The 40,489-nt window shown below is 62.6% G+C and carries 31 protein-coding genes (1 of these 31 cut by a window edge); 14 read left to right on the top strand and 17 right to left on the bottom strand.

Annotated elements, in window-relative coordinates:
- On the bottom strand, positions 1-2,266 hold a 2,266-nt coding region (locus BTW08_RS13655), incomplete at its 3' end, for a retention module-containing protein (protein ID WP_139313659.1).
- A 282-nt stretch (positions 2,267-2,548) separates the two neighbouring features.
- On the opposite strand from BTW08_RS13655, the gene BTW08_RS13650 reads away from it, so the two are divergent.
- Positions 2,549-3,802, top strand: a complete 1,254-nt coding sequence (locus tag BTW08_RS13650) for a pyridoxal phosphate-dependent aminotransferase (protein WP_075563073.1) — start codon at positions 2,549-2,551, stop codon at positions 3,800-3,802.
- A 71-nt stretch (positions 3,803-3,873) separates the two neighbouring features.
- Here the strand turns inward: BTW08_RS13650 and BTW08_RS13645 are convergent, their stop codons facing one another.
- Both BTW08_RS13645 and BTW08_RS13640 read right to left on the bottom strand, forming a co-directional pair.
- Complete coding sequence (locus tag BTW08_RS13645) at positions 3,874-4,866, bottom strand: adenosine deaminase (protein WP_075563072.1); 993 nt, start codon at positions 4,864-4,866, stop codon at positions 3,874-3,876.
- A 72-nt stretch (positions 4,867-4,938) separates the two neighbouring features.
- Positions 4,939-5,571 carry a LysE family transporter gene (locus BTW08_RS13640; RefSeq protein ID WP_075563071.1) on the bottom strand — a complete coding sequence of 211 codons (633 nt, stop codon included), beginning with the start codon at positions 5,569-5,571 and terminating at the stop codon, positions 4,939-4,941.
- A 49-nt stretch (positions 5,572-5,620) separates the two neighbouring features.
- On the opposite strand from BTW08_RS13640, the gene BTW08_RS13635 reads away from it, so the two are divergent.
- Positions 5,621-6,178 (top strand): DinB family protein, encoded by a 558-nt coding sequence (locus tag BTW08_RS13635; RefSeq protein ID WP_075563070.1) that lies wholly within the window; start codon positions 5,621-5,623, stop codon positions 6,176-6,178.
- Positions 6,179-6,184: 6 nt separating this feature from the next.
- Here the strand turns inward: BTW08_RS13635 and BTW08_RS13630 are convergent, their stop codons facing one another.
- The 5 genes from BTW08_RS13630 to BTW08_RS13610 all read right to left on the bottom strand — a co-directional run bounded on the left by BTW08_RS13630 (position 6,185) and on the right by BTW08_RS13610 (position 12,172).
- Positions 6,185-6,901 carry a haloacid dehalogenase type II gene (locus BTW08_RS13630; protein WP_075563069.1) on the bottom strand — a complete coding sequence of 239 codons (717 nt, stop codon included), beginning with the start codon at positions 6,899-6,901 and terminating at the stop codon, positions 6,185-6,187.
- Positions 6,902-6,993: 92 nt separating this feature from the next.
- Positions 6,994-8,583, bottom strand: a complete 1,590-nt coding sequence (locus BTW08_RS13625; RefSeq protein ID WP_075563068.1) for a PucR family transcriptional regulator — start codon at positions 8,581-8,583, stop codon at positions 6,994-6,996.
- Complete coding sequence (locus BTW08_RS13620; protein WP_083627877.1) at positions 8,583-10,079, bottom strand: NAD-dependent succinate-semialdehyde dehydrogenase; 1,497 nt, start codon at positions 10,077-10,079, stop codon at positions 8,583-8,585. Before BTW08_RS13620 ends, BTW08_RS13625 begins: the two co-directional genes overlap by 1 nt.
- A gap of 120 nt (positions 10,080-10,199) precedes the next feature.
- Complete coding sequence (locus BTW08_RS13615) at positions 10,200-10,976, bottom strand: DeoR/GlpR family DNA-binding transcription regulator (protein WP_075563067.1); 777 nt, start codon at positions 10,974-10,976, stop codon at positions 10,200-10,202.
- 176 nt (positions 10,977-11,152) lie between these two features.
- The gene (locus tag BTW08_RS13610) at positions 11,153-12,172 is read right to left on the bottom strand and encodes a nucleoside-specific channel-forming protein Tsx (RefSeq protein WP_075563066.1); all 1,020 of its coding nucleotides are present in this window, start codon (positions 12,170-12,172) and stop codon (positions 11,153-11,155) included.
- Between the two features lie 294 nt (positions 12,173-12,466).
- Here BTW08_RS13610 and BTW08_RS13605 point away from each other — a divergent pair, with 294 nt between their 5' ends.
- The 6 genes from BTW08_RS13605 (at position 12,467) to cdd (ending at position 18,510) form a co-directional block, all read left to right on the top strand.
- Entirely contained in the window at positions 12,467-13,738 is a 1,272-nt protein-coding gene (locus BTW08_RS13605) for a NupC/NupG family nucleoside CNT transporter (RefSeq protein WP_075563065.1), read from the top strand.
- Positions 13,739-13,899: 161 nt separating this feature from the next.
- Complete coding sequence (gene deoC / locus BTW08_RS13600) at positions 13,900-14,688, top strand: deoxyribose-phosphate aldolase (protein ID WP_075563064.1); 789 nt, start codon at positions 13,900-13,902, stop codon at positions 14,686-14,688.
- Positions 14,689-14,719: 31 nt separating this feature from the next.
- On the top strand, positions 14,720-16,051 hold the full coding sequence (gene deoA, locus BTW08_RS13595) for a thymidine phosphorylase (protein ID WP_083627876.1): 1,332 nt from the start codon (positions 14,720-14,722) through the stop codon (positions 16,049-16,051).
- Positions 16,051-17,349: a phosphopentomutase gene (locus BTW08_RS13590; RefSeq protein ID WP_075563062.1), complete on the top strand. Its 1,299-nt coding sequence runs from the start codon at positions 16,051-16,053 to the stop codon at positions 17,347-17,349. The genes deoA and BTW08_RS13590 overlap by 1 nt, the downstream gene beginning before the upstream one ends.
- 1 nt (position 17,350) lies before the next feature.
- Positions 17,351-18,079: a purine-nucleoside phosphorylase gene (gene deoD, locus BTW08_RS13585; RefSeq protein WP_075563061.1), complete on the top strand. Its 729-nt coding sequence runs from the start codon at positions 17,351-17,353 to the stop codon at positions 18,077-18,079.
- 2 nt (positions 18,080-18,081) lie between these two features.
- Entirely contained in the window at positions 18,082-18,510 is a 429-nt protein-coding gene (gene cdd / locus BTW08_RS13580; protein WP_075563085.1) for a cytidine deaminase, read from the top strand.
- Positions 18,511-18,601: 91 nt separating this feature from the next.
- Here the strand turns inward: cdd and BTW08_RS13575 are convergent, their stop codons facing one another.
- Complete coding sequence (locus BTW08_RS13575) at positions 18,602-18,817, bottom strand: DUF3820 family protein (RefSeq protein ID WP_075563060.1); 216 nt, start codon at positions 18,815-18,817, stop codon at positions 18,602-18,604.
- A 190-nt stretch (positions 18,818-19,007) separates the two neighbouring features.
- On the opposite strand from BTW08_RS13575, the gene BTW08_RS19390 reads away from it, so the two are divergent.
- The 4 genes from BTW08_RS19390 (at position 19,008) to BTW08_RS13560 (ending at position 23,582) form a co-directional block, all read left to right on the top strand.
- Positions 19,008-19,466 carry a BCCT family transporter gene (locus tag BTW08_RS19390; protein ID WP_246837745.1) on the top strand — a complete coding sequence of 153 codons (459 nt, stop codon included), beginning with the start codon at positions 19,008-19,010 and terminating at the stop codon, positions 19,464-19,466.
- Entirely contained in the window at positions 19,367-20,572 is a 1,206-nt protein-coding gene (locus BTW08_RS13570) for a BCCT family transporter (RefSeq protein ID WP_246837748.1), read from the top strand. The genes BTW08_RS19390 and BTW08_RS13570 overlap by 100 nt, the downstream gene beginning before the upstream one ends.
- Positions 20,569-22,593 carry a CocE/NonD family hydrolase gene (locus BTW08_RS13565; protein ID WP_075563059.1) on the top strand — a complete coding sequence of 675 codons (2,025 nt, stop codon included), beginning with the start codon at positions 20,569-20,571 and terminating at the stop codon, positions 22,591-22,593. Before BTW08_RS13570 ends, BTW08_RS13565 begins: the two co-directional genes overlap by 4 nt.
- Before the next feature lie 83 nt (positions 22,594-22,676).
- Positions 22,677-23,582, top strand: coding sequence for a LysR substrate-binding domain-containing protein (locus BTW08_RS13560; protein ID WP_075563058.1), 906 nt, complete (start codon positions 22,677-22,679; stop codon positions 23,580-23,582).
- A gap of 9 nt (positions 23,583-23,591) precedes the next feature.
- Here BTW08_RS13560 and BTW08_RS13555 read toward each other — a convergent pair whose 3' ends face one another.
- On the bottom strand, positions 23,592-23,921 hold the full coding sequence (locus tag BTW08_RS13555) for a DHCW motif cupin fold protein (RefSeq protein ID WP_075563057.1): 330 nt from the start codon (positions 23,919-23,921) through the stop codon (positions 23,592-23,594).
- A 156-nt stretch (positions 23,922-24,077) separates the two neighbouring features.
- Here BTW08_RS13555 and BTW08_RS13550 point away from each other — a divergent pair, with 156 nt between their 5' ends.
- A complete protein-coding gene (locus BTW08_RS13550; RefSeq protein ID WP_139313658.1) occupies positions 24,078-24,446 on the top strand; it encodes a hypothetical protein in 369 nt (122 codons plus the stop codon).
- Positions 24,447-25,037: 591 nt separating this feature from the next.
- On the opposite strand, the gene BTW08_RS13545 is transcribed toward BTW08_RS13550, so the two are convergent.
- Positions 25,038-27,278, bottom strand: a complete 2,241-nt coding sequence (locus BTW08_RS13545; protein WP_246837744.1) for a mechanosensitive ion channel domain-containing protein — start codon at positions 27,276-27,278, stop codon at positions 25,038-25,040.
- A 369-nt stretch (positions 27,279-27,647) separates the two neighbouring features.
- Here BTW08_RS13545 and treF point away from each other — a divergent pair, with 369 nt between their 5' ends.
- Positions 27,648-29,204: an alpha,alpha-trehalase TreF gene (gene treF / locus BTW08_RS13540; RefSeq protein WP_075563054.1), complete on the top strand. Its 1,557-nt coding sequence runs from the start codon at positions 27,648-27,650 to the stop codon at positions 29,202-29,204.
- Here treF and glgB read toward each other — a convergent pair.
- The 6 genes from glgB to treY all read right to left on the bottom strand — a co-directional run.
- Entirely contained in the window at positions 29,175-31,412 is a 2,238-nt protein-coding gene (glgB, locus tag BTW08_RS13535) for a 1,4-alpha-glucan branching protein GlgB (RefSeq protein WP_075563053.1), read from the bottom strand. The genes treF and glgB overlap by 30 nt on opposite strands.
- Entirely contained in the window at positions 31,409-34,774 is a 3,366-nt protein-coding gene (gene treS / locus BTW08_RS13530) for a maltose alpha-D-glucosyltransferase (RefSeq protein ID WP_075563052.1), read from the bottom strand. Before treS ends, glgB begins: the two co-directional genes overlap by 4 nt.
- 21 nt (positions 34,775-34,795) lie before the next feature.
- The gene (locus BTW08_RS13525) at positions 34,796-36,829 is read right to left on the bottom strand and encodes an alpha-1,4-glucan--maltose-1-phosphate maltosyltransferase (protein WP_075563051.1); all 2,034 of its coding nucleotides are present in this window, start codon (positions 36,827-36,829) and stop codon (positions 34,796-34,798) included.
- A gap of 195 nt (positions 36,830-37,024) precedes the next feature.
- On the bottom strand, positions 37,025-39,214 hold the full coding sequence (glgX, locus tag BTW08_RS13520) for a glycogen debranching protein GlgX (protein ID WP_083627875.1): 2,190 nt from the start codon (positions 39,212-39,214) through the stop codon (positions 37,025-37,027).
- Between the two features lie 80 nt (positions 39,215-39,294).
- Positions 39,295-39,807, bottom strand: a complete 513-nt coding sequence (locus BTW08_RS13515) for a DUF2934 domain-containing protein (RefSeq protein WP_075563050.1) — start codon at positions 39,805-39,807, stop codon at positions 39,295-39,297.
- Between the two features lie 178 nt (positions 39,808-39,985).
- Positions 39,986-40,489, bottom strand: partial view of a malto-oligosyltrehalose synthase gene (gene treY, locus BTW08_RS13510; protein ID WP_075563049.1) — the 3' end only. 2,226 nt of this gene lie beyond the right edge of the window; 504 of the gene's 2,730 nt are visible here — the last part of the coding sequence; its start codon lies beyond the right edge, outside the window — the gene reads right to left on this strand; it ends in the stop codon at positions 39,986-39,988.

The following is a 40,489-nucleotide window of genomic DNA, read 5'->3' as shown; positions in this document are numbered from 1 at the left end:
GCACGTTGATCGAGAACGTGCCGTCGGCCTTGAGCGTGCCGGTGTAGGTTTGATTGCCGACCGTCAGCGTCACGCGATCGCCGCTGGCGTATTCGCCGCTGACCTGGCCGCTCACCGGGATCGATTGGTTGGCTTCGGCCGCGTTGACGATATTGTCACCGGCGATGGTGTCCAGCGTGATCCCGAGCGTCGGCGCGGCGGTATCGACGCCGTAGGCGTGCGTCGTCGTTGCCGTGCCGGTATTACCGGCGGCGTCGGTGTGAGACACGGATGCACGGATGCTGTCGGTGCCAGCATTCGCCAGCACCGTTCCCGGTACCGCCACGCTGAAGATGCCATTGGCCCCAACCGTCGTGGTGTAGTTCTGGCCGCCCACGGTGACCGTCACCGTATCGCCCTGGGCCGCGTCGCCGCCGGCGGTGCCACTCAGGGTAACGTTCTGCCGCGATTCGGCGGCATTGATCACGTCATCGCCAGCCACGGTGTCGAGGCTGATCGAGACGCTCGGCGCGGTGGTATCGACGCCGTAGGCATGTGTCGTCGTCGCCGTGCCGGTATTGCCGGCGGCGTCGGTGTGAGACACGGATGCACGGATGCTGTCGGTGCCGGCATTCGCCAGCACCGTTCCCGGTACCGCCACGCTGAAGATGCCATTGGCCCCGACCGTCGTGGTGTAGTTCTGGCCGCCCACGGAGACCGTCACCGTATCGCCTTGGGCCGCGTCGCCGCCGGCGGTGCCGGAGACGCTGACGTTGCTCTTGGCTTCCGCCGCGTTGATGACGTCGTCGCCGGCCACTGTATCGAGGCTGATCGAGACGCTCGGCGCGACGGTGTCGACGTCATAGCTGCCGGCGGTATTGGCGCTGCCGGTATTGCCCGCCGCATCGGTGTGGCTGACCACCGCGCTGACGCTGGAATTGCTCGCCAGCTGTGAGCCCGGCACGTTGATCGAGAACGTGCCGTCGGCCTTGACGCTGCCGGTATAGGTTTGATTGCCAACCGTCAGCGTCACGCGATCGCCGCTGGCGTATTCGCCGCTGACCTGGCCGCTCACCGGGATCGATTGGTTGGCTTCGGCCGCGTTGATGACATTGTCACCGGCGATGGTATCCAACGCGATGCCGAGCGTCGGCGCGGTGATATCGACGCCGTAGGCATGTGTCGTCGTCGCCGTGCCGGTATTGCCGGCGGCGTCGGTGTGACTGATGACCGCCGTGACCGTCGAGCCCGCCACGCTGGCGAGGAGGCTGCCTGGCACCACGACGCTGAAGGTCAGATCGTCAGCGACCGCCGCCTGATACTGTTGGCCACCGATAGCGACGGTAACAATATCTCCAGCGACGGCATCGCCGCCCGCGAGCCCCGTCAGTGTCACGGGCTGCCCGGACTCTGCGGCATTGACGACGTCGTCACCCGCAATCGTGTTCAACTGTACGGTTGGCGCCGGCGCGTCGACATCGACACTGTAGGGCCGCGTCGATGTCGCCGTGACCACACTGCCTTCACCGACATGCGTCAAGGTCGCCGTTGCCGATGGAAATTGCGCTAGCAGGCCTCCCGGAACGACCACCGAGAAGCCAAGATCCTCGCCCAGAACCGTAGAATAGGCGACGCCACCAATCGTGACCGTGACCTGATCACCAGCGACGGCATCACCGCCGCCTTTACCGCTGAGCGTAATGCTCTGTCCCGACTCCGCCAGGTTGACGATATCGTCGATCGCAATGGCATCGAGATTGACGCTGACCACCGGTGATGGCCCCATACCCTCACCCGCTGTCGAACTGGCTTCAGGGCTGAAGCTCGCGGGCGTTACCGTCACTCGACCGAGATCCGAGGCAGACGCCGCATAGCGGTAGGTGCTGGACTCTTCACGTCCGATTCGAGCGATATCGAAAGGTGCGGAGAATCCGCCACCCTCCGATAGATTCCCGCCACCGTCTGCCCCGGCGCCGGCTGCAGGCGCTTCCTGAATCGCGGTCGGATCCTGACCGGACGCAATGGCCGCTTGGAGCGATGCCACATCGGGATCCGCGGAAGCGGGGTCCGCTGCGATGACCGTGGCAACGCCTTCGATGATCTGCAGAGTCACCGGTTGCCCGGCGTTCAACGGCAGGATCGTTCCGTCGGCAAGCACAAGACGACCACCATCCGGGGCGAACAACGAGGCACCTTCTGGAATCGCCATCCCCTGAACCACGGGCTTGCGGGGATCCATCAGGAAAACATTGCCATCCACTCGGACGATAGTGACGAGAGCAGCCATCGGTATCTACCTCAGCAATCTGGAAAAGCGGAGACGAAGTAAACTTCATCAATGCGCAAAATGTAACCGTTTAGTATCCAGGATCAACATAATTTTATTTATGCCCTGGTACGTTCTCATTAATTGTCGCGCGACTTTTTACAAAGCTTAGCAAATAGAGACTCTTGCGAGAGGTTAACTGGTATCCGTCCGATCAAAGCGCCAATTAGCATGCCAACGGTGAGCGTTATATGATCGATCAAGGCCAGATTTTCACTTTCGATGCCAACAGCGAGCCCTTCCATGTCCGATGTCATCCCCGCCGGCCTGCGCCGATACTGCTCTTCCCGCGTTCAGGAAATGCCCGACAACCAGATCGTCGCCGTCGCGGATCTAGCCCGTCATGACGCCTCGGTCGTGAGGCTATGGATCGGTGAGGGAGATCTGCCTACTCCGGATTACATCAAGCAGGCGGCGGTGGATGCACTGGGACAGGACGATACCCGCTACAGCTACTCTCAGGGCTTGCCCGAACTTCGCCAGGCGCTCTCCGACTACCATCGCCGGCACTGGCAGGTCGATGTCCCCAGCGAGCGCTTCTGTGTTTCCATTGGTGGCATGAACGCCGTCACCATGGCGATGCAGGCGATTCTCGACGAGGGGAGCGAAGTCATCATGCCGACGCCCGCCTGGCCCAATGCCCGGCAGATGATCGAGATCGTCGGCGGCGTGAACGTATCGGTCCCCTTCGATTTTTACCCCGACGGCAGAATCGAGCTCGATCTGGACAAGCTGTTCGCGAAAGTGACGGACCGCACCCGCGCGGTTTTCATCAACTCACCTTCCAATCCTACGGGCTGGCGCATGCCGCTCCGGGACATGGAGCGGTTGCGAGACTTCTGTCGGGAGAAAGACCTCTGGATCGTGGCCGACGAGGTCTATAACCACTTCGTCTATGAGGATCGAGGTCAGGACGGCGGGCAGCAGCCGAGTGGATACGGCCCGGCGGCCTCTTTCCTGCAGATCTGCGAGCCGGACGAAAAACTGCTGGTCACCAACACGTTCTCCAAGAACTGGTGCATGACCGGCTGGCGCGCGGGCTGGATCGTGTTCCCGCACGGTATGGATCAGCTTTTCGCTCGACTATGCCAGTACAACACCACGGGCGTGGCATCGTTCATCCAGCGGGCCTGTATCGCGGCGCTGGAAGATGGCGACGCCTTCATCGCTGAACAGGTCGAACGCTGTCAGGCCTCGCGGGATATCTTGGTCGAGGGTCTGGCGGCGCTGGACAACGTGACGGTGTTTTCTCCGCAGGGCACCTTCTATCTCTTTTTCAAGGTGCACGGTCTGGGCGGCTCGAGCCTGGACACGGCCAAGCGGATCCTGCGGGAGGCCAAAGTCGGCGTGGCGCCAGGCAGCGCTTTCGGCCCGGAAGGCGAAGACTATCTGCGGATCTGCTTCGCCATCGACCCCGCGCTTGCCAGGGAAGCACTCGATCGACTGGTCCCGTTTCTGGCCGCACTGGCTGACGCATCGCAGAACGCCACTGCCTGATGGCTTGCCGCCCTGAACGAATCTGCCCGGCATCGTGGGCCGGGCAGTCGTGACACCAGATTCGAAACCGATCAGCAGCTCGACAATCGCTTCAACAGCTCGCTGCGGCGCTCTTCAGACATGAACGCGACCTCGATGGCATTGCCCGCCAACTCCCTGAACAGATCGCGATCCCAATCGAACGCCTCGAAACAGGCGATGTAGTTCTCCAGCACCCCGCCCCCGAAATAGGCCGGATCATCGGAATTGAGCGTCACTTTCACCCCCTGCTCGAGCATCGCCGGTAGCGGGTGGTCGGTCATCGCCTGGACGACCTTCAATCGCACGTTGGAAAGCGGGCAGACCGTCAGCGGAATCTGCGACTCACGCAGCCGTTCGACGAGTTCGGCATCCTGCAGGCATGCGACACCATGATCGACCCGGCAGATATCGAGCACATCCAGCGCTTCGCTGATATAAGCCGCCGGGCCTTCTTCTCCGGCATGCGCCACGCGGGGAATGCCCAACGCCTTGGCCCGTTCGAATACGGCTGCGAACTTGGCGGGCGGATTGCCCATTTCCGCACTGTCGAGACCGACGGCATCGATCAACTCGTAATAGGGCGCCGCTTTCTCCAGCACGTCCATCGCATCAGTGGCATCGCGATCACGCAGGAAACTCATGATCAGCGCCGTTGTCATGTCCCATTGACGCCCGGCATCCCGCATGGCGCGTCGTAGGCCTTCGAACGGCACCGCCAGCTCGACACCTCGACTCAAGTGCGCCTGCGGGTCGAACGACAGCTCGACATGCACCACGCCCTCTTCCTGTGCTCGTCCCAGATACGCCATCGCCAGGTCGTAGAAATCCTGCTCGGTGCGCAACACCCGCATCCCCTGGTAATAGAGATTCAGGAACGACTGCAGGTCGCTGAAATCGTAGGCCGCCCGCACTTCGTCCACTGTCGCGTAGGGGAGAGAAACGTTGTTGCGCGCCGCCAGCGAGAACATCAGCTCCGGCTCCAGCGAACCCTCGATATGTAAATGCAGTTCGACCTTGGGTAACTCACGCAGCCAAGTCTTCACGAGCGCTCCTCGCCATTGGAATGGATGCGACTCAGGATGCCGAAAATGACACGAGGAAGAAAGCCGACCGTCCTACACCCGCGTTGCGAGCACCTTGATGCCCAGTGCGATCATCGCCACACCCAGCACCCGATCGATCCAGTGGCTGAAACGCTTGAACGCGCGATGGATCGGCGGCGTGGAGAGCAACAAAGCCACCGCCGAGAACCAGCCGAGCTGGATCAGCATGATCCAGGCGCCGTAGATGGCGATCTGGTAGAGCGGCATATCGGGTGACAGCACGATGGTGAACAGCGAGACGAAGTAGATCGGCGCCTTGGGATTGAGCGCGTTGCAGAGAAATCCCATACCGACGGTGCGCAGCGCCGAACGGGGCGGCGCGACGGCCACCGCGCTCGGGCTCGCTTCAGTGGAGGCCGGACGCGAGCGTAATCCCTTGACGCCGAGATAGAACAGGTAGGTTCCGCCCAATAGCTTGATCGCCCAGAGCGCCTCGGCGGAGTTGGCGATCACCGCGGCAAGCCCGAAGGCGGAGTAGACGATGTGAATGGACAACCCCAGCGCGATGCCGAGACTGCACAGCAGCCCGACGCGCTTGCCGTGATTCAGTGTCTGCTGGGTCACCAGCACGAAGTCCGGCCCCGGCGAGGCAGCCGCCAGTAAATGCACGAAAGTGATGACGATCAGGCCGTGTAGCATTTCCATGACGATTCCTGAGATGCTGGAAAGAAGACGATTGAGTCGGTGCCAAACCATGATCGAATATTTTCGCCAGCAAGCCTACTGCAACCTGTGGTCGAACCATCGGCTGTTGAAGGCCTGTGCCCGCCTGTCCGAGGACGCGTTTCAGGCGCGACGAAGCAGCTTCTTCCCGTCGATTCACGCCACGCTCAACCACATCCTGATCGTCGACGCCTACTATATCGATGCCCTCGAAGGCGGCACGCTGGGCCAGCGCGCCTTCGATGACGAGCGGCCCTACTCTCGTGTCGACACGCTGTGGCCCGCCCAGGAAACACTGGATAGACGCTTGATCGCGATCTGCAATGCACTCGACGATGCCCAGCTGACCGCCGACATTGCACTCGAACGGGCAGATCGCCGGCAACTCGAACCGGCACATCGCGTGCTGGCCCACCTGTTCGTGCATCAGACCCATCACCGCGGCCAGGTTCATGCCATGCTCTCGGAGACCGACGTCGCCCCGCCGCAGCTGGACGAATTCTTCATGCGGGAAGAAGCCCCGCTGCGGCGGGAAGAGTTTGCGACGCTGGGCATCAGCGAAGCGCAGGCGTGGTCTTCGCGTCGCTAGGGCCGATCAAATCGACTGCCGATGCGCCTCGGCCAGTTCCGCCATGCTGTTGAAGCGGAAGTCGACCGTCGGCATGTCGCCGGGGTTCATCGTCGCGCCGAAACCTTCCTTGTCGTGGCGGCGGTAGATCCAGCAGTTGGCGAGGCCATTGCGGTTGGCGGGCTGATGATCGTGGAACATGCTCTCGGCGGTATGCAGAATCTTCGACTTGTCGATGCCGCGCTCGCCGAGCTTTTCCAGCATGTAGTCGAAGTTGCGCTGTGCCGGCTTGTAGGAGCCGATGTCTTCGGCGGTGTAGACCGCATCGAACTCGACGCCGAGCTTGCGCTGGCTGTAGGCAAAGCTCTCGTTATCCACGTTGGAGAGCACCACCAGCTGGTAGTGCTGCTTGAGGTAGGCGAGTGACTCGGCAGTATCGGCGAAAGCCGGCCACTGTTTGACGAAGTCGCCATAGGCCAGGCACTCGTCGTGGCTCACCGCCACGCCCCACTCCTCCGCCAGACGCTTGTAGACGACCGCCAGCAGTAGCCGATACTGCAGATGCGGCGTGTAACGCTGCTGGGTCGACTCGTGCCGGGCGTGCGCCTCGAGAATCTGATCGCGGCTCAGGTTCCGGCCGGTTCGTGCGAGTAGCGGCTGCAGCCCGGCGACCATGCCGCTCTCCCAGTCGATCAGAGTGCCATAGACGTCGAACGTCAGGGTGGTGAAATCGGTCAGTTGCATGAGGGTCTCTCTCTTCTGTGTCTGATCATGTCTGGCACGGTTCTGTGGACATCGGGCCGGAGGTTCGAATGCGTCCTTCGATTATCTGTCGATCACCAATCGGCATCGGCACTGAGCAGGCGCATCGCGACCTGTAGCTGCAGCCGGGTGTCGACATCGTTCAGGTCCATGGCAAGCGCCGTCTCCAGCCGCTCGATGCGATAGCGCAGGGTGCTGATATGGATATCGAGGGCACGTGCCGTCTGCGCCAGCTGAAAACCGCTGTGCGACAGTGCCGTGAGCGTCTCGACAGCGCTCTGCCGTCGCGCGCCATGCCCCAGGGCGCGTGAAATACGCTCGAGAAACAGTCGTCGTGCCTCACCGTCGCCTTCCAGTACTCGGCTGAACAACAAGGTTTCGAAATCCCGGCGCTCGCCGGCCTTGAGCGAGGGCAGCAGTCGGGCCACGTCACCGGCACCCTCGGCGATGGCTGTCGCGCCCTGCACCTCACGACTGATCGCCATGGCGGCCTCGCCGTCGCTCAACGCCCGCCACAGCACCTCGGTCGAGACCTCGGCACGCATCAGGAACAGCAGCTGATTGAGCGACACGGAGATCAACCGTGGCAGGCCGAGCGCCTCGAGACGATCGCCCAGCCGGCGCTCCCACCGTTCGCGTCGTAGTAAACCTTCCCGGCTCAGCGGTACCGGCTCGTTGAGCAGAATCGCGCAGACGTGATAGCCGGCGTGAGGATCCCACCCATGCAAAGACGCCCGCTCCAGCGCCGCCGGCGTGGCCTCGAACCGACCCTCGAGCAGCGAGTCGACGAAGGCGTAACCCAGCCGGGTTTCCTGCGCCTGCAGCGCCTGCTGGTGGGACAGGTGGAGCGCCGAGATCAACGCGGCCTGCTCGGCCGCCCGCTGTTCGAGCTCGCTGATCGGAGATACCGTCTCATCGATCCACAGCATGGCAGCCGGCGCCCCCTGAATTCGGACCGGACAGGCCAGCAACCGGCCCCCGTCCCTCTCGCCGAGAGAGCGAGCCGTGGCCTCGTCCAGAAACTGCGCCTCGCTCAGCATGGCCGGCGTAGGCTGGCGCATGGCATCGAACTCGGCACTGCCGCCCAGCCATTCACCCTCCAGCCCGGTGAAGAGCACGTCCCGCTCGAGCAAAAGGCTCAACGCCGTAGCGATGTCGCCCAGGCTCCGCGCCGTCAGGGCCGAACGGGTGAGATCACGATGAATGCGTTCCGCCCGGGCGATCAGCTGGCCCTGCCGTGCAATCAGCCAGGCATGCACTTCTTCGGTGATCTGGCTGAACGGCACGTCCCAGGGAATTTCCAACAGCGGAAAGTCGAGCGATTCGGCCACGCGCCGACTGGTCTCCGGGAAGGCGGTCAGAAACCGCGGCACCGCCAGCGCCACACCGGCCAGACCCTTTTCGACCAGCGCCTCGATCAGCGCTCGCTCGGCCTTCGGATCGTCGGGCCAGTGATAGCCGGTGGTCAGCAGTAGCTGGCCTTCACGAACCCAGGCGATGATGTCGGGATGATCGACCATATGGACCCATCGCAGCGGCCGCCCCAGCGAGCGCTCGCCGGCCACCACCCGAGCATGGCGCAAATTGGTTTCCCGCAGCGCCGTGGCAAGGTCGAGTTCGATCGGTAACCGCGCGCCGACGGGCGCTTCATCCCGGTTCGTCATCAGCCGTCCAGTCGCGTCGAGACGAACTTGAGATCGAGATATTCGTCGATGCCGAAGCGGCCGCCCTCACGGCCGAGACCGCTATCCTTGACCCCACCGAACGGCGCCTGCGGTACGGAAGGCGCACCGTCGTTGACGCCGACGATGCCGTAATCCAGCGACTCGGAGACGCGCGACGCGCGGCCCAGATTTCGCGTCCACAGGTAAGCGGCGAGCCCGAACGGCGTGGCGTTGGCCGCCGCGACCCCCTCTTCCTCGCTGTCGAAGACGATCAGCGGTGCCACGGGGCCGAAAGTCTCTTCCTGCATGATCTGCATGTCGCTGGTGACGTCCGCCAGCACCGTCGGCGCGACGAAGAAGCCGTCGACATCCCGCGCCGCCGTCAAACGCTTCGCGCCCTTGGCCAGCGCATCGTCGATGTGAGACTGCGCCTTGTCGCGCCCGGCCTGGCTGACCAACGGGCCGATCTGGGTCGACTCATCTTCCGGCTGGCCGACGCAGAGCGCGTCCACCGCAGCGGTCAGACGCGCGGAGAACGCCTCGAGAATGCCACGCTGTACATAGATGCGGTTGGCACAAACGCAGGTCTGGCCGCCGTTGCGGAACTTGCTCGCCATCACTTCGGTGACGGCGGCATCGATATCGGCATCGTCGAAGACCAGAAACGGCGCATGGCCGCCCAACTCCAGCGACATTCGCTTCATGGTCGCGGCGGATTTGGCGTAGAGATGCTTGCCGACCGGGGTGCTGCCGGTAAAGGTCACCTTGCGGATGCGTCGGTCGCTCATCAGTTCATCGCTGATTGCGGCCGGGCGCTCGGCGGTGATGACCTGGAAAACCTCTGGCGGCCCGCCGGCCTGCTGCCACAGCTGGGCCAGCAGCAGCGCCGTGATCGGCGTCTGCTCCGCCGGCTTGACGATCACTGAGCAGCCTGCCGCCAGCCCCGGTGCCACCTTGCGGGTGATCATTGCCGCCGGGAAGTTCCAGGGCGTGATCGCCAATACCGGGCCGACCGGCTGACGCAGCACGGCGAGCCGCTTGTCCGGATGTTGGCTGGGCAGGATATCGCCGTCGATGCGCTTGGCCTGCTCGGCGTACCACTCCAGGAAGCTGGCGGCGTAGTCGACTTCGCCCCGCGCTTCGCGGATCGGCTTGCCCATCTCCCGCGCCATGGTCACGGCGAGGATCTCCTTGGCCTCGAGCATCGCCTGGTGCCAGGCCTTGAGCAGCGCCGCGCGCTCGAAGACGGTGGTCTTGCGCCAGGACTCGAAGCCACGCTGGGCGTTGTCGGCGGCAAGCCTGGCCTGTTCGACACCGCAGTCGGCGACTTCGGCAATCACCTCTCCGCTTGCGGGAGAGCGCAAGGCGTAGCGCCCCGTGTCGGTGGCATCGAAGCCGACGATGGCGGCGGGATAGTAGGCGGCATCAGCGGGCGCTTTGAGCGATGCGAATTGATTCTGAAGAGACGATGATGAAGGCGTTGATGAAAAGGACATCGATCCGGTTACCTGTTCGAAAAGTAGGAAGTCCAGCCATCCTACCTCCGCGACAAGACGAATACTTCCTGCATAAAACAGGATTTAGCTGTCACCAATACCCACTCAAGACAGGAGAATTCAAACCACTTCGACCTTCGAGGCATCGCTCTCATTCATTCGAGCGCGCCATGCCCGACCCGGGTCGCCGCTGGTGACCAGCGTGTCGAAATCGGACAGGTCGGCGAAGAACGCTGCTCTCATGACATCTAGCTTGCTCTCGTCGGCGACCAGGATACGTCGTTCTGCATGTTCGATGGCGGCCTGCTTGGGTGCCACCTCATGAAAATGGAAGCAGCTGGCGCCCTTGTCGACATGGACGCCGGCTGCGGAAATCAGCGCCTTGTTGATACCCAGACGGCGGATCGCCGTGGTGACGTCCTGCCCGCCGAAGGATTCCGAAGCGGCGTAGTAGAGGCCCCCGAGCACGACGAGGCGCATATTGGGCATATCGCGCTGGCTGAAGGCGTTGGCGACGTTGAGCGCGTAGGTGACGATGGTCACGTTCATGTCGCGCGGCAGCAGTGCACATAGCGGCATCAACGTCGTGCCGCAGTCGACGAACACGGTATCGCCCTCTTCGATCATCGATGTCACGGTCTCGCAGAGACGCTGCTTGGCCTTGGCGTAGCGGTCCTTCTGGGCATCGAGGCTGTAGGCGGCGGTGAACTGGGGGTTGTCGGCCATGACCAGATGCCCGCCAAAGGAGACGATGGCACCATTGCTGGCAGCGATATCCCGCCTCACCGTCATCTCGGAAACGTCGCACAGCGTTGCCGCCTCGGCCAATGGGAGGGTTCCACTGCGTCTGATCGCCTCGCGAAGTCTTTCCAGCCGTACCGCACTGCGACCATTCATGACCTTCTCCCGATGTTGTCGGCCCATCGACCTTATCCCCGATCTCTCTCTGGAACGCAACGAGGAGCCCGGAGGCTCCTCGTCGATAACGCCCATCGCTGTCAGATAGGAGCGTTTAGACCAGAAATGTCAGATCAGAACTGTCGGACCAGTGCTGCTAAGCCAGAACTGCCAAATCAGAACTGCCAGCCGACGCCGAAGTAGTAACCCCAGCCGGTGGAGCGCAGCTCGAAACCATCGCCGTGGCTGTTGGGGAACGGCGCCATTTCTCCATCGTTCCATTGGCCACCGTTATGGAAGTAACGCGCCACTGCCATGAACCGCAGATGCGTGAACTGGTACAGCAGCACGTTGGTGGCCACGGTCGACTCGTTGGTACGGGTCGGGTCGTTATCGCCCAGATCCGAGGCGAAGTCATGGTTGGTGAAGCCGACGTAGACCAGTGAGGCACCGTTATCGAAGCTGCCCAACGGGTAGGAGTAGTTCAGCTGCGCGCGATAGCCGTCCCACGAGTTCTCGTTGGCGGCGCCGTAGTTTTCCCACTGGCGACGTTTGTAGAAGTTGAACGAGAGCCCCAGCGGGGAACCGGTCTCGATATCGGTGCCCAGACCGGCATAGAGCGTGTTCTGACGGCTTTCCGTGGTGTGACCCCAGTCGAAGATGTAGTCGAAGGCGACGAACCACTCCTTGAACGGGCCGACGCTCAGATCCTGACCGGTCATGTCGTCGATCGACAGCCGCGGTTCCAGCTCCATGAACACCGGCGAGCCCTTGTCGAAGATCCCGCTATCCGCGGCGTTGCCGGTACCGAAGAACTTGGGAAAATCGATATAGCCGTAAAGATCCAGCGGCCCTTTACGCCCGAAAAACTCGTACTCCAGATAGATATCGTCGACCTGCTGCGGCCCGAAGCGAATGTTCTTGCTGCCGATGACCGTGACGTTCTGGTGGTACCAGTCGGAAAGATAGGGACCCTCGGCCGTCTGCCCTTCCGACGTTGGTCCTTCGTCAGGCGCCTCCTGCTCGATGACCGGCGCCTCGCCCTGATCGTCTGCCCACGTCGGCGCGGCTGCCAGCGTCATCGACCCTATGCCTAGCGACAGCGCCAGCAAGCTGGCACTTCTCCCCGTCGACCACACTCTCGTCAACGACACTCTCGCCGACCACGCGACCGGCTGCGCGATTTTCTCTACCATGCCATCCCCCTACTTTGTTGTTATGGCGTGTTGGTTCCCATTTTGTGACTATTCTTACATTCCCGGCTTTGCACCTCGACCGGCATTCTGCCTCGCAACTATCGATGACGAGTTGCTGAAAAGCCCCAAAAAACACTATATATGGGCAATAAGTCGCCTTTCGCTACTCTATGAGCTTGTGACGATAAAAACAACAAGTGACGAACAAAACCAAAAAATGTTAAAAAGATCTCAAGAAATCGCTCTCTCCCATCGAGTTTTCTACCTACCGGGACCAACACCAAGGACAACAACATGACACTCATCATGGGTCTGGTCGGCGTCGTCGTGCTGCTGCTGATCGCGCTGATCTTTTCGAGCAACCGCAAGGCGATCAGCCTTCGCACCGTCATCGGCGCCTTTGCCATTCAAGCCGGCATCGGTGCCTTCGTGCTCTACGTGCCGTTCGGCCAGGCCGTGCTGGGATCCGTCTCCAGTGCCGTCAGCCAGGTCATCAGCTATGCCAACGACGGCATCGGCTTTTTGTTCGGCAACCTCGCCGATCCGACCAATGTCGGCTTCGTCTTCGCGATCAAGGTGCTGCCGATCATCATCTTCTTCTCGTCGCTGACGGCCGTTCTCTACTATCTGGGCATCATGCAGTGGGTTGTGCGGATTCTGGGTGGCGCGCTGCAGAAGGTCCTGGGCACCTCGCGCACCGAATCGCTCTCCGCCACCGCCAATATCTTCGTCGGCCAGACCGAGGCTCCGCTGGTGGTACGCCCGTTCCTGGCCAGCATGACCAAGTCCGAACTGTTCGCGGTGATGTGTGGCGGGCTCGCATCCGTTGCCGGTTCCGTTCTCGCCGGTTACGCCGAGCTCGGTATTCCCATGGAATACCTGATCGCCGCCTCGTTCATGGCCGCGCCCGGCGGTCTGCTGTTCGCCAAGATTCTGATGCCGGAGACGGAGAATCCCGACGATGACACGCGTCAGGCCAAGGACGTGCTGGAAGCCGAGGACAAGCCGGCCAACGTGCTCGACGCTGCCGCATCCGGCGCTTCGTCGGGACTGATGCTGGCCGCCAACGTCGGCGCCATGCTGCTGGCTTTCATCGGCCTGATCGCGATGATCGACGGCATCCTGGGTGGTGTCGGCGGCTGGTTCGGGATGGACTCGTTGAGCCTGTCGATGATCCTCGGCTGGCTGTTCTCGCCGCTGGCGTTCGTGCTCGGCATTCCCTGGCATGAAGCGACGCTGGCCGGCTCGTTCATCGGTCAGAAGCTGGTGGTCAACGAATTCGTGGCCTATATCAATCTGGCGCCCTACATCAGCGGCGACACCATGGTGGAAGCGACCGGGCAAGCGATGTCCGCCCACACCGCCGCGATCCTGTCGTTCGCGCTGTGCGGATTCGCCAACCTATCCTCGATCGCGATCTTGCTCGGCGGTCTCGGCACGCTGGCCCCCAGCCGTCGCCCGGAGATCGCTCGGTACGGGCTCAAGGCGGTACTCGCCGGCACGCTCTCCAACCTGATGTCGGCCACCCTGGCCGGGATCTTTCTGTCGCTGGCCGGTACTGCCTGATCCAGGACAGCCTGATCCGAGATGCATGAACCACGAACGCCATGAGGATCCGGCAGACTCGAGAGGCGTCAATTCGAGAGCGCATGCCGGATCCTGGCCGACTCGGGACACGACAACGGCAGGAGGCCGTCGCTGCCACGCCTAACCAAGGAAACAGGACGATGAACAGTCTCAAGCACGCCGCCAGACAGGCGCTGGCGATGATGGATCTCACCTCGCTCAACGACGACGATAATGACGCCACGATCCAGGCGCTGTGCCGCCGCACCGACACCCCGCATGGCGCTCCCGCCGCGGTGTGCATCTACCCCGCCTTCATCGAGACGGCAAATCGTGAGCTGATCGACATGGGGTTGCGAAATACGGGAGTTCGCGAGCGCGTCAGAATCGCGACCGTCACCAACTTCCCCCACGGCTGCGTCAACGTCGAACGGGCCAGTCGCGAAACCCGCGCCGCGGTAGCGGCCGGCGCCGACGAGGTCGACGTGGTGTTTCCCTACAAGGCCATGATCAACGGTGATACCGAATCGGGCCGCGCGCTGGTCACTGCCTGCCGTGACGCCTGTGGCGATCGGCTGCTCAAGGTGATTCTGGAGACTGGCGAGCTCAAGGATCCCGTACTGATTCGCCAGGCCGCGGATATTGCGCTGGAGTGCGGTGCGGATTTCCTCAAGACGTCCACCGGCAAGGTGCCGGTCAACGCGACGCTCGAGGCTGCCGAGATTCTGCTGACCGCGATTCGCGACAGCGGTCGCGATGTGGGGTTCAAGGCGGCCGGCGGTATCCGCACCGCCGAGGACGCCAAGGCTTACCTGGATCTGGCTGCGGGCATCATGGGCGAGGCGTGGCTGACGCCCGCGCATTTCCGCTTCGGCGCTTCCGGTCTGCTCGACGCGCTGCTCGCCACGCTGTCGGATGAAGACATCCAGCCGGCCACCGACGGCTACTGACAGCTTCGTTCGTTCACAGGCGGAGAACGCCATGCTGACGCAGGAAATCATTCGTCGTAAGCGCGACGGCCAGACACTCGATCGCAGGATGCTCGATCTGGTCATGCAGGGCATCGCCGATGAGCGTATCGGCGACGCACAGATCGGCGCTTTCGCCATGGCCGTCTATCTCAACGGCATGAACCGGGACGAGGCCGTGGCGCTGACCGAGTCGATCCGGGATTCCGGCCAAGTGATGCGCTGGGCCGATCTTGATCTCGACGGCCCGGTGCTTGACAAGCACTCCACCGGCGGCGTCGGCGATCTGGTTTCGCTGGTGCTGGGGCCCTGGATCGCCGCCTGTGGCGGCCATGTACCCATGGTCTCCGGGCGTGGCCTTGGCCATACCGGCGGTACGCTGGACAAACTCGAGTCGATTCCCGGCTACGACGTCACCCCGTCCGACGCCACCTTCCGCAAGCTGGTGAAAGAGGTCGGCGTGGCGATCATCGGCCAGACCGGCTCGCTGGCACCGGCCGACAAGCGCCTCTATGGCGTGCGCGACGTCACCGCCACGGTTGAGTCGATCCCGCTGATCGTCGCCTCGATCCTGGGCAAAAAGCTGGCCTGCGGTCTCGAGACCCTGGTGATGGACGTCAAGGTCGGCAGCGGCGCCTTCATGCCGACCGCAGAAGCCTCCCGCGAGCTGGCCGAGGCGATCGTCGCCATCGGCTGCGGTGCGGGGACGACAACCAGCGTGCTGCTGACCGACATGAACCAGCCGCTGGCCGACTGTGCCGGCAATTCATTGGAAGTCTTCGAAGCCCTGCGGTTGCTGCGCGGCGATGGAAAGCGGAGTCGGCTTTATCAGGTCACTCGGTCGCTGGCCCAGGAAATGCTGCTCCAGTCGGGCCTGGCCAGTGATGCCGAAGATGCGAGTAAGCGTCTGGACCTCGCTCTCGATTCCGGCGAGGCACTGGAGCGCTTCTCGCAAATGGTGCACGGTCTCGGCGGCCCAAGTGATCTGGCGGAACGCGCCGAACACCACCTTCCCACCGCACCGGTCACAGTCGATCTCGACGCTGACCAGGCAGGATTCATCAGTGCCATCGATACCCGCGGGCTCGGCCTCGCCGTGGTCGAACTGGGCGGCGGCCGGCGCAACGCGGGTGATGCCATCGATCACCGCGTCGGTCTGTCACACATCGCCGCGCTCGGCCAGCGTGTCGAACCTGGCCAACCGCTGCTTCGCATTCATGCCGCCGACCGGGCCGATGCCGAATCCATCACCCAGCGCCTGCGTCACGCCTTCACCTTGAGCGAGACGGACGATGCCACCATTCCCCCGCTGATCCACGCCACCCTGCGCCAGGAGGATCTGTAATGGGCCAGACATCGAACACGCTCGCATCGAAGCGCGCCATCCTGCTGGTGCTCGACTCCTTCGGCATTGGCAACGCGCCGGATGCCGCCGACTATGGTGATTTCAGCTCGGGAGATTCCAGTTCGAGCGATGCCGGCTCGGACACGCTCGGCCACATCGCCCGCTATCGCGCCGATGCCGGCCGCCCGCTCCATCTACCCAACCTGGCTCGTCTCGGCCTCTATCACGCCCACCGGCTGAGCACCGGCGACTGGGCGGCGGGCGCCGATGTTCCCGAAACCGTCGAAGGGGCCTACGCCTGCGCCAGCGAAATCTCCTCCGGCAAGGACACCCCCTCTGGCCATTGGGAGATCGCCGGCGTTCCGGCGCTGTTCGAGTGGGGCTATTTTCTCGATCGCGAGAACAGCTTCCCGCCCGAACTGCTTGAAGCCTTGATCGAGCAAGCCGATCTGCCCGGTGTGCTCGGCAACTGCCAGGCCTCGGGTATGCCGATCCTCGAAGCGCTGGGGGAAGCGCATATCGAGAGTGGCAAGCCGATCGTCTACACCTCGGCGGATTCGGTGTTCCAGATCGCCGCACACGAAACACACTACGGTCTCGAGCGGCTCTATGCGCTCTGCGAGATCGCCCGCGAACTGCTGATGCCCTACAACATTGGCCGGGTCATCGCTCGCCCCTTCGTAGGCGAGACGTCTGAAACGTTCGAGCGCACGGGCAACCGACGCGACTACGCCATCGAACCGCCCAGCCCGACCGTGCTGCAGAAACTGCATGACAGCGGTGGAACGGTGCTCGGGGTGGGCAAGATCGGCGATATCTACGCCCACTGCGGCGTCAGCGAGGTGCGCAAGGCGCACGGTTTTGAGGCACTGTTCGACGCCACGCTAGACGCCATCGATGACGCCGGCGACCAGACGCTGGTGATGACCAACTTCGTCGATTTCGACACGCTCTATGGTCATCGCCGCGACCCGGAAGGTTACGCCGGCGCGCTGGAGGCATTCGACCAGCGACTACCGGAAGTGCTCGCCAAGCTCGAGCCGGGCGATCTATTGATCCTGACCGCCGATCACGGCAACGACCCCACCTGGCGCGGCACCGATCACACCCGCGAACAGGTACCGGTTCTGATGGCCGGTAACGTTATCGCTCCCGGCGATTACGGCCGCCGCGACACCTATGCCGACATCGGCCAGACGCTGGCCGACCATTTCACCTTGAGCGAGATGGAATACGGCCGATCGATGTTGAAGGAACGCACAATGGCGAAAGACAGCCCCCAGAACGGAGACGAATGAGATGGCCACGCCGCATATCGAAGCCCAGTCAGGCGACTTCGCCGATACCGTGTTGATGCCCGGCGACCCGCTGCGCGCCCAGTTCATCGCCGAGACGTTCCTGGAAGACGTCGAATGCGTCAATCGCGTGCGCAACATGCTCGGTTTCACCGGCACCTATCGGGGCCGCAAGGTCTCCGTCATGGGTAGCGGCATGGGGATTCCCTCGATCTCGATCTACGCCAAGGAGCTGATCACCGAGTACGGCGTCAAACGCCTGGTCCGCGTCGGCTCCTGCGGTGCGGTGCGTGATGACGTCGCGGTCAACGACATCGTCATCGGCATGGGCGCCTGCACCGATTCCGGCGTCAATCGCACCCGCTTCGGCGGTCACGATTTCGCCGCCATTGCCGATTTCGATCTCACCCGCCATGCGGCGGATGCCGCTCGCGAACGCGGCACGCCCGTGAAAGTCGGCAACCTGTTCTCGGCGGATCTGTTCTACACCCCGGATGGCGACTTCTTCCAGACCATGAAACGCCACGGCATTCTCGGCGTCGAAATGGAAGCCGCCGGTCTCTACGGCGTCGCCGCCGAATTCGGCGCCCGCGCCCTGACGGTCTGTACGGTTTCCGACCATATTCTCAAGGGTGAAGCGCTAGACTCCCAGGCTCGCCAGACCGGCTTTCACGAGATGATGTCGATCACGCTCGATGGGCTGCTTAGAGACGACCAGGAGACTACGCAATGACCATGACGAGTCAGGTCGAAGTACCCGCCGAAATTCGAAAGGCCGCGCTAGCCGTTCGCGGAAACGCCTACGTGCCCTACTCCGATCACCCGGTCGGCGCCGTGTTGATCAGCGAAAGCGGCAAAACTTATACCGGCTGCAACGTCGAAAGTGCCAACTACAAAGGCCTCTGCGCCGAGGCCAGCGCCATCGCCGGGCTGGTCTCCAGCGGCGAGCGCCAGATCCGTACGATCTACGTCATTGGCCCCGGCGAACATCTCTGCACGCCCTGCGGCGACTGCCGCCAGCGCATCCGCGAATTCGCAACGCCCGCGACCGAGATCATCGTCCTCGATGGCGACGGCGCCCCACTCAAGCACTACACCATGGACGAGCTGCTGCCCGACTCCTTCGGCCCGGAAAATCTGAACAAGAGCTCGGGGATGCGCTGAGCCTTGAGTGCGAACGTGGTTTTCCGCCCGGACGACATGTCGAAGCAAGGCGTGATGTGTAAGTCGCTGGAAGTTTAAAAATCAGTCTGACTCACCTCGAAGACCGCAACGGCTCCAGCAATGGCGAGAGCCCGTTGTGGTCGATCTCCTGCATCAGCGCCAGCAGGTGCCCGATTTCCCCATTGGGAAAGCCTTCCCGGGCGAACCAGTTGAGATAAGGGCCAGGTAGATCGGCGATCAACCACCCTTCGTACTTGCCGAACGGCATCTTGCGGCTGACCAGTTTCTTGAGGTCCTCCGGCTCCATATCGCCTCCTTTTTTCAATATTTCCGCCATTCTACCCCAGGCATCGAAAGCGACGAATCACCACATCATGCGTCTAGCGCATGCCCTCATTCCCAGATGCCATTTGCTCAACCGGGCTCTCAAGGGGTTAGGTTATGTTGCCATGAGCAATACGCATTGGCGTCTACGACAACGATAACGGGAGACGGGTATGCAAACTTCGCTTCGGCCGCTGGTATTTTGGCCGACCTTTTTGATACTGCTGGCCGCAGTGATTGCCAGCTATGTCGATCTGGATGCGTTTCTGGCGACCGCCAGCGCACTCAACGATGCCGTTCTGACCAATTTTTCGTGGCTATTCAGTTTGGGTAGCGTCTATCTGCTGATCATGGCGGTGGTCGTCTATTTTTCCCCACTGGGCCGCATCCGCATCGGTGGCCGCGACGCCACGCCCTTGCTGTCCCGGCTGCGCTGGTTCTCGATCACGCTCTGCACCACCCTGGCCGTGGGCGTGCTGTTCTGGACCACCAGCCGCTCTATCATTACATGGGCCCACCCGCTTCCAGCGGTCTGGAAGCGGGTTCGAGCGACGCCATGCTGTTTGCAATGTCGACCATGTTTCTGCACTGGTCGTTCACGCCTTACGCCATTTACGCGGTACCGGCGCTGATCTTCGCCCTTGCCTTCTACAACCTGCGCCTGCGCTTCTCGATCTCGAGCATGCTGGAGCCGTTTTTCGGCCCCGGGGTCAAACGCTTCGGCGGCCTGATCGATGCAATCTCGCTCTACGCGCTGGTCGCTGGCATGGCATCCTCGCTAGGAACCGGAGCGCTGACCCTTGCCGGCGGCGCGGGCCAGTATCTCGGAGGAGAAACCAGCCCACTGCGGCTCGGCGTGGTCATCGCCATCATCGTGGTGACCTTCGTAATTTCAGCCGCCAGCGGCCTGCAAAAAGGGATCGCCAGGCTATCTTCGCTGAACGCCATTCTGCTCGCGATTCTTGGGGTATTCATGTTCATCGTCGGGCCGACGGTGTTCTGTCTAGCCCTGGGTGTCGAATCGTTCGGCGTCTATCTCGACAATTTTTTTACCAAGAGCCTGTTCACCGGCGCCGCGAGCAATGACCAGTGGCCGCAATGGTGGTCGATCTTCTACTGGGCGGTCTGGTTCGCTTGGGCGCCGGTGGCGGCGCTGTTTCTGGGCAAGATATCCCGGGGCTACACCGTTCGCGAGTTCCTGCGCGTCAACCTGCTCTACCCGGCGCTGTTCGCCAGCGCATGGATTCTGATCTTTTCAGGTACCGCTCTCTACTTTCAGGCTCACATCGACACGGGCGGCGCCGATCTCTATGCCGTACTCAACGATCGCGGCGTCGAGAACGTGCTCTATGAGCTGTTCCGTCAGTTGCCATTCTCAGAGGTATGGATTCCGCTGCTACTGTTCATCGCCTATATCTCCTACGTCACCGCGGCAGATTCGCAGACCGACGCCATCGGCAATCTCTGTACTCGCGGCCTGACCGCCGACTCCGATCTCAATGCCGGCGTCCCGATGAAAGTGATCTGGGGTGTGATCGTCGGCGTGGTCTCGTGGGTCATGGTCAGCTTCGTGGGGATCGACGGCATCAAGATGCTCTCCAATCTGGGCGGATTGCCAGCCATGCTGATCGTACTGCTTGCCACCGGCTCGCTGTGGATGTGGCTCAAGCATCCCGAGCGGCTCGATACCGCACCGACCCGCTCGCCCCTTACACGCACTGCCAAGGACGAGGCATGAAGATCAGACAGGACTTTCCGCACCGTATACGCGAAATCGAGAACCAGTGGATCATGCTGGCCGACGGCACGCGACTGGCTGCCAGAATCTGGCTGCCGGAGGATGCCGAAACAACCCCGGTGCCGGCGATCCTCGAATATCTGCCCTACCGCAAGCGAGACGGTACAGCAGTACGTGACGAGCTGACTCACCCCTACTTCGCCGGCCACGGTTATGCCAGCGTGCGCGTCGACATGCGCGGCAACGGCGAGTCCGACGGTCTGATGGAGGACGAGTACGCGCCCCAGGAACATGCCGACGCGCTGGAAGTGATCGACTGGATCGCCACGCAGCCCTGGTGCGATGGCAAGCTCGGCATGATGGGTATCTCCTGGGGCGGCTTCAACGGCCTGCAGGTCGCCGCGCTGCGACCCGCGCCGCTCAAGGCGATCATCACGCTTTGCTCCACCGACGACCGCTACGCCGACGACATCCACTACAAGGGCGGCAACATGCTGCTGGAGAATCTCGGCTGGGCAGCGACCATGCTGAGCTTTTCCGCGGCGGTGCCGGACCCACTGCTGGTTGGTGAACGCTGGCGGGAGATGTGGAAGCATCGTCTCGACAACATGCCTTTGCTGGCAGAGACCTGGCTGAACCACCAGCATCGGGACGACTACTGGAAGCATGGTTCGATCAACGAAAACTATGGCGACATCGAAGCCGCCGTCTACATGATCAGCGGCTGGGGCGATTCCTACATCAATACGATTCCGCGCATGATGGAGAATCTTTCCTGCCCGAAGAAAGCGCTGCTGGGGCCGTGGATGCACAAGTACCCGCACTTCGCGATTCCCGATCCGGCGATCGGCTTTCTGCAGGAAGCGTTGCGCTGGTGGGATTACTGGCTCAAGGACGTCGACACCGGGATCATGGACGAGCCGCCCTGCACCTTCTATCTGCAGGATGGTGTGCCACCGGCGCCAAAGTATCTCGAACGACCTGGCCAATGGGTGCGCATCCACGGCTGGCCTGCGCCGGCCGACGAGGTCGAGACGATCACGCTCAACCTTGGCGACCATGGACTGGAATCCGGTGGCTGGCTGAGTGCCGATCGGTTGATCGCCTCGCCCCTGACCGCGGGCTCGCTGCAGGGCGAATACATTCCGCTATGGTTCGGCGCCGATTTCCCGCCGGATCAGCGTCGCGACGATGGCCTATCGCTGACTTTCGATTCCGCGCCATATACCGATGGCCTGGATATTCTAGGCCAGCCGACCTTGTCGGCCACGTTAACGAGCAGCCAGGATTGCGGTCAGCTGCATGTGCGGCTGTGCGACGTCGCGCCGAGCGGGGAAAGTGCCTTGATCACCTACGGCACGCTCAATCTCAACTTGCGCGACGATCCCGGCACGATCACGCCGCCAGTCCCCGGCGAGCCAATGAACGTGCGGCTGCCGCTGGATCTGATCGGCTACCGCCTGCCGAAAGGACACCGCCTGCGGGTGGCGCTCTCCAGCGCCAGCTTCCCGCTGGTATGGTCGCCGCAAAAACGTGCTGACCTGACTCTCAAGGCCGGGTCGCCAACGCTCGAACTGCCGCTATCGAAGGTAGACTACATTCCGGTGCCGTTCGAGCCAGCGGAGAGCGCCACCCCGTGCCGAGTCGAAACGCTACGCGCCGGTCAGCCCAGGCGCACGATCAGCGAAGATGTCGGCAGTGGCGAAGTCACGGTGACAATCGAGGACGATATGGGCGACGTCCGCTTCGCTGATCATGGCTTGCGAGTCGAACAGAAGGCGAAAGAGATTTACACCAGCCACCCGACCGACGCCACGCGAACCCGTGCCGATATCGAGTGGCACTACCGCGCCAGCCGCGACGACGGTGAAGGCCGATTCGCGGTAGACGTGACCAGCCGCTACCACCTGCACTGCGACGAAACCATTTTCTACCTGACTGCCGAGCAGATCGCTCACGAGGGCAAGACGCTGGTTAGCCAGAAGTCATGGACGCGCGAGATTCCGCGTACCGCGATCTGATCCTACCTCGCCACACGCAGGCCGCTCTCGGCGCCTCGCGTGTTATGCTCCGGAGCCGTGATCCCATGGCTCCGGATGTCTGCATGACCCCGCGCGATCCTCTTCCGCCGCTATCCTGCCTGCGCGCTTTCGAAGCGGCTGCCCGTCATGGCAGTTTCACGCAGGCCGGCAGCGAACTGCACCTGACCCAGAGCGCCGTGAGCCGCCAGATCAAGCGTCTCGAGATCGATCTCGGCCGACCACTCTTCGAGCGTCATCCTGACGGGCTACGCCTTACACCGGCCGGTGAGCACTACTTTCTGATTGTTCAGCGTCTGCTACGAGAGTTGCGCGACGAAACCGCAAACTTGCGCCGTCGAGGCAACGACCGCCAGTTGACCCTGGCCTCCAGCCCGACCATTGCCTCGATCTGGCTGGCACGACAACTGCCCGACTTTCAGCATGCCCATCCCGATATCGAGATTCGTATCCTGACCGTCGAGGACCCGCACCGCCTGGATCTGACGGAGTTCGATCTCGGTATTTACTATCATGTGAAAAACGAAGTAGACCCGCCCGGCGTGTCCGCCGATGCCATCTTTCCACAGGAGAGCGTCGCCGCCGTCTGTAGTCCGGTTTATCTGGAGCGCCATGGACAGGTCCTCGATCCGGCAGAACTGCTGACCCGGCACACCTTGATGGTGGTCGAGGACCATTATCACGACTGGTTGACCTGGGAGCTCTGGTTCCGGGAGCTAGATCTGACATGGCACCCGCCTACGCACACACTGCGAGCCAATAGCTTCCAGTTACTGATGAACGCGACCCTGGCAGGTCAAGGCGTTACCTTGGGCTGGATGCGGCTGCTGGCTGCCGAACTCGACCAAGGAACATTGGTTCAAGCACTGCCGCAGACGCTACCCAGTCGCGGCCATCTTTCGCTCTTCACGCCCGAACATCGACACCTCACCGAGCCGATGCGCGCGTTCCGGCAGTGGGTGCTAGGCTGAGTGCTGCAGTCAGTCAACGATGAAAAGCTTGGCACCGATTTCCGTCGAGGAACGATGCGCTTCTGCTTGATCGGCAACCTGATAGCTCTGGCCCGGGGCAAGACGAAAAATTCGACCATCTTCCAGCTCGGTGACCAGCTCACCCTCGAGACACAGCAGAATATGGCCCTTCGAGCACCAGTGGTCAGCAAGGTAGCCTGGCGTGTATTCGACGATGCGAACACGCAACGCGCCGAAATGCCGAGTTCGCCACAACGCTTTCCCGGCTTCACCGGGATGTTCGGTCGGAACGATCGTCGACCAGTCGGTCGTCCCGAAGGGGATGTCAGTGAGCTGCATGAATTCTGTCTCGTGAAAGCGGGGAAACTCCACGATGCCATAGGGAGGCCAAGGCGTCTCGCGAATAGCCTCGTCACGCGAAATGACTGACAAATCTCGAGCTATTTATGTCTTCACGACCTGCAGGAGCATGGACAATCATTGAGGGGAACCTACATGACCATCACCATTAGGAAGTGGATGCGACATCACACCGTCAAACAGCTGGCTCGGCTGTTGCTGGAGCCTTGCGATCCGGCCAAGGGGCAGGTGCCCTCTGCGACCGTCACCAGTGATCTGCAGTCGCTTCCTTTACAGGAACGCCACCGCATCGATCTGCTAGTCGCCCGCACCAAGCGCATCCGGGGTCTGCGCGCGCATCGCCGGCTACCTTTTTTCCTGCGCCCTGTCATCGCCGTGCGCTGGGGCTGTTTCAACACGCTCGGTCCAGAGCTCGCGCCGCTGGCCTGGCTGACGCGCGCCTACGTGCGAAACGTACCCGCTGCCATTTCATCCAGAACGTCGCGCGCGATATTTTCTCGATAAAAGCAACACGAAGCACTTCGGGATCAGCCGAAACGTCAAAACCGGCAGTTCAAAGCTGCCGGTTTCTTGTTACCACTACACAACTGGGGTGGATCAGAATCTATCTTCGATACCCGTCTCGTGTGATCGGGTCTGTTGGCCCGGACGCTCATACGGTTGCCACGGTGCCTTGTCGCTACTGCAAAGTTGGAGTGCAATGAACAGACCAAAAGCGGAAAAGGCGATGATGATATAACCCAAACTGAGCAGACTCATTGCGTACCCCACATATCGACATCGTTATCCTCACTGAGTCGCGACGTCATCAAATTCAACGTGTGGAGATCCTTTCCACTTACTTAACGGTACAACTCTACTACAACCTTACAGAACCAATGCTTACCCTTTAGTGGTTAAGACTAACGGCCAAGCTGGCTTGGAATTTTAAAACCTGTGATTCAAGCCGATATTTCTCTGAACCAGCGACAACGAGCTGGTAAACATTGGCTGCAGCCGAGGCTTAGAAGTCGTCATGGCTGGCTCTGTACATTACAGCCTCAAGCGTCCGATCATTCCGAACGATCAGTGAAGTGGCCCTGATCGCCGACGCCCCTACTGCGGATCCGGTGCTCCCGGTGCCGTCACCGGCTCCCTCGGCCCTGTACCGCCGGCAGTCATTGGCGTCTGCTCCATCACCACGCTCATTCTCGGCACGGCGAGGTCGATGCCCTGCTCGTCGAAACGCTGCTTCAGGCGCAGGTTGAACGCGCGGGCCACGTCCCACTGCATGATCGGCGCGGTACGCATGCGAACTCGCAGAATGGCGGCACCGGCGTCGAAACTCTCGATACCCTGCACCTCCAGCGCCGACCAGATGTGATGACGCATCATCGGATCGTTGCGCAGATCCTCGGCAATCCCGCGCACGATCTCGATCGCCTCGTCGATCTTCATGTGATGGGCAATACGGATCCGCATCAATGCGATACCGAACTCTCTCGAGTAGTTCTGAATGCCCTGGATCTGACTGAAGGGGATGATATGCACGATGCCATCCAGGTCGCGCAACTTGACGGTGCGAATGCTCAACGCCTCGACCGTGCCCATGTGCGTTCCCAGATTGACGAAATCATCGATCGCCAGTGAATCCTCGATCAGGATGAACAGCCCGGTAATGAGGTCCTGAACCAGGGTCTGGGCGCCGAAACCGACCGCCAGACCGATGACGCCGGCACCTGCCAGTAGCGGTGTGACGTTAACGCCCAGATTGGCCAGCGCGATGATCACCGCGATCACCGCGATGGTCACGAACACGGTATTACGCAGCAGCGGCGTGATGGTCTGGGCACGCGCGCTGGCATTGACCCGACGGCCATGGCGGCGGCTGCTTCGCAGCAAGGCATGCTTGATCGCGGTGTCGGCCAGAATCCAGATCAGCCAGGCGAGCAGGAAGGTCACCCCCAGCCCGAGCACCCCCTTGGCGATCTGCTGACTGATTCCCGCCGAGCTGCCCACGGCCCACAGCGACGAGCCCCAGACTCGCATCGCAAGCTCGGCGAAGACCAGCCAGCTCAGCAGATGCGCCAGCGTAAAGCCGAAACGCGCCAGGCGCGCCATGTACTCGGACGGGGGCTTATCGCGCACATTCTCGCTACGCCGGTGAATCAGCCCGGTGACCACCAGGGTCGCGATCATGGCACCCGCAGTAATCACCGCCCGGAAGAAGGCACTCCGCGAATCCTCCGCCGACATGATCATGGCGATCAGCGAAACCGCGACCATGATCAGAATCGGAATATGCCAGATTCGACTGAAGACCCGAATCAGCTCCGTGGTCGCGCGACGCTCCTGACGCTGTGAATAGGGCCGGTTGCGAATCAGATGGCGCATGGGCCGGCGGAACACCAGAACGAAGACGCCCAGCAATACGGCAGCGCAGGCATTGGCGAGTAGCGATAGAAATGCCGTCAGCCCCTCACCCAGCGGCCCTACCAGGGCCTCGGCATTGGCTGCGTCGCCCAGTGCGACCAGCGCGCCGAGGGCGAATAGCCAGCGAGCGCCGCGACGACGCAGAATGCGCAGTGCGGTATGGCGGTGGCCACTACCGAACAGCGAGAAGACGATTTCACAGATGGATGAGAAGACCGCGCCGCAGAGCGTGGCATAGGCCGCTACCATGGCCAGCGTGCTACCGACCGAACCGGTGGCAAGCTGATGAACGGTCGTCAACGCCACGCCAAAACCGATGGCTAGCGGCACCACGCGCCGGATGATATGGCGAACCAGCATCCAGGTCGTGGGTTCCGGAGGCAGATGCCACATCAGCCCCAATAGCCCCACGCCCCAACGCCACAGCATGGCGAGAACCACGGTGACGCCGACCCACAGCGCAGTGACCCACAGCAGATCGAGGAAGATCGTCGTCAACCGTTCGCGATCGCTCAACCCCGAGATATCGCTGCCGGCCTGTTCCGCTTTCGCCGACCAGTAACGGATCGGGTTGTCGAGACCGTCCGTCTCCAACGATGAAAACGACTGCGCCAGCGCACCGAGCAGTCCATCCGAGCTCTCCTTCCCTGCATCGACTGCCGTGGCGTCACGCAGCTGCCTGAGATGGTCGAGCAGCGCCTGGCGCTGATCGCTGTCGTCGAGCGTGGCGATGATTTGATCGAGCGAAGCGCGCAGCTCTTGCGGCGACGGGGTCGGGGCCGAACTCGTCCCGCTGGCCTGACCGCCACCGCTCACCAGTGATGACAAGGACTGCGCCGATGCCGGAAGACTGACCATGAACGTCGAAGTCACCAATATCAGGGTCAGTACCCACATCCATCCCCACTGTCTCAATCCGCTCACGTTGACTCCTGTCTGCGCTCCTATCGAGTCTTCGATAGCTTGTCGCCGACATCATGCTATCCAAGACCGCCGGCGACAACGCCAAGCTGGTTTTGAGACTGAAGTCGAGGGGTTCACACTGGGGAAGCGCTGAATAAGTCGGCGAGCGGCGTAAAGCACGAGGCGTACGGAGCACAGGAACCGGAGCCTATGGGGTATAGGTGAGGATTTCGCGCACCGCACAACGAAGTGATTTGCCCGCGCAGACATTTATGCAGTGTTTTCCTAGCGGAACCTAGTACCGGTAGACGGCGGTCTACTGTGGCAGTATGAAACGTCATTCCGTACGGTTTCGTCACCGACAACCACTCCTTATCCAGGAAAACCGGCATGCTCGACAGTCCTCAGACGAGGTCCGAAAACGCTGACTTTCGGGACGAAGCAGCAATCACCCCTTACGACCACTACGGCGAGTTGTTCGAGGCCGTCGCTCTCGCGCATATCTTTCCTGACTCCAAGACCTTCGCCGACGCCATACCTCGGCAGCCACCCGAGCAGATCATGGAAGCGTATGAGCAGCAGCGCAGCCAGCCAGGATTCGACCTCGGCGCCTTCGTGGCCGATCACTTCTACAGCGACGTGCTCCCCGGCAAGGGTTACGAATCCCGGCCCGAGCACGATCTGATCACCCACATCGACAACCTGTGGCCGGTGCTCACGCGCAATTCGCGTCAGCATCCGCGCTGGTCCTCGCTGTTGGCGCTTTGTGAGGACTATGTCGTTCCCGGCGGGCGCTTTCGCGAGTACTACTACTGGGACTCCTATTTCATCATGCTGGGCCTGGCGGCCAGCGGTGAAAATCACCTGGTGCGCGCCGTCACCGACAATTGCGCCGCTCTCATCCACCGCCACGGTCATATGCCCAACGGCAATCGCAGCTACTACCTGAGTCGTTCGCAACCGCCGCTGTTCTCGATGATGGTCGAGTTGACCGAACGCCAGGGGCTGCGCGACGCCATCGACTACCTGCCGCAGCTGGAACAGGAGTATGCGTTCTGGATGGACGGCGAAGAAACATTGGCGCCCGGCGAGAGCCACCGGCGCTGTGTGCGCCTCAGCGAGGAACACTGGCTGAATCGTCATTGGGACGATCGCACCACGCCTCGAGAAGAGTCGTTTCGCGAGGATCTGGAGCTGGCGGGCATCTCCCGCCGCCACGCGGAAGCGCTGTTTCGCGATCTCCGCGCCGGTGCGGAAAGCGGCTGGGATTTCAGCGGTCGCTGGCTGGACGATGTGCAGGACCTGAGCTCGATTCGGACTACCCACTTCGTCACCCCGGAACTCAACGCGCTGCTCTTCCACCTCGAGCAGACCCTGAGCCGGCTCCACGCCGCCGTCGGCGACGACAGCAAGGCAGGAGACTTTCGCCATCGGGCACTACGGCGACGCGACGCGATGGATCACTACCTGTGGAGCGATTCGAGAGGCGCCTATTATGACTACGACTTCACGCGTGGGAGAAGCAGCGTCCACCTGACCGCGGCCTGCGTCGTACCGTTGTTCGTGGGCGCGGCCTCCGATGCCCAAGCGGAGCGGGTTGCCAATATCGTTGCCAACCGACTCCTTGCACCGGGCGGCCTCGTCACCACCGAAATCACCGACAGCAACGAGCAATGGGACCATCCCAACGGTTGGGCGCCGCTGCAATGGATGGCGATCGAGGGCCTGCGAACCTACGGTTTCACCGAGCTTGCGGACGATATCGCCGATCGCTGGCTGGCGCTGGTCGAGGATCTCTATCGCCGCGAGCGCAAGCTGGTGGAAAAATATGTCCTCTACCCTGGAGCGGACTTCGCAATCGGCGGCGAATATCCGCTGCAGGATGGCTTTGGCTGGACCAATGGCGTGACCCGGGCGCTACTCGCTCAGCGCGCTGGGCACCAGTAACACCACGCCCAACGGCGGCAACGTCAGCGACACGCTGGCCGTCTGGCCGTGCAGCGGCGTGTCGAGGGTCTCGACTCGGCCCACGTTGCCCAGATTGGATCCACCGTAGCGCTCGGCATCGCTGTTGAAAATCTCCTCCCAAGCGCCCATCACCGGGACGCCGAGCCGATAGTCGTAGCGCGGCAGCGGGGTCATGTTGGCGACCACCAGCAGCGGCTCGCCGACCCGATTCCAGCGCAGCCAGGCAAATACGCTATTGGTGCTGTCGTCGCCGACCACCCAGGAGAAGCCCTCGGGCTCAGTGTCGCGCTGATGCAGCGGCGTCTTTTCCTGATAAAGCCGGTTGAGGTCGCCGACCAGGCTCTGGATGCCGGCATGATGCGCCTCGCCGAGCAGCGACCAGTCCAGCTCGCGATCGTGGCTCCACTCGCGCCACTGGCCGAACTCGCAGCCCATGAACAGGAGCTTCTTGCCGGGTTGGGTCCACATGATCGAGAGATAGGCGCGCAGGTTGGCGTACTGCTGCCACTCGTCGCCCGGCATCTTGCCGATCAGCGAACCCTTGCCGTGCACCACCTCATCGTGGGAGATAGGCAACACGTACTTCTCGGAGAACGCATAAACCATCGGAAAGGTCAGCTCGTGATGGGCGTACGAGCGATAGACCGGATCCTTGGCGGCGTACTCCAGGGTGTCGTGCATCCAGCCCATGTTCCACTTGTAGGCAAAGCCCAAGCCGCCTTCCGAGGTCGGCTGAGTGACGCCCGGCCAGGCAGTGGACTCTTCGGCAATCACCGAAGCGCCCGGCACCTCTTCGGCGACCACGTCGTTGAGGTGGCGCAAGAACTCGATCGCCTCGAGATTCTCCTGTCCGCCGTAGCGGTTGGGAATCCACTCCCCTTCCTTGCGCGAGTAGTTGCGGTAGAGCATCGACGCCACCGCATCGACGCGCAGCGCGTCGACATGATAGTGACGCAGCCAGTGCAGTGCCGAAGCCAGCATGAACCCATGCACCTCGCGCCGGCCCAGGTTATAGATGTAGGTATCCCAGTCCTGGTGGAAGCCCTCGAACGGGTGCTCGTACTCATAGAGCGCGGTGCCGTCGAAGCGCGCCAGACCGTGCGCATCGGTAGGGAAATGTGCCGGTACCCAGTCGAGAATCACCCCCAGCCCCGCCTGATGACAGGCGTCCACGAAATAGGCGAAGTCCTCGGGCTTGCCGAAACGCCCGCTGGGCGCGAACTGACTCAGTGGCTGATAGCCCCAGGAGCCGCCGAACGGGTGTTCCATGATCGGCAGCAGCTCGACGTGGGTGAAGCCCATCTCGAGCACGTAGGGAATCAGATGCTCGGCCAGATCGCGCCAGCTGTAGGTGAGGCCGTCGTGCCCGCCGTGCTTGCGCCAGGAGGCCGCGTGGACTTCGTAAGCGGAGATCGGCCGGTCGGGCGCCTGGCGTTTGCCGCGCTGGGCGATCCACTCGGCGTCATGCCAGGTGAACGGCGTGGTGTCGGCGACCACCGATGACGTGTGCGGTGGCGTCTCGGTGGCCAGCGCCACCGGGTCGGCCTTGAGCGCGATGGCGCCATGCGCGTCGAGAATCTCGTACTTGTACGCTTCGCCCGGCCCCAGCCGAGGCAGGAACAGCTCCCAGACCCCGGCGGGGTGGCGCAGGCGCATCACATGTCGACGACCGTCCCAGGCGTTGAAATGACCCACCACCGAGACGCGCCGGGCATTCGGCGCCCATACGGCGAAGCGCACGCCGGACACGCCGTCGACCTCCATCGGCTGGGCGCCCAGACAGTGACCCAGATTGCGGTGATTGCCCTCGCCGAGCAGATACAGATCCATCTCGCCGAGCAGCAGATCGAAGGAGTAGGGATCCTCGGTCTGCTGCTCGCCGCCCGACCAGCGGATGCGCAAGGTGTAAGGAGCGACATGCGGCAGGCGACCCGCGAAAAGCCCCGGAACCTGGATGCCGGTCAGGCTGCAACGTGGCTCGCCGGTATCCCGGTCGAGCACGTCCACGCCCAGCGCACCGGGCAGATAGACGCGCAGCAGACGGGCTTCCGCGCTCTCGCCGCCGCAGGCATGCACGCCGAGTAGGGAAAACGGGTTGCCGTGTCTACCCCGAACCAGCGCTTCGGCATCGTCGGGGGACAACCAGAGGGCATCGTCATTGACGGTAGTGACGTTCAGATCGGTCATATGCCCCTCTCATGTGCAGTTGATGTCATGGATAGCTGGTCGACGACGGCTGCCAGGCCGCGCAGCGGCACGCCCAGCCAGGCGGGGCGATTGGCGGCTTCGTAGGCAATCTCGTAGACCGTCTTCTCCAGCACGAACAGGTCCAGCGCGGCACCGGCATCTTCCGCCGCAGTCCAGCGATGGGCGATATCGGCGCTGCTTTGCCAATAGGCGTCGAGGAAGGCGCGTCGGCTGGCCAGCAGATAACGTTCGCCGACCCCCTGGGCCACCTCGATCGCGCTTTCTTCACCGGGCTTGCCGACAGCGGCTTCGTCGAGCTTGGCGCCGGCATAGTCGAAGGAGCGCAGCATGCCGGCGACATCGCGCAGCGGGCTGTCCTTGGCACGCCGCTCGGCCAGCGAGCGGGCGGGCTCGCCCTCGAAATCGATGAGGTAGGCATCGCCGTGGGCAACCAGCACCTGGCCGAGATGCAGATCGCCATGGACGCGAGTCAGCAGACTGCCCCGGGCCCGCTGCGCCAGCGGCTCGACGGCCGCCAGCAAAGCCGTTCGCTGGGCCAGCACCCGCTCGATCCGCTCCTGATCGGCCTCGTCGGCATCGATCCGATGGCGCTCCAGCAGCTCGAGCGCCGTCTCGAGTTGCTCGCGGACGCGCTGCGACCAGGCGGCCACGTGCGTGTCGTCGGCCAGCTCCGGCGCGAAGTCGGCATCATCACTCGGCGACGCCAGCGCTTGGTGCAATTCGCCCAGGCGCTGCCCCAAGGTGGTGGCGAACGCCTCGAGCTCGTCCAGCGCGCTGTAGCCGCTCTCCTCGGCGTTCGGCACGCTCTCCTCGCCCGCCTCGCGAATCGCCCGCTCCAGCGCGCTGCGCGTCCACGACCAGGCATCGCCCTGATTGGCGATGAAGCCCTGCACCAGCATCAGGGTCTGGGAGTCGCCATTGGCATTGCGGCGCGCCACCTCACCGTAAAGCGGCGGTACGTTGGCAAACCCCTGCTCGCTCAGGTAGCGGCTGATCTCGGCCTCGGGATGCAGGCCCGGCTCCAGACGGCGGAACAGCTTGAGCACGACCTGGTGGCCAATGATCACCGAGCTGTTGGACTGCTCGGCGTTGCTGTAGGCGACGTCGACGTCCTCCGGCAATTCCAGTTCGCTCAATGCCGGTGTCGGCATAAAGCGAATCTCGCCGTCAGCGCACGGCAGGTTCGCCCCGCCACGCAGCAGATCGAGGATGCGCAGGGTAAAGGCGTCCAGCGCCAGCGCGTCGGTCAATAGCCCGACATCGCGGCCGTGTCTAACCCGCGCCAGGGCCAGCTGCTGGGCCATGGCACCGCTGCGGTCGTCCTCGCCGAGAAAGCCCAGCGGCAACAGGTAGCGATCGGTGCCCTGGGAGTGCTGAACCTCCAGTTCGCTCAACAGCATGGCGTGCCGGGTGTCCTCGATACGCACGGCATACAAAAGCTTCACCCGGTCAAGGCGTGCCTGCTTGGCGGCGAACCAGCGGCGCTTGGGCAGATACTTGGGCAGCGCCTCGTTCTCCAGCATGCCACGCGACGGAGCGTCGAGAATCTCCTCGAGCTCACGCTTGATGATCAGAGTGACGTAGTCCGGCATCGCTTCGGGGGCCGGCACGTGCCAGGCAGGCATCGCGGTTTCAGGCGCCAGCAGGAACCAGTAGAAGCCGTAGGGTGGCAACGTCAGCAGATAAGGCAGCTTGCCGATCGGCGGGAAGGCGCTACCGCCGACCATCTCCACCGGCACCTGACCGACGAACGCCGACAGGTCGAGCTCCACCGCCTGGGCATTGCGTGCTACGTTGGCCACGCACAGCAGCACTTCGCTGTCACCGTTGTCCAGCACCAGCTCACGCAGATAGGCCAGGATATGGCGGTTGCTGGGATACAGTGGCCGCATGGTGCCGCGGCTGAACACGCGATGCTGGCCGCGCACCTCGAGCAGCCGACGCATGCTGTTGAGCAGCGAATGCGGGTCGCGTGTCTGGGCCTCGACATTGACCGACTGGAAGCCGTAGAGCGGGTCCATGATCGCCGGCAGCACCAGCTTGGCCGGATCGACCCGCGAGAAGCCGCCGTTGCGATCCATCGACCACTGCATCGGTGTGCGAACGCCGTCACGGTCGCCCAAGTAGATGTTGTCGCCCATGCCGATCTCGTCGCCGTAATAGAGCACCGGCGTGCCCGGCATCGACAGCAGCAGGCTGTTGAGCAGCTCGATGCGACGTCGGTCGCGCTCGAGCAGCGGTGCCAGGCGGCGGCGAATACCCATGTTGATGCGCGCACGGCGATCGACGGCGTAATGGTTCCAGAGATAGTCGCGCTCCTTGTCGGTGACCATCTCCAGGGTCAGCTCGTCGTGGTTGCGCAGGAAAATCGCCCACTGGCAGTTGGGTGGAATTTCCGGGGTCTGGCGCAGAATGTCGGTGATCGGAAAACGGTCTTCCTGAGCCAGCGCCATGTACATCCGCGGCATCAGCGGGAAGTGGAACGCCATGTGGCATTCGTCGCCTTCGCCGTTCTCGTTGCCGCCGAAATAGGGCCGCGTGTCCTCCGGCCACTGGTTGGCCTCGGCCAGCAGCATGCGGTCGGGATAGCGCTCATCGAGCGCCGCGCGGATCTTCTTGAGGACCACGTGGGTCTCATCGAGATTCTCGTTGTTGGTGCCCTCGCGCTCGACCAGATAGGGAATCGCATCCAGTCGCAGCCCGTCGACGCCCATGTCCAGCCAGTACGCCATCACCTCGAGCACTTCCTCGAGCACCTGCGGATTGTCGAAGTTCAGATCCGGCTGGTGCGAATAGAAACGGTGCCAGAAGTAGGCATTGGCCACCGGATCCCAAGTCCAGTTGGACGACTCGGTATCGAGAAAGATGATTCGCGTACCGGGGTATTTCTGGTCGGTGTCCGACCACACGTAGAAGTCGCGCTCCGGCGAACCCGGCGGCGCCCGGCGGGCGCGCTGAAACCATTCGTGCTGATCCGAGGTGTGGTTGATGACAAGCTCGGTGATCACTCGCAGGCCGCGCTGGTGCGCCTCCTGGATAAAGCGCTGGGCGTCCTCGAGGGTGCCGTAGTCAGGGCTGACCCCGGTGTACTCGGCGATATCGTAGCCGTCGTCGCGCCGCGGCGAGGGATAGAACGGCAGGATCCAGATCGTGTTGACTCCGAGGCTCACGATGTAATCGAGCTTCTCGATCAGGCCCTGGAAATCGCCGATCCCGTCATCGTTGGCATCGAAGAACGATTTGACGTGTACCTGGTAAATGACCGCGTCCTTGTACCACAACGGATCGTCGAGAAAATCGATGGTCTCGACGGCGTGCGACTCGCTGCTGGCATCCATCATGTTGCCTTTCTCCTTGGCTGATCAGCGCACCGGGTGGATGCGCCAGATGGCGAACGGCAAATGCCACGGTTCCAGTCGGATCGACTGCCACTTGCCTTGCCATGTCCAGCGGTGACCGGACATCAAATCTTCCACGTGCAGTGCCGCCTCGTCGGGAAGTTCGAACTCCCACAGCGGCAGCTCGAAGGCCCCCTCCTGGGCCTCGAACGGATCCAGATTGATCATCACCAGAATGAAGTTGCCTTGGTCATCGGTGCGCTTGCCGAAATACAGCAGACGCTCGTTATGAACGGCGTAGAAGGCCACTCCCAGGTGGGTCTGCAGCGCCGGGTTCTCGCGGCGGATGCGGTTGAGCTGGGTGATCTCGTAGCTGATGTTGCCGGGCGCGGTATAGTCGCGCAGCTTGATCTGGTACTTCTCCGAGTCGAGATACTCCTCCTTGCCCGGCACCGGCTCGCCCTCGCACAGCTCGAAGCCGGAATACATTCCCCACAGCCCCGAGCCCATGGTCGCCAGCGCGGCGCGGATCAGGAATCCAGGCCGGCCGGAAGACTGCAGGAAGTAAGGGTTGATATCCGGCGTGTTGACGAAGAAGTTGGGCCGGTAGCATTCGCGCATCGGCGATTCGTTGAGCTCGCTCAGATATTCGGTCAGCTCGGCCTTGGTATTGCGCCAGGTGAAGTAGGTATAGCTCATGTTGAAGCCGATCTTGCCCAGACGAGTCATAACCGCCGGCCGGGTAAACGCTTCGGCGAAGAACAGCACGTCCGGGTCGCGGTCGCGGATATCGGCGATCAGCCATTCCCAGAACGGAAACGGCTTGGTATGCGGGTTGTCGACGCGAAAGATCTTCACGCCCTCGTCGACCCAGCCCTGCACCACGTCGCGCAGCTCAAGCCACAGCGAGGGCACCGCATCCTCGGCGTAGAAGTCGACGTTGACGATATCCTGATACTTCTTGGGCGGGTTCTCGGCATAACGGATCGAGCCGTCCGGGCGCCACGAGAACCAGCCCGGATGCGCCTCGAGCCAGGGATGATCCGGCGAACATTGGATGGCGAAGTCCAGGGCGATCTCCAGCCCGTGTTCGGCCGCCGCGCTGACCAGGTTGCGAAAGTCCTCGCGGGTACCGAGCTCGGGATGGATCGCCTCGTGGCCGCCCTCCGGGCTGCCGATGGCGTACGGGCTGCCGGGATCGTCCGGGCCGGGCGTCAGCGTATTGTTGCGCCCCTTGCGGTGGGCCTGACCTATCGGATGAATCGGCGGGAAGTAGAGCACGTCGAAACCCATGTCGCGGATCAACGGCAACCGTCTGTGGACATCATCGAAGGTGCCGTGACGCGCAGGATCGTCGGTCTCCGAGCGCGGGAACAGTTCGTACCAGCTGGCAAACTGGGCCGCCTTGCGTTCCACCTCTAGCGGGTAGATCGCGTCGCTGCGCGATAGATGAGGTCGCGCGTCGGCGGCCTGCATCCACTGGGCGGTCGAGGCCTCGAGCATGACGCCGACCCGCTCGCCATCACTGCCACACGCCTGGAAGCGCTGGTGAATCTCGGCCAGCGCCTCGCGCAGCTCGTCTCCCGAGCGCTCGGCGGCAGCCACTACCAGCCGCCGGCCCTCCTCGAGTTCGAGCGACACCGGCACGCCGGCCTGATGCTTCTTGAACAGCTCGTCGCGGTAGGTGCCGAACACGTCCCACCACGCCTCGATGATGAAGGTGTGCCGGCCAACCCGGGTCGGCGTGAAGCTCCCTTCCCAGATATCCTTGCCCAGCGGTCGTACCAGGCGCATCGGTTCGCGATGCCGCTGCCCCTGATCGTCCTGCCAGCTCACGGCGGCGGCCAGCACATCGTGACCGTCGGCGAAGATTATCGCAGAGACCTCGACCGGCTCGCCGACAGTCGTCTTGGCGGCGAAGCGACCGAGTTCGAGCGAGGGGTGAACGGACTCGATGGCAATGCGTGGCGCGTGCGCCGCCGCCAAGGCGGCATCATCTCGCCGAGAGGGTGTAGCCGCCACTTCAGCCGCCGGCTGAGGGGATGAACTCGTAGTCACTGGCGTCTCCTTCCGTCCATGAGGTGGAGTTGCAGTCTGTCCAGCGGCCATGCCACGCGAACCTTCGCGCGGCATGGCCGATTACGGCGCAGCAGAATCCTGAATGCGTTCCCGCATCGCCAGCGAGCGTTCCATCAGGCGATGGCCATCGGTGAGGCCATATCGGCAGACGCCAGGCTCGCGCTATGGTTCGCACTACGCATGGGGAGCTCCGCCCTGCCTCTCGACAAGCTCGAAAAGCGCCAGACTGTGCGCTTCGACGCCGTACTCGCTTTGCATGTCGACACGAACATCCTGGGCGGCCGGATCGAAGGTATCGACACGGCGAACCCACTGATTGCCGCCGGGGACCGTCGGCAACACGAACAGGACGTGCGCCTCGCTCGCATTGATGGCAAGCAGCACCGTGACGTCCTTGCCGGGCGCGCGGATACCCGTGGGCTGGGCGTGACCGTCGAGAACGACACCGATCGCCTTGACGCCGCCTTCATGCCAGTCGCCGTCTTCCATTTCAGTCGTGTCAGGCTTGAGCCAGGTCACATCCTTGATGCCCAGTTCCTCGATCAGGTCGCCGGTCATGAAGCGGCCACGCTCGAGAATCGGATACTGGCGCCGCAGTCGAATCAGGCGCTGGGTGAAAGCCAACAGCTCGCGGCCCTCGTCGGACAGATCCCAGTCGACCCAGCCGATCTCGCTGTCCTGGCAGTAGGCATTGTTGTTGCCGCCCTGCGTGCGACCGAACTCGTCCCCTGCCAGCAGCATCGGCGTGCCCTGGGACAGCATTAACGTGGCCAGCAGGTTGCGCATCTGGCGCATGCGCAATTCCTGGATCTCGGCGTCGTCGGTCTCGCCCTCGACACCGTGATTCCAGGAAATGTTGTCATCGCTGCCGTCCTGGTTGTCCTCGCCGTTGGCCTCGTTGTGCTTGTCGTTGTAGCTGACCAGATCGCGCAGCGTGAAGCCGTCGTGAGCGGTGATGAAATTGATCGACGAGAACGCCTTGCGACCCCGGTGATTGAAGAGATCGGCGGAGGCGGTCAGGCGATTGGCAAATGCCGGCAGCTTGCCCTCGTCGCCACGCCAGAAGGCGCGCATGTCGTCGCGGAAGCGGTCGTTCCACTCCGCCCAGCCAGGGGGGAACTTGCCGACCTGATAGCCGCCGGGGCCACAGTCCCAGGGCTCGGCGATCAGCTTGCACTGCGACAGCAGCGGATCCTGCCGGCAGGAGTCGAGGAAGCCACCACCCTCGTCGAAGCCGTCGGTTTCGCGGCCCAGAATCGTCGCCAGATCGAAACGGAAACCGTCGACACGCATCTCGGAGGCCCAGTAACGCAGGGAATCCGTGACCATCTGCAGGACACGGGGATGCGACAGATTCAGAGTATTGCCGGTGCCGGTATCGTTGATGTAAAAACGCGGCTCTTTGGGCATCAGGCGGTAGTAGGAGGCGTTGTCGATACCCTTCAGCGACAACGTCGGCCCCATCTCGTTGCCTTCCGCGGTGTGGTTGTAGACCACGTCCAGCAGTACTTCGATGCCGGCGGCATGGAAGCGCGCGACCATCTGCTTGAACTCGCTGATCGTCTCGGTCGCCATGTAGCGCGGGTGAGGCACGAAAAAGGCCAGGGTGTTGTAACCCCAGTAGTTGTGCAGCCCCTTTTCCTGCAGATGGCGGTCGTCGGCAAACGCATGAATCGGCATCAGCTCCAGCGACGAAATGCCGAGCTGCTTGAGGTAATCGATGATCTCGGGGGCCGCGAGCCCGGAGAACGTGCCGCGCAGATCCTCCGGGATGGACGGATGACGCATGGTGAAGCCGCGCACGTGCGTCTCGTAGATGACGGTGTCGCTCCACGGCACCATGATTTCGGCCGATCGGCCCCAGGTGAACGCCGGATCAATGACCCGACAGCGCGGCATGAAAGGAGCGCTGTCGCGTTCGTCGAAGCTGAGATCGCCATCCTCGTGGCCGATGGTGTAGCCGTATAACGCATCGTCCCACTTGAGCTCGCCGACCAGTTGCTTGGCGTAGGGGTCGATCAGCAGCTTGTTGGGGTTGAAACGATGCCCCGCTTCTGGATCGTACGGCCCATGCACGCGATAGCCGTAGAGTTGCCCCGGCCGTGCATCGGGCAGGTAGCCGTGCCACACCTCGTCGGTGTACTCCGGCAGCGCAATACGCTCGATCTCCTGGTCGCCGCTCTCGTCGAAGAGGCAGAGCTCGACCATGGTGGCAGTGGCGGAAAACAGCGCGAAGTTGACGCCTAGCCCGTCCCAGGTCGCCCCCAGCGGGTAGGGCAATCCTTCACTGATGCGCGATGGCTGTACCACGCCACCCTGAACGGTCATTTCACTATCCGTGTCGATTTCGTGCCGCTCGGTCATGTCTCGCTCCGTCGAAAACCAGGCAATGCCCGGGTTCCTCAACGCTGGTTGAACGACGATTCACTTTCGTGAGCGTCGCCTTACTCGCTCTTGTTACCGGTACCGCGCGGCTTGCGGGGACGCGTGGCGGGTTTCTTGCTCTCCGCTTCCGGGCTCTTCTTGGTGGCGCGCTTGCGCGGTGCCGGCTTGTCGCCACTCTCACCACTTTCGCTACTCTCGCCACTTTCACTACTGTCGCCACTTCCGCTACTGTCCGCCGTCTTGCGCCGGGAAGAAGACTTGGCCTTTTCCGGCTTGGCATGCACCTCGACGCCGGTATCCTCTTCCTTGCGCGCTTCCGTCTCCGGGTCATCCAAAGGCAGACGCTGCTCATCGATACCCAGTTCGTCGGGCTCGGCCGGGGGATCCTCGCCTTCCAGCGGCGAAGGCTCGTCCGACGCTTCGAGCCATTCGTGTTCCTCCTCCCGCGCGTTCTCGGCTTCGACGATACGCTCGGCCATCTCCCAGTGCCGCGCTTCCTGCCCCTGCTGACGACCTTCCGATTCCCAGATGCGATAGGCCAGCATCCGTACCCGTTGTTCGCGACTCGTCATCGTGACGTCCTCCGTTCTCTTTTCGTCGTAGGGCGAGGCGATCCCTGCCTCACCGGATCCGTTGATTCGACATCGTTATGATCGATGCCTTGCCATGACACGCTTAACGCCGACGCTTGACGCCGACTCTCGATGTCGACTTTGACTGCCGACCCTGACTGGGCAGACACCATGTTCATCATGTCCATAGCCACGCGCCGCAGGGGAAGTCCGACAAATGTTCGTGGAGCGCCAGAGCGCCGGCGGCATGCACGGGTAACGGCGTCAACCAAGGTTCGCCGGCCCCGTTCAGCTCCAAGGCGTCCAGAGGCAACGCGGTATCCGCCCATTGCAGCTGCGTGCCGTCCGGCGTTTTCAGCAGCGCCATCGGCAGCCGCGGGACCACGACCACCAACGTCATGCCCGCTGTCCGGCGAGCGAAAGCGAGCACGTGATCGGCGTAGGCACCGACAGCCGGTAGCGCCACGTATTCCCCCTCGCTGAAAAGCGCCGGATACTGACGCCGCAATGCCAGCAGACGCTGGACGACAGCCTGCTTGACGCCGCCATCACGCCAGTGCCGCCACGCCGACACGGGCATCTCGGCGGCGTCCAGCGCCTCGCGCCGCGCCGCCATGTCGACCGGGCGACGATTGTCGGGATCGACGAGCGACTGATCCCAGAATTCCGTGCCCTGATAGAG

The organism is Salinicola sp. MH3R3-1 (genome assembly GCF_001937155.1).
Lineage (GTDB): Bacteria > Pseudomonadota > Gammaproteobacteria > Pseudomonadales > Halomonadaceae > Salinicola > Salinicola halophyticus.
Note: the sequence above shows the minus strand (reverse complement) of the source record. Positions and strands in the feature narration are given on the sequence as shown.

Bases quoted from the DNA above. Each gene is read 5' to 3' on its own strand.
- cdd (WP_075563085.1), top strand. From the start codon at position 18,082: ATGACGAGTCAGGTCGAAGTACCCGCCGAAATTCGAAAGGCCGCGCTA.
- BTW08_RS13575 (WP_075563060.1), bottom strand. From the start codon at position 18,817: ATGGAGCCGGAGGACCTCAAGAAACTGGTCAGCCGCAAGATGCCGTTC.
- BTW08_RS13635 (WP_075563070.1), top strand. From the start codon at position 5,621: ATGATCGAATATTTTCGCCAGCAAGCCTACTGCAACCTGTGGTCGAAC.
- treS (WP_075563052.1), bottom strand. From the start codon at position 34,774: ATGATGGATGCCAGCAGCGAGTCGCACGCCGTCGAGACCATCGATTTT.
- BTW08_RS13560 (WP_075563058.1), top strand. From the start codon at position 22,677: ATGACCCCGCGCGATCCTCTTCCGCCGCTATCCTGCCTGCGCGCTTTC.
- BTW08_RS13590 (WP_075563062.1), top strand. From the start codon at position 16,051: ATGGGCCAGACATCGAACACGCTCGCATCGAAGCGCGCCATCCTGCTG.
- BTW08_RS13515 (WP_075563050.1), bottom strand. From the start codon at position 39,807: ATGACGAGTCGCGAACAACGGGTACGGATGCTGGCCTATCGCATCTGG.
- BTW08_RS13615 (WP_075563067.1), bottom strand. From the start codon at position 10,976: ATGAATGGTCGCAGTGCGGTACGGCTGGAAAGACTTCGCGAGGCGATC.
- glgB (WP_075563053.1), bottom strand. From the start codon at position 31,412: ATGACCGATCTGAACGTCACTACCGTCAATGACGATGCCCTCTGGTTG.
- treF (WP_075563054.1), top strand. From the start codon at position 27,648: ATGCTCGACAGTCCTCAGACGAGGTCCGAAAACGCTGACTTTCGGGAC.
- BTW08_RS13565 (WP_075563059.1), top strand. From the start codon at position 20,569: ATGAAGATCAGACAGGACTTTCCGCACCGTATACGCGAAATCGAGAAC.
- deoD (WP_075563061.1), top strand. From the start codon at position 17,351: ATGGCCACGCCGCATATCGAAGCCCAGTCAGGCGACTTCGCCGATACC.
- BTW08_RS19390 (WP_246837745.1), top strand. From the start codon at position 19,008: ATGCAAACTTCGCTTCGGCCGCTGGTATTTTGGCCGACCTTTTTGATA.
- BTW08_RS13550 (WP_139313658.1), top strand. From the start codon at position 24,078: ATGACCATCACCATTAGGAAGTGGATGCGACATCACACCGTCAAACAG.
- glgX (WP_083627875.1), bottom strand. From the start codon at position 39,214: ATGACCGAGCGGCACGAAATCGACACGGATAGTGAAATGACCGTTCAG.
- BTW08_RS13640 (WP_075563071.1), bottom strand. From the start codon at position 5,571: ATGGAAATGCTACACGGCCTGATCGTCATCACTTTCGTGCATTTACTG.
- BTW08_RS13605 (WP_075563065.1), top strand. From the start codon at position 12,467: ATGACACTCATCATGGGTCTGGTCGGCGTCGTCGTGCTGCTGCTGATC.
- deoC (WP_075563064.1), top strand. From the start codon at position 13,900: ATGAACAGTCTCAAGCACGCCGCCAGACAGGCGCTGGCGATGATGGAT.
- BTW08_RS13625 (WP_075563068.1), bottom strand. From the start codon at position 8,583: ATGACGAACCGGGATGAAGCGCCCGTCGGCGCGCGGTTACCGATCGAA.
- BTW08_RS13610 (WP_075563066.1), bottom strand. From the start codon at position 12,172: ATGGTAGAGAAAATCGCGCAGCCGGTCGCGTGGTCGGCGAGAGTGTCG.
- BTW08_RS13555 (WP_075563057.1), bottom strand. From the start codon at position 23,921: ATGCAGCTCACTGACATCCCCTTCGGGACGACCGACTGGTCGACGATC.
- BTW08_RS13620 (WP_083627877.1), bottom strand. From the start codon at position 10,079: ATGTCCTTTTCATCAACGCCTTCATCATCGTCTCTTCAGAATCAATTC.
- deoA (WP_083627876.1), top strand. From the start codon at position 14,720: ATGCTGACGCAGGAAATCATTCGTCGTAAGCGCGACGGCCAGACACTC.
- BTW08_RS13650 (WP_075563073.1), top strand. From the start codon at position 2,549: ATGTCCGATGTCATCCCCGCCGGCCTGCGCCGATACTGCTCTTCCCGC.
- BTW08_RS13630 (WP_075563069.1), bottom strand. From the start codon at position 6,901: ATGCAACTGACCGATTTCACCACCCTGACGTTCGACGTCTATGGCACT.